Below are 57,671 nucleotides of genomic sequence, written 5' to 3' on the forward strand. Positions count from 1 at the left end.
CAATTTGATATGGAAACAGTCAAAACGTTCGGAGATGTCTCCATTGAGTCTTTCGGAGTGTCTCATGATGCAGCAGAGCCAATGTTTTATGTTTTCCACCAAGGAGAAAAGAAGCTTGTGCTCATTACTGACACAGGTTATGTGAGTGATCGTATGAAAGGGATTATTCGTAATGCGGATTCTTATGTGTTTGAAAGCAATCATGATGTACAGATGCTGAGAATGGGAAGATATCCTTGGAATATTAAAAGACGTATATTAAGTGATGTTGGACATGTTTCTAATGAGGATGCAGCTATTGCAATGAGTGAGGTTATTGGTGATCGCACAAAGCATATTTATTTGGCACATTTAAGCATGGATAACAATATTAAGGACTTAGCTAGAATGTCAGTGTCACAAACGCTAGAACAGCGTGGAGTGGAGTTAACAGACCAGCTAGGACTTTATGATACAGATCCAAAAAAACCGACCAATTTAATGGCGATTTAAAGAAAAGGCAAGCAGAACCAATCTGCTTGCCTTTTTTTGTATGTCATAAGCAGGATTTTTACTTAATACAATGTTAGGACTTGAATTTCTTGATTATGTTGTTTGTTTTTGCGAGGAATAGGAAAAATTAATAAGGTACTTATCAGTGTCTTATTAAAAGGCTCTTATTTATAGATAGCTTGCCTTTACGAATAAGGACATACTAGCTAGGAAAACAATTGTTCAGAAGGAAGGCGGTATGACTAATGACAAATGACGAAGAGTTTCGTTATGAAGAGTATAAAAGGAGCAGACCTCAACGAAAGAGAAGAGGGTATTTCTTTGCCGGTTTTATCGGTGCAATTATTGGTGCCTTAATCATTGTCCTCCTGCTCCCCCGTTTATCCCAATTAGGAGTATTGTCCATGCTGCAAGGCTCAACAAGCGGTGCTAATTTTAGTGGGATTACACAGGGCGTTTCTGTTGATGTTGATACAGATGTTACAAAGGCAGTCGATATTGCCGCAGATGCTGTTGTTGGGATAACAAACTTACAGGAATCTGGCTTTTGGGCTGATGCCAGCGAGTCAGAGGCTGGCACAGGATCAGGTGTTATCTACCGAAAAAGTGGTGATACAGCTTATATTGTGACAAATAACCACGTAGTGGAAGGAGCATCAGAGCTTGAGGTCACCCTTGCTGACGGTAAAAAGGTTAGCGCAGAGCTTATAGGAAGTGATATTTGGACCGATTTAGCCGTACTTAAGGTAAGCTCAAAGGACATTTCAAAGGTTGCCGAGTTCGGCAATTCAGATGCTCTAAAATCTGGTGAACCAGTTATAGCAATTGGGAATCCTCTTGGCCTGACATTTTCCGGATCTGTAACACAGGGGATTGTTTCAGGACTTGACAGAACAATCCCAATCGACATTAATAGTGATGGAGTTGCTGATTGGCAGTCAGAGGTTATTCAAACAGATGCAGCAATTAATCCAGGAAACAGCGGCGGTGCGCTTGTTAATATTAAAGGCCAACTCATTGGAATAAACAGCATGAAAATCTCAGAGTCCTCTGTAGAGGGAATTGGCTTAGCAATACCGATAAACTCTGCTGTTCCAATTATCGAGGATCTTGAAGAGTATGGAGAAGTTAAACGTCCTTACATGGGGGTTGAGCTTGAGTCAGTAAGTGATATTCCAGGTTATTATCAAGAAGAGGCGCTTAAGCTGCCGAAAGACTTAACAACAGGTGTTGCAATTAAATCTGTATCACCTAAATCTCCTGCAGAGAAAGCAGGCTTGAAGGAACTAGACGTTATCGTTGAGCTTGATGGCAAAAAGATTAAAGATTTAATTGAATTACGCAAGCATTTGTATACAGATAAAAAAATCGGTGATAAGCTCAAAATTAAATACTATCGAGAAGGAAAAGAGAAAACAGCAGAATTGACTCTTTCTGAAGATAAAATGTAATAGAAGGGGAGCCCCCTTCTATTTTTTTATTTTTCTAAAAAAGATATAACCTTTATTAAGAGCTTAATTATTTCCTGTAGAAGTTGAAGTTTAAGCAAGGAATGGTAAGATGGAATGTGGATAAGTTTTTAAATAATAAATATAAAATATATCCACAGACTAAAAATGAATAAATACAGCAATCAACACAAAGGAGTATATATAAAATGATATTTAGCTGCGAAGAACATGTAGATATAGCAATAGATACAATCGTAAACGACTATGAAACATTCCCATCATTAGAGAAAATAGAACCTGAAAAAAAGTTATCAACAACCTGTGAATATTGTAAAAATAACGCAATATATGTTGTGGCGAACACTTGATTCCATACTATATGTGGATTAAAAATGTGGATATGTGGATAACTTCTGTGGATAATATGTTTGTAAAGTGAGGAATACCTGTGAATATCTCGATTATCACCGTTGGGAAATTAAAAGAAAAGTATTTAAAACAAGGAATTGAAGAATATACAAAACGGCTTTCAAGCTATTCTAAAATAGAAATAATCGAAGTGCCAGATGAAAAGGCACCAGAGGTTTTGAGCGAGGCTGAAATGATTCAAGTCAAGGATAAAGAGGGAGAAAGAATACTTGCAAAGGTACCAGCTGATGCTCATGTTATCGCATTAGCAATTGATGGTAAGCAAAAGTCTTCTGAAGAGCTTGCAGATACATTGGACAAGCTCGCAACCTACGGGAAAAGTAAAGTAGCCTTCATTATTGGCGGATCGCTAGGCTTAAGTGGCCAAGTCTTACAAAGAGCAGACGACAAGCTATCTTTCAGTAAGATGACTTTTCCACATCAGTTGATGCGCTTGATTTTGGTGGAGCAGGTTTATCGGGCGTTTCGGATTAATCGAGGGGAGCCTTATCATAAGTAAATGAGGTTTTTAACAGTCTAATTTAGGTTAGACTGTTTTTTTTATGAAATATACTAGTAATGGATTAAATATATCTATCGATGGTAGCACTTTTTTAACCGTATTCCGACAAACTCCATACATAAAATATCGAGTGAACAATCAATGGTTACAATAAGATGTAACTATAAAGGAGGGAAATGAAATGTTACAGGAATTCAATAAACTGATGGATTACATCGAAGAAAACCTAACGGAACAAATATCTGGAAAAGAAATCTCAAAAATAGTTGGAATGTCTGATTATCATTTTAAAAGAATGTTTTCGTATATGGCAGGAATGTCGTTGAATGAGTATATCAAAAACAGAAGATTATCGGTTGCGAATGTTGAATTAATAAATGGTGCGAGGGTGACGGATGTTGCCTTTAAATATGGATATCAATCAATTGAGGGATTTTCCAGAGCATTTCGTGAATGGTGTGGTTTTTTACCTTCGGAAGTAACTAAAAATAAAATCCAAAAATCATTTCCCAAATTTTCATTTTTTATCGATATACGGGGAGGAATTTCTATGGAGTTCAAAATTGAAAGGAAAAAGAAGTTTAATTTAGTCGGTGTTGCGAAAAGAGTGCCTATACAGTTTGAAGGTGTCAATAATGCGATTTTAGAACTAGCCCAGTCTATTAACGAGCAGCAAAGAGATGAGATGCATCAGTTAGCTGATTTATATCCCCATCAAGTCTTGAATATATCCTATGATTTTGATGATGGTTACTTAGAAGAAAAGGGTTATTTAACGCATATGATTGGCTTTGCTACAACAAAGGAAAATTCATTTTCTGATTTAGAACAACTATCTATTGAAGAAGGCCTATGGGCAATTTTCCCTAACCAAGGACCTTTCCCTGCTACCCTTCAAGAAACCACCGCGAAAATTTATTCAGAGTGGTTGCCATCTTCAGATTATGAAATAGCTGATTTACCCGGAATCTCTTTTACAAAGCATGATAGTACGAATGAAAATGTCTATAGTGAAGTTTGGATGCCAATAAAGGAAAAAGTTAAGCTGTAGTTATGAGATTTAAGGTATAAGAGTTGTATTAAGTCTCCTCAAATAAAATAAAAGTGAATTCGATATTTCGAATTCACTTTTTGTTAAATACAGAAGTACTTTGGGATTGATGTTCTTATGTACATAAAAATGAAAGGCGTTAAATTAGTTCTGGTCATCCAAATTCGATTGTGCTCCGTCCAGCCACAATTGAAATAAATAGATGATTAACGAAAATCCGACCATCATGGCAACAACAGCAATTGTAGGCAGGGTTGAATTTCCTGAAACAAGTCCAAGTCGCTCCCATATTGGGTAAACAATATACATAAATGCCCCATCCAAAAGTATATTAACAGTAAGATACAACCAAAATTTCCCGAAAGTAAAATGGAATACCCAGATAACTATAACTAAATATGCTCCATACACCCAAGGAACTGGAATAATTTTATCCCATCCAAACAGGCTGGAGCCTGTTTCATTCCACCAGCCGTAATGGTGGGCCGCTTGATATGCTAAGGAATGAATTACGGTCATAAATAGAGCGACCGGTATGTATCTACGAACAGTTATCATCTTTAAAAAAAACAAGGAAAGCCAAGGTAATACCAAGAGTAACCAGAGGATAATCTGTTTCATATCATTAATACCTCACAGTAGTTTTATATGTATTATTGCTTTTAGTACTGATATTTATTCGTTAGTAAAAAGATATAATGGAAACAATGCAGTATATAACCCAACCAAAAACTTGTTTTCGGGAATAACCAAGTACATTAAATAAAAGCATCAAAACGTTAGTTTCCATGAATAAGTATGTTTCTATTTATGAACAAATATGCTGTAATAGTGTTAGAATACCTGTTGTTAGTAGTAAAAAAAGTGAGGAATTAATGGTGAAAAAATTTAAGAAGTTTTATTTAGAGATTACAAGTGTATGTAATCTTGCCTGCAGCTTTTGTCCACCAACAGAACGACAAAAGCAATTTATTTCTGTGGAGGATTTTTCTAAGAGGTTAGACCAGATTAAACCGCATACAGACTATATTTATTTACATGTAAAGGGTGAGCCCTTGCTCCATCCTAAAATAGGCGATCTGTTAGACTTAAGCCATGAAAAGGGCTTTAAGGTTAATATCACAACTAATGGAACCTTAATTAATAAAAAGAGGGAAAAATTATTAAATAAGCCTGCGCTAAGACAAATGAATTTTTCACTTCATAGCTTTGATGGCCATATTGGTTCTAAGGATAAGGAAGGGTATGTGAGAAGTGTTCTTTCCTTCATTAAAGAAGCGACAAGTCAGTCAGATTTAATTGTTTCCCTAAGATTATGGAATCTTACACAAGACAATACGACGAATATTGAAAGAGAACGAAACAGAGAATTATTAGAAATTATCGAGAAAGAATTTGAACTAGACTACAAAATTGAAGAGAAGGTCACACCAGGAAGCGGCATTAAAATCGCGGAACGAATCTTCATCAATCAAGATTATGAATTTCAGTGGCCTGCATTGCACGAGGAAGAAGATGATGGCAAAGGCTTCTGCTATGGTATGCGAAATCAAGCAGGTATTTTAGCAAACGGCACCGTTATTCCTTGTTGCCTTGATGGTGAGGGTGTAATCAATCTTGGCAATATTAATGATAACTCATTTTCGGATATTATCGAGATGGATAGAGCCAAAAACCTTGTAGAAGGTTTTTCACGAAGAGTGGCAGTGGAGGAGCTATGCAGGAAATGTGGTTATCGTAAAAGGTTTGGAAAGTAATTTTCTGTTTTTTAAATAATATGCAATCAGGATTTTCGGTAAAAGAAGAGAAAATCCTGATTGAAATTAGACTTTAATAAATCTCCTTTAATGTCAAAACTCCGCATTATTCCAGTTTAAACTTATTTTTCAACAACTGGAATCCACATTTCACCATAAACTATTCCGTTTTTCTGCTCCATCTCAACGGTCGCATTTGGCCCGCCAACATAAGCAATGGTTTGTACCTCTGGTAAGGCTTGACCAAAGGCAATGCCGGTAAGCTGATTGCTCAACTCCTCAGCTGTGTGTGCTTCTCCTTTAACAATTAAATAGAGGCCTTTAGGGAATTGGATAACTCTAGACGCTTCGTCTGGTAACGTTTTGTCTGTTAATACGCCAGCATAATGCATCATTTTGTTGTTAACTGCCTCGTTTACTGCAAAAATATAATCGTTTGTAGCAAGTGCTTTTAACGTGGCTAGTCTTCCATCTTGTTTGACGGCTTGCCAAAAGTCTGACTTTTCCTTATTTATGCCAGCATAGTCTGTATAATCGCTTATTAGCTCGATTCCTAATCCTAATACTGTAAAACTTTCTTTCTCTTCTAAAGTATACTGTGCCATATTCAAAACCTGCCCTTTTTATAATTTTTCAAATGACTTGTATTTTCACTTGATATGAATATAATATCTTTAAATCATGTCAAAAAATGATACTGTTTAGGAGATCTTAATGAAAAAGATTGAACGGATTAATACTATTATGCGTTATATTAATAATCGTGCCCAATTTACAATTTCTGAAATCATGCAGGAATTTGATATTTCCCGTTCGACAGCTGTTAGGGATATTAAGGAAATTGAAACAATGGGAATGCCGCTTGTCGCTGAGGTTGGCAGGGACGGGGGTTATTATGTTATGAGCAATTCTGTCCTGCCTAATGTTCAGTTTACCGATACTGAGATCAAAGCGCTTTTTATTGCTTTTATGGCCACAAGAAATCAACAGCTTCCATACCTTAAGAGTCGTCAGTCCTTGGCTGAAAAATTACTTGGTCTTCTTTCAGAAAATCAACAAGATGATTTGGTGCTACTGAATCAAATTTTGCTTTTTGAAGGAACCAATCCGAATAATCCAGACCTCCTTGATTTGTCAGATCTGCCTCATCCGATATTAGAAAAAATTATTCGAATTCTTCTTTTAGATAGTTATTTACTGGTTACTCTTAGGGAGGAGAAGGAAATTAAATCATTTCCGATTTTTCTTTTGCATCTGTATCGTGAAAAAAGTCTTTGGTTTATTGAAGGGTTTGATCTGAATGAGGAAAAAAGAAGGATATTTCCTGTTGATAATCTTACAAATGTAGAGCCATATCCAACAAAAAATAGAGTAAGTAAGAAAAAGATTCTAGAAAAACTAAATAATCAGCAGGAAGTATTTAATCTTGTCATAGAGCTTGGTCCAAAGGCGATTACACAGTTTAAAAAATACCATCCTTTGAAAGCTTCCATTTCTTATACAAATCCTTACCAAACGACAGCCATTTTAAAGACCTTTGTTCATGTTAATAATTCAGAAGAATTAACTGAACTAACAAATTGGCTGCTTTTTTTAGGGAAGGATATTAAAGTCAGGGAAGTGCCAGAAGAAGTTTTAGAAGAATTGAGAGAGAGAGTATGCCTATTTGATATATAGGCATACTTCTTCTTGTAACAATTGACAGCAAATATATGTAAAAAATACAACAATATTAATCTATTAGTAAAATATTTGCAGTTCTATAGTCTTATGTACTTTCTTAAAAAGAATGGTATGTATAAAATAAGAGAGTTAGAAGAAGGAGAATTTTTCTAAATAAGTTAGTTTTTGTTGTATATAAAAAAGTTAGGCGATTAATACAAGGAGGAGTTTAAATGAGTCAGTTTCTTCAAATGGGGGCAAATGCAGCTTTAAGTTCTTCAAGGGGAAAGGTTACGGTTAGCTACGAAGCTTCCAATAAAATAGATATTTCTTTAACAGCATTTCTGCTGACTGATTTAGATAAGGTACAAGGAGATAACGGGATTATATTTTATAATCAGCCAAATAGTACTACTGGTGTAGCGAACTTAATACCTGCAGAGCAAATAGGAAACCAAAAAATCCATGAACTTAATTTTGATATGAGTAGAGCACCGGAAGGTATAACTAAAATAGCGATAACTCTTACAGAGGATAATAATACTGGATTCTCAAATGTGAAAAATTTAAAGGCAGAGGTAACTGCAGATGATACTATTATTCAATTAACACCGTCTAGTTTTACAAGTGAAAATGGAATTGTAGTATTAGAGTTATATGTAAGGAACAGTCAGACAAAGGTTAGATCCATTTGGCGTGGGTTTGATTCGGGGCTTGAAGGATTATGTATAAATTATGGTGTTGAAGTTGAACCTGAAGAACAAAATAAGCCGTCTGAACCTATAAGTATTCCTACACAAACGCTTGCTGCAGATACGGCTCTTGAAAAAAGCAACGATGGAAAAAACACATTTGCAACGATAAGCCTTGAAAAGGTAAAAGGGAAGGTAAGCCTCGACAAAGGACAAAAGCCCGTTATCATTGATAAAACACCTGAAATTACTGCTACGGTTTCTTGGAAGACAGGGACAGATTATGATATTTACGCTTTAGTTTATACCAAGAATGGTATGCAGGTTGATGTAGCTATGTTTGGTGCGAGAGGTGTACCACCACTCCGAAGTTATGGAAATGGAGCAGTGGAGCATATGGGTGATGTAGGGAGAAACAGTACATCAACTAAGACAGAGGTTATAAAACTAAGATTAAATGATGATATCCTCGCCGTTGTGCCTGTTGTTTATTCTGCTCAGTCCAATGGAACAGGCTCCTTCTACAGATATAAGGTATCTATGAGTATAGATAATCATAATGGAACATCTGTTACCATTACATCCAAAAACGCTAATAATAATGACAGAATCTATTCGTGTGTGCCTGGAATTCTTCAAAATACGCAAGATGGAGTTATTATAAGTCCACTGGAGCTTTATAGTATGCCTAATTCAGAGTATAGACCGAAACTTAGGATGGGGTATTCAGGTATGGTAGAAGTTCTAATGGATGAGGGACCAGTTAATGATTATAAGTAGATTAGAAATGATGACTCACTTTTACATCTATACGTAAAAGAAAGCAACACAACAAAGGGAATATGCCTTTATTGTGTTGCTTTTTTACTATATATGAAGCTCGACCATTACCATGTAGCAATTTGACTCTCAACATTTACGAATGTCTTTTTCGGAAGTTCGGTAAAATAACCGAGGCAAAGTATGCCTGCAATTCTTTCATCTTGCTGAAGCTCAATTAAAGAATGGATATCTTGAAAGTCTTCAAGATGCCAGGTCATGCCAATCTGATTTGCCCATGCAAGTAGTTGTATATTTTGAATATAGCAACAAACAGCGGCAAAATCTTCATTCGTGATATGTACATCCTGACTCATTTTTGACGTAATGATTAAACAAACTGAGGAGTGAGCAATAGTTGCCTTTTATTGTTGATTGTTTTCTTTATTAAGAGCTTGCGATAATTTTTGTTTTGTCTCGCTTGTATTATGGGCCCAGGTAGCTTCATCCAGTATTTTAAGTATTGATTCTTGGGGGAACTGTTTTTTTTTAAAACCATGCCCGAATTTATAGTTTGTTTATATTTGTGATATATGGAGTTTAGTTATTGTCTCTAAAATAAAAGTAAGCAAATCATAAAGGAGAGATAATTAATGAATAAGAAGTTCTTAATGACAGCACTAACTTTGGCTGGTTCAATCACTTTAATGGCAGCATGCGGTAATACAACAAATAAGGAGGCAGGGGAAAGGACATCGCTTGAGACTCAACAGGCAGTTGAGGAAAGTGCAGAACAAAAACTGACAAATGGCCAAAAACTGGCGAATATATTAGGCAGTACAAACTGGCAGGGTACTCGTGTTTATGATAAAGATAATAATGACCTTACAAAAGAAAATACTGGTTTTATCGGTTTAGCAAAATATGATGCAGAGACTGGGCACTATGAATTTTTTGATGCTCAAACAGGAGAGACACGTGGTGATGAAGGAACGTTCTTTATGACAAATGACGGAATGAAACGCATACTCATTTCCAAGACGATGAATTATCAAGCGGTTGTCGAAATTACAGAATTAGACGAGGATATGTTTACGTATAAACGAATGGGAAAAGACGCGAAAAATAATGATATTGAGGTTTTTGTGGAGCATATACCTTTTGCTGACAATAATTTAAGCTTTACCACAGCTGATCAACCTTTAAATGCTTCTACAGGGGAGATTTTAACTGATGAGGATGGGGATAACATCCTTGGTTCTAGTTTATGGCAAGGAACAAAGGCAATTGATGAAGAAGGAAATGATGTCACAATGTATAATGAGAACTATATTAGTCTTGCTAAGTTCGATAAGGATACGAATCAATATGAGTTCTTTTCTTTAGAAACAGGTGAGAGCCGAGGTGATTATGGTTACTTTAATGTAATTAATAACAATAAAATTCGTGCACATATGTCTATTGGTGAAAATAAATATGGTGCAGCATTGGAGCTTACAGAGCTAAATCAAAATAAATTCACATATAAACGTGTTGGTAAGGATGCGGACGGAAATGATATTACCATCTTTGTGGAGCATGAGCCATATAAGGGAGAATTAACACCAGTTTTTAGCTTATAAGTAAGTAGAAAACTCCTTACTTGAAAATAGTAAGGAATCTCCTTTATAAATGGAAAAAAGGAGACTAAGATGACCATAAAAAATCGATTTTTAACTTCATATATAGGTGGTATTGTTATAGCAAGTGTCTCCATTCTTGCCATTCTCTGCATTGTTTTTTATGTGACAACAGGTACAGTACCAACGCCTAAAACATGGTATCAAACCTTTACAAAGCAACGCTCCTTAAGTCCTGAAGAGGAGCTTGCTTATGTGGAGCTGCGCAATATTGCGAAGACGAATCCAGATAAACTTTTAGAGAAAGGCACGGCCACTGATTTACAAAAAATGGAGAAGAAGTCACTTGGTGTTGTCATTCGTCATGATGATAGTATTTTATATTATTCAAAAGGCTTAGTAGAGAAATCTCTTGTTGTTCATTTTCCAGTTTTTGATACGAATAATATTGAAACAAAAGGAACGATAGATAATGCAGGCAGAATGTATCGTTACATAAAATTTGATTTTTATTATAGTGATCTGTCAAAGGGAAGCATTCTTGTCTTAAAAAAGGAAAATAACCTTTTAGAGTTTTTTACTAAATGGGGAATTACGATTAGTATCGTCATTATTCTTGTTTCAATCACAGCAATGCTTTTTTTAAACCAGCTTTTGCATAGGACAATTATTAAGCCTTTAGAAAATTTAGGACAGTTTATGTCTGAATTGCGTGGGGAAAATCTGCAAAGCAAAACACCAGCTTTACCTGCCAATACAGCAAAGGAAGTCCAGCAGCTGACAGCTAATTTTGAAAGTATGCGCACAACACTGTTAGCCTCTATCCAAGAGCAGCAGAATCTTGAAAATAATCGAAAGGAGTTAGTTGCAAGCATTTCTCATGATTTAAAAACACCAATTACCTCCATTATTGGTTATATTGAAGGCTTGCAGGAGGGGATTGCTGATACGCCTGCAAAGCAGGAAAAGTATTTACAGACAATACATTCAAAATCGATTGCATTAAATCGTTTAATTGAAGAGCTGTTTCTTTATTCTAAACTCGATGCGGAAGCTGTCCCTTTCTATTTTGAGCGGATACAGCTGGAGAAATTTCTTGTACATATGTCAGAGGAATTTAAATTGGACAACAGAGCTGTTCAGTTTCAGATAAATGTACGTGAGGATATGTATGCTTCAATTGATCGTATGCAAATGAACAGGGCTATTAATAATTTATTCGAAAATAGCTTAAAGTTTAAAAAGACTGATGAACCTTTATGTATAACATTAGAAGTTACGGCAAATGCAGATAGGCTAGAGATTCATGTATCGGATAATGGGCAGGGAATTGCGGAGTCTCAACTTCCCTATGTATTTGATCATTTTTACCGTGGAGAGGAAGCGCGCACATTTACAACAGGCGGTAGCGGTTTAGGGCTTGCCATTGTGAAGCAAATCGTTGAAAAACATCAAGGCCATGTGGAAATTCAAAGTAAATTACATTATGGCACTAAAGTGACAATAATACTCGCAAGAGCCTAAGGAAGGTGTCAATTAATGGTGCCATCACGAATATTAATCATAGAAGATGATGTAAGTATTGCCGAATTACAAAGGGATTATTTGGAGATACATCAAATGGTAGCTGAGATTGAAACAGATGGATTAGCAGGGGTAAATAGGGCATTAAATGAGCCATATGATTTAATAGTCATTGACTTAATGCTTCCTTCAATTGATGGTTTTGAAATCTGTCGACGGATTCGTGAGAAGAAAAATATCCCCCTAATGATTGTTTCAGCTAAAAAGGAAGATATTGATAAAATAAGAGGACTTGGGTTAGGTGCAGATGATTATATGACAAAACCATTTAGTCCAAGTGAACTTGTTGCGCGAGTGCAGGCACATATCAAAAGGTTTAAACTACTAACAGGCAGCGGACAATCACAGGAAATAATAGAGAAGAAAAATATCTTAATAGATAAGGGAGCACACAAAGTATTCATTTTAGGACAGGAGTTTATCTTCCCGACAAAGGAATTTGATTTACTCGTGTTTTTTATGGAGCATCCTGATCGTGTCTGGACAAAGGAGCAGCTTTTTCGGCAAGTTTGGTATATGGATGATTTAGATGGTGATGTTTTTACAGTCGTTGTCCACGTTGGAAGGATTAGAGAAAAATTAAAAAAGGGAAAATTGTCAGAGTCACCTATAGAGACAATATGGGGAAGTGGATATCGGTTTAATAGCTAAAGGCAAAAAAAGTTTCACATGAAACATTTTAGCAAGAAGAATTGGTATAAAGCATTGTTTGTCATATAAAGAAGAGTTCGATTTGGAATCGAACTCTTCTTTATTTTTACTTAATATTAACGGGGAAGATAATCCATCATCCCTGTTTTCCAAATTTTTTTATTATGAAAGGGAAATATCTCGGTTTATTAATTCTATCTTAAAGACATCTATCCTAAGCAGGTTCCCCATTGTACTAATTCCGTACTTATAAAACAACTCCAAACATATTCTTATAAAAGAATGAGGAGGAGGTCGAAGCAGTGAAAAAGGTTAATGTTGGGTTGCGCCCGATTGTAAGTAAGATTAATTTACCTACTGTGTTGAAAACAGCTGTACTTCCAGGTGATTCTGTTGAGAGATTATTTATTGCTACACAGGTGGGCGAAATTTTTTATGTGGATGAGGAGGAAATAAGGACTTTTTTAGATATTAGTCTGCAGGTTATTAAATTGGGTTCTCAAGGTGGATATGATGAACGGGGCTTATTGGGACTTGCGTTTCACCCTGACTTTTTTCATAATGGTTTGTTTTATCTTCATTATTCTATGGCTGGTTCACAAGGATCAGGTGTACAGCCTAAAGATTTTAAGCCAGATCCGTGTAATCCTAAAACATTGAATTTGAGATGGACAAATAGAGAATCTCACTATGATCATATTGATACGGTTGAAGAATGGGGATTACAGTCAAATGGGCATCCAAAAAAACTGCGGACACTGCTTAGCTTAAGAAGACCTTTTTCGAATCATAATGGTGTAAACAGTTTGAATTTTTCCCCTGAAACCGGGAAGCTAGTTTTTACAAATGGAGATGGTGGATCAGGCTATGATCCATTTAATTTAAGTCAGGATGATATGGAGATTGCCGGTAAGATAATAGAAATAGATGTTAGAAAGAATACCCACACTAATAACCCACCTATAGTTACTCGTTTTAATGAGCTGCCCCCAGCCAGTCAGGAATTGCTCACAGTGATGGCGAAGGGGGTTAGAAATATAACAGGCATTTCATTTCAAAAGGTTTATAATCAGTACATTAAATATACAGGAAATGTCGGGCAAGAATTAGTCGAGTCAATTTTTGCTTTCAATCATTATAGGCCAATACCAGTTACTCAGATTGTTAAAGCATATGATATGAATGCAAAGCTTAACCAAAAAGGATTGATAAACCTTGGCTGGCGAGGGTGGGAAGGTGATTTTCCTACAGCAATCATAAGAGATTGTAGTAATAATCCAGCGTTAGATCAGAAAATATCTGCTTTTTATAATGAAGCAATAGCACTTTCAGGGCATCGCCTTCAGCCTTTAACAAGCTACTTTCATGATGATGCCAGACCTGATAAGTTTAGTGGAACAGCACTTACGGGCATTCAGCCATATCTTGGCAGTGACATTCCTGGTTTAACAGGAAAAGTGATTTTTACCGATGTTGTGCGGAAGGATTCAGAACCAAAAAGAGGGACTTTAGCATATACGTCTTTAAAACGAGACGGTAAACAAAACGACTTTAGCGTGATTAATGCTGATTATGATTTTGGCACACAATCAGCATATTATGTTAGTTTAGGAGCAAATCTTAATCAAACTAAATTATATTTAGGTGTTTTTGGTTCTATGAAAGTGACAGATTATAACCAAGGGACCATTTTCGAAATAGTGCCATGAATGGAGATTTAGCTAGTAAATTCCTCTTAATCTTTTAAATATCAGTAACGCAATTTCAACCCATAACCAGCTGTATAGGAAAGAAAAGATAAAGATTATTCCAATTGTAAGTAGTGAGAAGGAATTAGAGAAGGCCGGCCCTAAAATGGGAAAGCGTAAAATATACAGTAATATGCTAATTCCTAATGTTAAAGAAAAAGCTCCAGCGGCAATAATACTTAATCTTGACTTGAAGAGGTAAAAGGACAGCCCGATACCAAGTCCTAATAACCCTGTTGTAAAAGGAAACACAATTAGTTCGGTTGGCTGCAGGATAAATAACAATATTATTGCTTGAAAAAAGACCATTGCTCCAAATGGAACGGAAAGCATGACATATAACAAAATAGGTGCTGTGGCAAGGGGGCTTAAAACATACCCTATACCTGGAAAAAAGCCGCCAGCAGACTGAAAGATAGCTGCAAAACAAGCGAAAATCGAACCTAATATAAGCTTTTTCGTTTTTGTATGTTTAGTAGTGAAGGTTTTTTGAGCTAGCTGGATCTCAGTGGAAATAGCATTGAATAAATACATTTTTTTCACCTCATTCTAACTGCTTTCTTACAGTATATAGAAGCGGGGATAGTAATATTAATAAAACCAAGCAGGCCCTAAGCTGGACTGCTTGGTTTTATTTTATCCATACAGGCTCTTGTCGGTATTAACCATCATAGAATGTCTGTTAAGGGAAATCACCGTGAAAAGGGGAATGTTATGAATAATTATTATCGAACCGTTAGTAATCAGCCAGGTGTAATTTCAATTGCACGTGGTGATGTAACTGGTGATAGAGTTCTTGATAATGTCTACTTAACGGGAGTGAAAACTTCAGCTAGTCCTTTTGTTCAGAATATTACTCTCCATATCCAAGATGGGAAAACTGGAAATATACAAAGTGTACCGCTTCGCGAAAATGCCGGTTATAATCCTACAATTTTTTTAGGGGATTTTACTGGAAATGGCGTAGATGATATTTTCATAAGTATTGCGACAGGCGGCAGCGGCGGAATAATGTATCATTATATTTATTCATTTGTGGGAAATACAGTGCGGTTATTATTTGATGCGAATGTATATAATGAGCAATATCAGTATGAGGTTACGTATCAAGACAATTACAAAGTGAAGGTTGTCAGCAAGATTAATAATAAAAAATATATAATAGATATTTCGGCAAGAGATGCAGATTACCTAAATGAAATTTATGAGCAAAACGGCAGACTTAAAAGCCCAATTACCGGTTTTGTAAACCCGTTAAGTGGTTTATATCCAGTTGATTTTGATGCGAATGGTGTATATGAACTATTAGCCTATCAAAAAGTTGCTGGACGATATAATGCAGATTCCTTAGGTTATGTTTTAAATACGTTAGGATGGTCAGAAAACAGATTTGTTTTACAGAATCAGTATGTAGCTGTTTTTGGTTATTAAAAATTTGGTTTTTCGCATTTGTTTAGAGAAGCTCCGAGCAGCTTTTCTTTTTTTATTCCCAGAAAAATAAACAGCCGCTGACTTTAATCGTGACGGCTGTTAGGTTTATCATTGTATTCCAGACCGAATGAACCGTTCCCGGTTACGCAAATAGGCTTCCTTGCATAAACGCTTGACCTCCACATAGTCTTCTGCACAAACCGCTTCATAAATGGCTTTATTTAATAGGTTGGCAGAGTAATGCTTTTGGTGTGGTGTCAGCTTCCAATTAACTATACCGAAATGGATGAGCTTGTCCTTAACAGAATCCATTATTTGCAGCATTGTTTGGTTATTGGCAGATGTTATCATACTGCGAGTGAACATCATGGAAGATTGTACATATGCAGGATAATCATCCTTTTTTTCTGCATCAAGCTGCTGTTCTAAGTGTTTGTTTAGTTCTTCTATGTTATATATGAGGCCCTTTTCTATAACAGAGTCTACGGAATACTCCTCCAAAAATAGGAATACTTCCATTACATCTAAGATTTCTTTATAAGAGATTTCCTTTACGAATAAACCTCTATTTTTTAAAGAGGAAACAAATCCCTCTGATTCTAACCGAGATATAGCACCTCTAATAGGTGTGCGACTCATATTGAGCAATTGAGCGAGTTCATTTTCTGACAAAAGGGATCCAGGCATATAGATTCCAGTCATGATGTTTTCCCTTATTTTGCTGTAGGCGATGTCAACTAAGGAGGACATATTTCCATTTCCTTTCAAATAGGATTGCACACTTATCTTACCTGATACTCTACCCATCCGCAACAAACAAAAGCAAAGCAATTTACTTACATGAACTTTAAAAATCCTTAATATGGAGTTTACGTTTAAGCGTTATTCTTATCTTGCACTCAAGTTGTATACAAGTTGGATTCTAAGGAGGTACTCTTTTCAAAACAAGCTATTATTGTGTAAACCCTTGTAACTAGAAGTGAATCAGCTATAAGAAAAAAATTGATAATTTCAGGAGGAAATAATGAAAAAACTTCTTTCGTTCTTAATAATGATGCTTATTGCAACGGGGATTTTAGCTGGCTGTGGAACAAGCAGTTCATCAGGTTCGGCAAAGCAGAGTAAATTTGTTATTGCATATCTCCCTCAGGAGACAGATGAACAAATGCAAAAAACGTATAGTAATTTTGAAAAGGAACTTTCTGAAAAAATCGGTATGGATGTAGAGGCATACCAAGCCAATAGTTATAATGCTGCAATTGAAGCGATGAAAAATAATAAAGCAGATATGGCTATGTTTGGACCATTTTCCTACATAGTTGCAGAGGAAAGAGCGGGGGCAGAGCTTATTGCTAATTTAAGCAACCCGGCATTGGAGGGACAAGCTCCATCAGTTATTGTTGTCCCAAAAGATTCAACTATCCAATCTCTTGCTGATTTAAAGGGAAAAACAATCGGGTTTGCTGATCCAGTATCTACAACAGGGCATTTGCTGCCTAAATCAACTATTTTAAAAGAACTGAATATGGACGTAGAAGAACTGGAAAGTAAATTTTTCAAAAGCGTGCAATTTGCTGGAGGGCATGACAAAGCACTTATCGGTGTAGTTCGCGGGCAATATGATGCTGCTGGTGTTTCAGCGATGATTCCTGCCATGCTTGAGGAAAAAGGAGTTATTGAAAAGGATTCGTACCGTGTGATTGCAGAGTCTGAACCGATACCGGTTGGAGCACCATTTGCTGTAAGAGGTGGTTTAGATCAGGAAACGAAAGACAAAATAACGGAGTTTTTATTAAGCTATGATGATTCTAATTACTTCAAGGCAATTTTAGGCACAGAGGACGCCAAATTTGTAGAAGCAAATGATAGTGACTATGACGAGTTGCGGGATATTGCTGAAATGCTTAATTTAAGTCCAGAGCAGTTATTGGAGAACTAAGGGAGGAGAATTTAATGTCAGCACGCAATAAACCTTCCATGAATGCCGTTGAAATGCGCAGGATGAAAGCCAGCTTGTCTGTTATTTTCTTTGCCCTCCTGATTTTGTTTTCAATTTGGTTCGTGGAAATGGATATATTTGAGCTTATACAGAGTATGCCTATATTCTTCCACTTTTTGTTTACTGATTTTTTCCCTCCGAATATATCTGATTTGGACACATATATTGGACCAGTAGTTGATACCCTTATCTTTGCGGTAGTAACGACAAGTTTATCATCACTGCTGGGAATAGTCATTGGGTTTTGCATGGCACATAACACAACACCACATCCGGCTGTTCGGATATTTTTCAGAGGGATAATTGCATTTCTGCGGAATATTCCCTTTCTAGTCTGGGCATCTATATTGGTCGTAATATTTGGAGTCGGAACAATGCCAGGACTGTTCGCTTTAGTCTTGTTTGGGACAAGCTTCTTAGCTCGGGTATATGCAGAATCAATTGAAGAGTTGAATAAAGAGGGTGTGGAGGCACTGGATGCTTGTGGTGCTTCTTATCTTCAAAAAATAAAGCATGGGATTATGCCCCAATTCCTGCCGAGCTTTTATTCATGGACACTTTTTATGTTTGAAATAAATATTCGGGCTTCTGCCATTCTTGGACTTGTTGGAGCGGGCGGCATGGGAAGTATTTTGAAGCAGACGATGGACTTGTTTCAATATGGAAAAACATCTACAGTCATCGCTATTATGGTCATACTGATATTAATGGTGGAGTATGTGACAAACCGGGTAAGGGAGAGATTAATTTAAAATGTCAAAAGGTCAAATGCCTGTCCCTGAAACAGTATTAGTAAAAGAAAAAGCTTTTGCGAAGAAAAAAATTCCGATTGCCCATAAACAAACAAGACGGCAACAGCAATACTTCTTCATTACGGCTGGAATACTGTTTGTCATTTGTTTTATGCAGATAGATTTAAGCTTTACCCAATTTCAGGCGGGAGTGGCTAGAATCCCGTCAGTTCTAGAGATGATGATGCAACTATCATTTGCTGAACTTCCTGAGCTGGCAAGTGAAATGGTTGTTTCCTTAGTAACAGCGTTTCTGAGTCTTGTACTTAGCATATTACTTGCTGTCGTCCTTTCCTTTCTCGCGGCGAGAAATACGACCCCAAATAAATATTTCGGGATGCTGCTTCGATTTTTATTTATGATAATACGCGCTATTCCTGCTACTGTATGGGTTTTAATTGCTGTAGCAAGCATTGGATTTGGGACAATGGCGGGTGTGTTAGGTCTTATCTTTCCAACACTTTCTTATTTAGTAAAATCCTTTTCGGCCCAGATTGAGGAAGTAGGCCAAGAAACGATTGAAGCATTGCAATCAGTTGGTGCTACATGGTGGCATATTGTTTTTAGAGGCTTGATTCCGACACTTTTTACTAGTTTTTTGGCAATTACTGCTTTCCGATTTGAAATGAACGTAGCTGAATCTGTTATTTTAGGCATGGTAGGTGCAGGCGGTATAGGGCTGTTAATTCAAGGATATATCTCCTTCTATGACTTTAGCAGTCTTAGTCTAGGTATAATCATGGTGTTTATTACAATGTTTACACTTGAATTTATGACAAACCAAATTCGCAGACGCATGTCACATTAGGAGGAATATGATGGATAGCATTCTTAAAGTTACGAATCTAGTAAAACGATATAATGGCGGCACACTGGCATTAAAGGATATTAACCTGGAAGTGAAAAAGGGTGAATTTATTGCTGTAATTGGACCAAGTGGTGCTGGTAAATCGACGTTACTTCGCAGTATTAACCGTTTAATTGAACCGACAGAAGGTTCTATTGAATTTCTTGATCAGCGAATAGAAAAGGCGAATAAAAGCGAACTGAGAAAAATTAGGTCAAAGATGGGCATGATTTTTCAGCATTATAACTTGATTTATCGATCAAGTGTCCTTGAAAATGTTCTTCACGGACGATTAGGCTATATGGGCTCAGTTGCTGGAGTGTTTAACCGTTATAAGGAAGAGGATAAGCAGGAAGCAATCATGTTGCTAGAGAAGGTTGGGTTAGAAGCAGAAATCTATAAGCGGGCCGATGAGCTTTCCGGAGGGCAAAAACAGCGTGTAGGTGTTTGCCGTGCCTTGGCACAAAATCCAGAGCTTATCTTGGCGGATGAACCAATCGCCTCATTGGATCCAAAATCATCAGCTGTTGTAATGGATGCTATTTATAAAAACTGCAAGGAGCAAGGTATTGCCTGCTTAGTAAATCTCCATCAAGTTGATGTTGCCAAAAGATATGCAACAAGAATCGTGGCAGTAAAAGCAGGCACCATTGTCTTTGATGGTCAGGCAAGTGAATTAACGGAGGAAATGATTGAATATCTTTATGAGGGAAAAGAGCAAGAAATGTATGAGTCAGCCAATTAAGCACAAAATGAAAGGGTGTAAATAAATGGAAAATCAAGGTTTGGTAGCAAGCACAAAAAGCAGAATTATACCGTTTGAAGGAATTCGTAATTTCCGTGATATGGGTGGCTATAAAACAATAGATGGTCGGACAGTGAAGTATAGAGTTTTTTACCGTTCAGCTGAATTGACAGGCATGACTGATAAAGATAAAGAAATGTTTAGTTCACTGGGCATAAAGTATATATTTGACTATCGGGATGATGGTGAAGCTTTAGTGAAACCGGATCCTGTTATTGCAGGTGTTATTAACGAGAGAATACCTGCTATTGCAGGAGAGGTACAGGGGCTTGTCCAATCAATGGAGGACTTGGTGAAAAGTGAGTTATTCAAGGATCTTAAAACAATTGGATTAGCTGATATGTATGGAAAAATGGCACTGAATAGTCGTTCATACAGCAGGTTATTTGAAGTCATTCAAGATCCAGAAAATATGGGGATTCTCCATCATTGCGCAGCAGGCAAGGATAGAACTGGAGTTGGAGCAGCGCTTATTCTTTCAGCATTAGGTGTTCCAAAAGAGGTAGTAATAGAAGACTATTTAATAACAAACGAGACGTTGCGTGAATTTCAGGAAATGATAAAAGCAGAGCTGTCAGGCAAGCTGACAGAAGAGCAGATTAAGTTATTTGATGCCATGATGGCAGCTAAAGAGGAATATTTGCAAGCGGTATTTACAGTTATTGAGGAAACCTATGGAGATTTAGATACTTACTTCGAAAAGGAATTAAACTTAACTACTGAAAAGCGTACTGCTTTACAAAATTTATGGCTGGAATAAAAGTTTTCTAAAAAGAGTCTCGTGAAGGGCTCTTTTTTTGTGTGTAGTTATTCTGTCTTATTAGGACTTAGTGCCCGTTTGTCCTGTGACCTAAAATATGACAATATACGATATTGAAAAGCTATTTGGAAACGTTTACAATTAGGCTGTATATGCATGTGAAAGTAATAATCAAAGGAGGTTGAAACGTAATGAATGCAATTACAATTGTAATTGGAACGATGTGCTTCTTAATGATTGCATATCGTTTGTATGGTACCTTCATGGCTGCTAAAGTGTTAAAGCTGAAGGAAATGGAGGAACGAAAAAAGACCCCGGCTCATGAGCTCAATGATGGAAAGGATTATGTGCCGACGAATAAATGGGTTACGTTTGGCCACCATTTTGCGGCGATTGCTGCAGCTGGTCCGCTTGTCGGTCCAATTCTTGCTGCGCAGTTTGGCTATCTGCCAGGATTGCTTTGGCTGTTAATTGGGGCAGTAATTGGAGGGGCTGTTCATGATGCTGTTGTTCTTTTCGCATCCATGCGCAAGAAGGGAAAATCTCTTTCCGAAGTAGCGAAGGAAGAGTTGGGTCCTGTTGCTGGCTTTTGTACAGGACTTGCAATGCTGTTCATCATTACGATTACGATGGCTGGCCTATCAATGGTTGTACTTCATGCTCTTGAGCGCAACCCATGGGGAACGTTTGCAGTAGGGATTACAATTCCGATTGCGATGGGTGTTGGCCTATTTTATAAAAAGACAGGAAATTTGAAGCTTGCCAGTACAGTTGGTTTTATTCTTCTTATGATTGGTGTTTTTATCGGTCCATCCATTCAAGAAACTGCGTTAGGAGAATTCTTGACCTTTGATTCTAAAACATTAGCAGTTATTCTGCCAATCTATGCCTTCTTTGCAGCTGCACTGCCAGTATGGCTGTTGCTAGCACCAAGGGATTATTTAAGCAGCTTTATGAAAATCGGTGTGTTTATTGCGTTGATTATTGGTGTCTTTATTATAAATCCTGATGTGCAAATGCCTGCTTTCACAGAGTTTATACATGGCGGCGGCCCTGTTATTGCTGGTCCGGTTTGGCCATTCATTTCCATTACGATTGCCTGTGGAGCGATTTCTGGTTTCCATGCCTTTGTTGGTTCTGGAACAACCCCGAAAATGCTCGACCGTTGGCAGGATATAAAAATTGTCGGCTTTGGTGGTATGCTTGTTGAATGTTTAGTTGCTGTTATGGCTTTAATTGCAGCTGTTTCCTTACAGCCAGGCGATTATTTTGCCATTAACTCAACACCAGAAGTATTTAAAACTCTTGGTATGTCCGCAGTCCATTTGCCTGAGCTTAGCCAGGAAATCGGTTTAGACTTAGAAGGCAGAACTGGTGGAGCTGTTTCCTTAGCTGTTGGAATGACCTATATTTTTACGAGCATTCCTTGGTTTGATAATCTTGCACCGCATTTTTTCCAATTTGTGATTATGTTTGAGGCAGTTTTCATTTTAACAGCTATTGATGCAGGGACGCGTGTAGCGCGTTATTTGATTCAGGATTTCTTTGGTGAGGTATATAAACCGTTAAAACGCGTCGATTGGTTGCCTGGCAATATATTTGCAAGCGCGTTAGCATGTCTTGCATGGGGTTACTTGCTGTTCTCTGGAGATATTGGCTCAGTTTGGGCACTCTTTGGTGTTTCTAACCAGCTGATGGCATCTATCGGCTTGATTGTGGGAGCAACAGTCATTTTGAAAATAGCTGATAAGCGCAGCTATATCCTTACTTGTCTCATCCCGCTAGCGTATCTATTTGTAACAGTTAATGTCGCGGGTTATTGGATGATTACAAACGTATATTTAAATCCAGATGCTGCAGGATATAATGTAGTAAACGGAGTATTGTCGATCATTATGCTCATTCTTGGAATAATTATCGTAATTGCGGCAATTAAGAAGTGGGTCGAAATTTGGAAAACTCCCAGCTTAAGAGGAGATAAATATCTTTCTGCATAATTTTTAGGAGAGACTGCAGGCGTTTTGCCGCAGTCTCTCCTATTTAAAAGAGAGTAGTCTAAATTAATTGCCGAAGAAGAAACGTTCTGTTATTATTTAGATGTCTATTATTTAGACATCTAAATAATTGGGTAATCAGTAAACCTTTCTAGTTAAGATAGGAAATAGTGCTTTCAAGAAAAAGCAGAATTATAAGGCCAATTATATATTTAGATATCTAAATAAAAGCAAAAGACAGTTAGGAGTGTATTTAAAGATGGGAAGATTAGAGAATAAAGTGGCTATTATCACAGGTGGAGCATCAGGAATCGGGGAATGCATGGTAGATTTATTTTGCCAGGAAGGTGCTGTTGTGATTGCTGCAGATATTAATGAGGCAGCACTAGAAACGATTAGCCAAAAGGAAAATGTGTATGGGATAAAGTTGAATGTAGCTTCTGATGAGGATTGGCAGGATCTAGTGAAAGAAGTGGTATCAAGGTTCGGAAAGATTGATATACTCGTAAATAATGCCGGGATTTCCTCTGAAAAAATGTATCAGGATATTAATTTTGATGATTGGCAGAAAATGCTTTCTATTAATGGTTTTGGTCCATTTGCAGGGATGAAGCATGTAGCTCCCTTAATGGCAGCCCAAAAGAAAGGTTCTATTATCAATATTTCCTCCTACACGGCTCAAATTGGTCAAGGCTTTAATCATTATTCTGCATCTAAAGGCGCAGTACGTGCTATCTCAAAGGCAGCGGCTACTACTTTTGGTCATGATGGAGTTCGCGTTAATGCCCTTTTCCCTGGCATTATTGAAACGCCGATGACACAGTCCTTGAGCACTTCTAGAGATCTGCTTGGCCGATTGATTCAAGCAACACCACTTCAGCGGCTGGGACAGCCCGCTGACATAGCGAAAGCTGCGTTGTTCTTTGCCTCAGATGATTCTGACTATATTACAGGTGCAGAATTGGTGATTGATGGTGGATTCTCAGCACAATAGTAATGTATGATAAGAGAGCCCCTGATAAAATCAGGGGCTTTTAACACTTTTCGAAAGCAGGGATATTTATGGAAGAAAAGACGATTTTCGAGATCATCCATAATATGGACAAGGTTACTAATAATTTAATCATTAAATGGAATAAAATGTTTAATGAGGATCTTGGCATTTCCCATATTCTTGTTCTTAGCCATTTGGAGAAAAAGGGGAATAGCCGTCCATCTGATATTGCGAAGGCTTTAGGGTTGACTCCTCCCACTTTGACACATTTATCAGAAAAACTAGTGCACAAGGGATTAGCCGTAAGGATTGTAGATGAAAAGGATCGTCGAATCATCTATTTGGGTATTACAGAAAAGGGCAGTGAGATAGTAGTTAAAGCCCACAGAGACGGGGAGATGCTGCGTCGAAACCTGTTTGAAACCCTCACAGAAGAAGAAAGACTGCAGATGTTGAAGATATTTGAGAAGCTGAATGGACAAACTTAGAGACAGGAAAAAGACGAATAAAAAGGTAAAAAGCTCTTATTCGTCTGCTGATTCTGTTCTTCTTCATACGTTAATTTAATAACCCTGCATTGTCTGGTTCAACTCATCCGCTAATTCTGCTACCTTGGAGCCAGCTTCACCAATTTCTTTTAAAATGTTTGTGAAATTGCTCATCTCTTTATTATTCAGTTCATTTTTTTCCGTGCTTACTATGCTTGCTGTCAAAATTTCATCAAAGCTGTTTACTGTCTCTTGGACATTTTGGTTTGCTGAAATGGTTTTAGAGTTTACTTCATTAATTTGTTTGACGACATCTTCAATCTGCTTTGTTGTTGAAAGAACTAAGCTTGTAATATTGCTTGAAGAAAGCTTCGTCTGCTCAGCCAGCTTTCGTACTTCTGCAGCGACAACAGAAAAACCCTTCCCGTGCTCCCCGGCTCTTGCAGCTTCTATTGCGGCATTCAAAGCAAGAAGATTTGTTTGTTCTGCTATGGTAGTGATAACTGCTACGATATCACCAATTTCCCGCGAGTTAGCCTCAAGTGAACCAACACTTGTCTTGATTTCATTTACGCTGTCTTTTAATGCGACCGTCTCTTCAATAACTTGATCAAGCTGTCTGCTTCCTTTTATAGAAGATTCCGATGTGACTATAGAGGACCTCAATCCTTCATCCAATTCCTTCGTCATGCTTTCAGACCGAACAACGACATCAGTTACAGATGCTCCAACCTGCTCTGACATCGCTGCTAATTCTTCCGTAATAGAACCGATTGTTTTTTTGACTTGTTGCTTTGCTTCCATTTCTTTCATTATAGCAGCTTCATTTTGCAGATCCTGCAGATAAGCGAGGCATAGCTGCAGCTCTAGGTTAAAGATTTTAGCTGTGACTTTAGCAGCTAAAGTCATGCTTTCAATATCCTCATGATATTTTTCTTTAAGTAGCTCAAGAATAGTGTTAACAAATACGGCGTTTGTACAAAGATACCAGCGTGCCTCTACACCCACCGCCAAATAGTACTTAGAAATATTCATCCTTCTTTCTGCAAATTGGTCATCGATAATACCATCAAAGAAGCCTATCACATATTCTTGGCAGCCCTTCAAATCTACTCCAATTGAAGTCATGTCCACTACTTTGCGAATTCCAGGATTAGTATGGTGATAAATAGGGTTATAGATTGCTTCAATATTTGCTTGAATAAATGGCTGTAATACTCTAGCTACTGCTAATTCTTCTAAAGTGAGGTCTATTACTGCCAGCTGTTGAACTAAATTAGCATCTTGTGTGACATCTATTTTTACTTTATGCCGTTCCTGCTCGGCTAACTCCTTTAAGCTGGCTGCTTTTTGTTTCTTTGCAAACATATTCAAGTTTATCACTCCTGTTAAAAATAAATAAATCCGATTTATATGCAAATTTTTACATGTAATATATCGGTAAAAACTATCGGATTTTAAGAGTTAGTATAATATTTCCTTTTTGTTGTGATTTCCTTTTTTAAATAAATTTTATAAAACAGTTTGCTTTTCACCGACTTTTCACCAAAGGCTACTAAACTACAACTATCGAAAAGGAAAGGTGGAGAGAAAACAATGAATGCTAGATTCAAAAAAGGTGTTTTTTGGAGCTTGGTAATTGCCTCTTTTATATTGGCAATTAGCTTCATCACAAAACTGATTGGAGGTGCTGCTGCTTTAGCCTTTGGTCATGGACAGGGAATGGGTAACGGATTGCGTCAAGGTAGCTTTGGTCATGGTCAAATGATGGGTGGCTTTCACCACGGGCCAAGTTTTTCATGGTTAGGCTTCTTATTCTTCCTGATTATTGTGATAGTAGTAATTAATTTGGTTGTTAAGCTTCTAAAGAAAAAGTCAAAATCCAATTCAATGGAGCAGTTTATTCCTACTTCAACAATGAATACACCTAAGCCAACAGTTAATTTCAGCAATGCCTCTGTTTTAGATGAATGGGAAAGAAACAACACAAATTAAAAAGGAGAGATTATATTATGGGTATTTTTAAAAGAATAAAAACTATTGCAAGTGCAGATATTAATGGGTTATTGGATAATATGGAAGATCCGATTGCAATGCTTAATGAATATACAAGGGAAATGGAGCATGAGCTCGGAAAAGCTCAATCAGCTTTATCACGACAAATTTTTGTAGAAAACAAACAAGCAGCACTAATTGGACAAACGAAGGAATTAATGGAAAGAAGAACTCGCCAAGCTAAACTAGCTATTGAAAAGGGTGAGGACGGAATTGCAAGGCTTGCAGTTCAAGAAAAAATCAATCATGAGCAGCAGCTCAGCATCTACGGGCAGCAATTAGAAGCTATCAAGGAGCAAACGAATATCCTGAAGGAAAAGTACAATGAACTGCTAGTTACTTATAATGAGCTTCAGCATAAGAAGATCTTGCTTGCATCTCGTGCAAATGTCGCAAACTCCATTAAGCAAATTCAAAGGGTTTCGAGCACCTTTAGTGCAGACAATATTGTAAGAGGAATAACGAAGGCAGAGGAGAAAATCCTATTTATGGAAGCAGAAGTACAAGCAGGCGGATATTCGAAAAACCCGTTAAACAGCTATGCTGGGACAGGCTTCTCATATGTAAGTGATGATGAGGTTTCGAAGGAATTAGAGAAGTTAAAAGGTTAAAAAATAAAAGACAAAACAGGCCCTGTTTAAGAACGGGGTCTAATTTGTTTGTAGAATAACATTACTAGATATGAGGAATACTAAAACAATATCCCCATTGCTCTAAAGGTTGATCTACATTGCATATATTCCCTCTAATCAAGACCCCTTTCATTAAATAATCCCTGAAAGCTAACAAAGGAGTGTTCTCTAAAATGAGTAATATAGATGATGGACTATTACACGATTCATTTAAAAGGATGAATGCTGTTTTAAAACAATCCTTTAAGGTAAACAAGAATCCCTTTCCTTGGGTGAAGGCTTTTTATGCTGGTTTGGCTGCAGCACTTCCTGTATTTATAGGTGTTCTTTTCGGGAGCTTTGAAAATGGACTATTGGCCGGAATAGGTGGATTCACGTATTTATATGTGTTTGATATTCCTTACGTTCAAAGAGCCAAAAAGATATTTCTTGTGCTGTTGTCTATTACCTTCTCTGTATTTATGGGCACCATTTTGGCGCCATATGTTGCATTATCTGTTTTGATGATGGGTGTGATCGGTGCGTTGGCAATCTTTATTTTTGGAGCATTGAAAATAACCGGACCATCTGCCTTATTTTTTGTTCTTTGTTTTGCCATGGCAACTGGCATGCCGGTTGATCCATCTCTTGCGCCAATTCGGGCAGGGTTTGTTTTTTTAGGTGGATCTTTATCTTGGATTCTCGCCATGCTTGGCTGGTTTTTTCATCCTCATAAACCTGAAATAAAGGCAGTGAAAAGGGTATATTGTGAGCTTGCTGAGTTAATGGATTCTATAGGTACAAGCAATGTGAATATGGTAAGGCATAGAGTCATTAATGTCATGAGTGAAGCAGAAGCTGTTCTGTTTGCGGGCTATTCTTCTAGACCGTCCACAAAACTATGGAATCAGCTTTTTCTATTAAATGAGCATGCTAACTTAATTTATTCAAGCATAGCAGCAATTTCTACTAGCACTGATAAGATTCCGCCAGCATTAGGGCAATCTGTCCGTGAAATCAGTGACATGATTGGTGCAAGCAATTTACCGAGTAAAGAAGGTGATTTGCCTGAAGAGATGTCTGCGGAAATAGAGAGTATAGCCAAAAAGGTATTTGAGGCAAAAGGTATTTTAATGGCGTCGTTAGAGGAATTAAAGCATGAACAGTTTGTAAAGCCTTCCTTAAAAACAATACTATTAGGTGCGGTTGATAAAAACTCAATTGTATTTCTTTCTTCTGTTAAGTATGGGGTTGTTTTAATAATAGCGGCATTAATTGCTTATTCTTTTCCGTTTGAGCACGCCTATTGGATTCCACTTTCATGTGCGGCAGTCATGAGTGGACCGACTATTATTGCCACTTTTCACCGGGCAGTGCAAAGGATGATGGGGACAGTTATCGGCTTACTTATTGCAGGAGTAATCCTTATTACTGTGCACAATGGCTTTGTGGTTGCTCTTCTTATCCTTTGTTTAACATTTTTAACAGAGCTGTTTATCGTCCGTAATTATGGGCTTGCGGCGATTTTCTTTACAGCATCCGCACTCATTATGGCCGAGTATTCTTCCCAAGTATTTGACTATCCATATTTTGCAGTTGTAAGAGTGACAGATATTCTGATAGGAAGTCTTATTGGACTGGCAGGTGTAGTGTTGATTGGCAGGAAATCTGCCTCCAATCTGTTAAATCATTTCGTTGCGAAAACAATCCGCAGTCAAGGTCAATTCCTTGTAGCAATGTACTCTAATTACATGCCATATGAATATATACAAAGTAAGGAGCAGAGTAAAATGCAGACAAATCTCACCAACTTGGTGACTGTCTATCAATCGGCATTGGGAGAATTGTTTGGGAATAGAGCAAGGTTGGAGGCATTATGGCCAGTTATCTTTTCCATTAAACAAATTAGCCATGAGTTGAATATAAGCATTAAGTATGGACAGGAGAAGAAATTTCCTGAAAGCGAGCTAGCTCAATGGCTTTACGCTATGGAAATAATGGCTCTATCAATCGAGAATAATTTGTATCCTGAACGAAAGGAGCTTCCCTTTGTCGAAGGCTTTTCCCATTTACGCAGCGAAGTTCTCAATCTGCAAAAGGGAATGGAGCAATTGGAGTAAAGAAAAAGCTGGCCGCAGCCAGCTTTCAATATGTATTAAGGTTGATATAACAAAACATAGTCACCAGGTCCTGTTAGGGCAACGCCGATTGCCACTGCAATCAAAACAAAATTGTATTCGAATCCACCCTCAGTCATCCAGTACCCATTTTTCCCATGGACAGCGAAAATGGCATCAATCATGACAATAACGATCATCGCCGCACCTAGCCACGTAAGTACACCGGAAGCAAAAAGCAAACCACCGATAAATTCAAATAATCCTGCTAGGATCGCCCAAACCTTCGCTCCCTTTGCAAGACCGATTGTTTTCAGCCAATTGCCTGTTCCTTCAATTCCAGTCCCGCCAAACCAGCCGAAAAGCTTTTGGGCACCATGACCAACAAAAGTCAATCCCACTACAAGTCGAATAATCAAAAGCCCGCTATTTATCATTACGATATTATGAGCCATGCTAATACCTTCTTCCAATATTTGTTTTGAGTAAAAACTTTTATTGCCTATTATATGGACAAAAAGTTCAACTTATACAAGCAATTTCCTGCAAAATCATTATTCTTCATATGATTTCTGTTAGTACATTTGAGAACAGTCCATTCGCATTTTTACCCTGTGCAGAAATTCTATAACTAGTACATTTCACTATTTAAGCTATCTATAATAATCAGTTGTTATTATACGCATTTCTTTTTTTGAAAGTAAATAAGAATAGTCGGAAATAGATATATTTTACTAATATATTGTTTTGGAAGACTGTGTTCTATGGTGTCCCTTTTTAAAAAATAGGCATACTTCGTGTTTTACGGGGTAAAGAGACAAAATAGTAATTTTGTTAGAAGGAGGCACTAATAATGAATACAGAAATATTAGCAGGAAAACTAGTAAAAGGCATAGCACCTAACATTGATGCTAAAGACTTGTTAAATGATAAAAGAAAGGTATTCCTTTTCGGCTCACCAAGCTACACAAATATCGGTGACCAGGCAATAGCATATGCAGAGGAAAAATTTATAAAAAATCATTTTCCATATTATGAATATATAGAAGTTATGGATTACGCGACAGAGGAAGGAATAAAGTTAGTAAAAGAGATAATTAAAGAAGATGATATTGTCTGCTTTACAGGAGGTGGAAATCTCGGCAGCCTGTATTTGGAGATTGAAGAGGATAGAAGGAAGGTATTTGAGGTTTTCAAGGATTACAAAACGATTTCTCTTCCTCAGTCTGTTTACTTTGAAGATACGGAAGAAGGCAACTTGGAAAAACAGAAGTCACAGGACGCTTATCATAAAAACCGCCATTTAACAATTGCGGCAAGAGAATCGCAAACCCTCGAGGTTGTGAAGGATACCTTTAATTCTGATGTCATATATACTCCGGATATGGTTCTTTCCCTTGATATTGTACCTAAAGAGCTGAAAAGGGACGGGGTATTGTTTATATTGAGGGCAGACAAAGAAAAAGTGACAGATGAAGATTTCATTACGGAATTAATGAAATGGTCTGAAAAGATTGGGCCTGTTGACAGAACAGATACAGTGCTTTCAGAAGTAGACATTATTGATTATGATGAACGAGAAAAATACTTTTTAGAAATGCTCGAAAAAATTGGTTCAAGCAAAATTGTCATAACAGACCGTTTGCATGCAATGGTTTTTTCCATTATCACAAATACCCCTTGCCTTGTGTTTGGTAATAGTTATGGGAAGGCAAAACACTCCTATACGGATTGGCTGGATGAGCTTAACTTCATTGAATATACAGATACACAGGATATCGGCGAGTTAGAAAGACTAGTGGAAAAGCTAATGAGGGCAGAGCCGAACCGCATCCATTTAGCAGAGGATTTTCAGCCGTTAAAGGACTTCTTCAAAAATTAATCAGGTGGAAATGGACTGTCAGAGGACAGTCTTTTTTCAGTCTAAAAGCTTGAAGTAATGAAAAGCAGTAAACTTAGTTCATGAAGAAAGCCTTCTGATTGAAATAAAAGTATAATAAGGGTACAGAAGCAAACATTAGTAAGGACTAATCACATGTTAGAAGAGGGGATACTATGACAAAAAGCAATGAAGCTGGATGGAATTTAGATAATAGCTATGCTCAGCTCCCAGAAAAGTTTTTTACTAGAACAATGCCGACATCTGCAGCTGCACCAAAGATAGTATTGTTCAATCAAGAGCTTGCCGAAGACTTAGGTTTGAATGCTCAGCTTCTTCAAGGGGAAGCGAGTGCAAGAGTATTTGTAGGAAATGATTGTCCTGAGGGTGCGGACCCACTTGCCCAGGCATATGCGGGCCATCAGTTTGGTTACTTCAACAGACTCGGTGATGGACGTGCAATTCTGTTGGGAGAGCAGATTACCCCAAATGGAGAGCGAGTGGACGTTCAGCTGAAGGGTGCAGGACGGACACCATATTCCCGCGGTGGAGATGGTCGCGCAGCACTAGGACCGATGCTGCGGGAGTATATTATCAGTGAAGCAATGCATGCCCTGCAGATTCCCACTACAAGAAGCTTGGCCATTACTTTGACAGGTGAGGATATCCTCCGAGAAACAAGGCTTCCGGGTGCTGTTTTGACAAGAATAGCTGCGAGTCACCTTCGTGTCGGAACTTTCCAGTTTGCTGCACAATGGGGAAGCAATGAGGAGCTAAAAGCTCTTGCGGACTATGCGATAAAGCGTCATTATCCGCAATTAGAAAACGAAGAGAACCGCTATCTTTCCCTCCTTGAGGAAGTGATAAAAACACAGGCTGAGCTTATCTCCAAATGGCAGCTAGTCGGCTTTATCCATGGTGTCATGAATACAGATAACATGACGATCAGCGGGGAAACAATTGACTATGGTCCTTGTGCTTTTATGGATGTGTATAGTCCTAACACAGTATTTAGCTCAATCGATTCTGAAGGGCGTTATGCGTACGGCAATCAGCCTGTAATTGGTGGCTGGAACTTAGCCCGCCTGGCAGAGAGTCTCCTGCTGTTAATTCATGATGAGGATGAAATAGCACTGGAATTAGCTCAAGAGAAAATCTCAGGATATATGGATTTATATAAAGAAAATTGGCTTAATGGTATGCGAATGAAGCTAGGACTCTTTCATGCAGAGCAAGAGGACGAGGATCTAATCAATAAATTGCTTCTGTTGATGGAGAAGTATCAAGCAGATTATACGAATACGTTCCTGGCCCTTACCTTCACGAAAACTGATAATACTGCGTTGTTTACTAGCAAAGAGTTTGAAGAGTGGCATAAGCTTTGGCAGGATAGACTTGGCAGGCAAACGGAAACAAAAGCTCAAGCAGAAGAGCAGATGCGTAAAGCAAATCCTGCTGTTATCCCAAGGAATCATCGAGTTGAGGAGGCATTAGAGGCTGCGGTCGAGCATGGTGATTACACGGTAATGGAGAGGCTGCTTGACGTCTTATCTCAACCATATGCTCATACAGCAGAGCAGGCAGAATATGCGAAGCTTCCTGTTTCAAGTGGACCATACCGAACATTCTGCGGCACTTAAACACTGTAGTGCCCTTGCATAAACTTCAGGATGCTGCCTATAATGATGGCAGCATTACTTATTTAAGTGAAAACCTGGTTTTTCCCATACATAAGGAGAGTAGTTAAAACTGTGGCTAAAACAATAACGGAGAAATTAAGCTTGCATAAATATGAACATAAAGCAGTACTTTATATGCCGGAAAACAGTCCATATGCGGAAGAGTTTAGGAGCTTTGGAACAAAGCTCGTTTCTGGAGAAATTTATGATTTGATTTTTGCATTTGTCCTCGACATGGAATCAATGAGGCGTATCGTGAGCGAAGTGATAGAGGGTTGCTACATAAATAAAGGGGGGTACCTTTATCTCGCATATCCTAAAAAAGGGAATAAAGTTTATTCCACCTTCATTCACCGTGATGAGCTTATGGATGGCCTTGAGGCAAACAAGGACGGCTTTATCGGTAGCAGCAATGTTAAATTTAGCCGAATGGTTGGCATGGACGAAGTATTTACTATTGTTGGACTTAAGGAGGACTCCAAGGGGAAAATGAAGCCAGCTAACAAGCCGAGTCAGTCTGTCGGAGACTATATTGGACATATCCCGCAAATAGAAAATGACTTGGCGGAACATGTAGACCTTCTTTCTTTTTACCAGTCATTAACGCCGGGATATAAAAGGGATTGGGCCCGTTATGTATATAGTGCTAAGCAAGAGGCCACAAAGGAAAAAAGGCGACAAGAAATGAAAGTAATTCTTGAAGCAGGGTTTAAAAGCCGTGACCTGTATCGCCGGGAGCATAATTGATAAAGTAACACTGCCAGCTAGGATTAAGGAGTGGTGGTAACTAATGCCATCAGCCTCTATCTGTAGAAGAAAACAACCAAATTATCTTGGTGATCAATTGTAGCAAGCAGAATGTCTGTAACTTTTGCTTGGTATTGAGCTTTCAGTTCTGATTTCACCCATTCCTCCTGCTTATGGAGACGCTCCAGTTCTTTTATATCAATCCTTCCATCCTTTATTATTGTGATTGGCAATTCAAAAGGAGCAGTTTCGAGTTGGAGTGAAGATGGGGTGACAGGAGCAAATTTTGTTTCAAGGAAAACAGAAATACTTCCGTCTGGCTCCCATGTGGCTAATGCCACCTTTTTAATACTATCCACTTGCTTCCCCCGCAGCTCTCCTAGAAGGATATCAATAGAGATTCTGGCTCTTTTTAGACCATCATAGAGTATCTTACCGTTTTGAACGACGGTTATTGGGTCCTCGTTAATGGCTTTTTGGAACCAACGCCATTTTAACATCAGTTTTATTCCTGCAATATAGAGGACAACAAGAACTGAGGTTGTCAGCATGGAGCCTTTTAGACCAAGCTTTTCCTCTGAAAGGGGATGAGCAATAACGTTCCCAATTACTAATGCTATTACAAAATCCAGCATCCGTAATTGTGAAATGGAACGATGACCTAATAGCTTTCCGACTATAACTAAGAAAAAAAAGGCAATAATAGCTCGAAGTATCCATTCAATTGCAGTTAGTGTTTCTTGGCCTTGATGAAAATCCATAGAATTACGCCTCCTCTGTGTCATCGGCTTAGTTTATCACCGAAGCAATATTCATAATCATGAATATTAAAAATATGCTGCTGTAATACACGGCAGGAGAATTAGGTGAATGCTATAATAAAGGGCAATCTATACATTGTAAGAAAAAATGATACTAACAGGAGAAAAAAATGTTTATTGGCAATAAAATTTTCAGTAAATTCCCTTCTAACCGAGTTGTAATAACACTAATTGCAATACTTACCACAATTGCGAGTGAAATAAAGGTTGTCCCATTTGATGGAGAAGCATTTCGTTTTGGGCTTGGCGGCATTACTTTTTTTATGCTGATATTGATATGGCCGCCTAAAACGATATGGAGGGCAGGAGTCATTACTGCCAGTACAATTGTTATCGTTAGGACATTAGAAGATATGATTTTGCGGAATGGCGAATTTTTCCCAAGCTTTATCAGCCATTTTCCTGCTTTTCTGTTTTATTTTATCTATGCGCTAGGTTTTCATATTATCAAAGTGGAAAGATATAAATCATCGCCATTTCTTTTAGGAGCATGGGCATTTCTTTTTGAATTTTTAGGAAATGCGGCAGAGCAGCTGCTGCGTTTTGAAATGGAGGAAAATATAAATATTGATTTTTGGAGCTGGGCCCTTATGAGTGCAGTAGCTTTATTCCGCAGCTTCTTTGTTGCTGGTCTTTATGCATCCATTACTGTATCGGAACAGAGAAAGCGAGTGGAGGAAATGCTTGGAGTGGGCTCAGAATTATACGCAGAAGCACTCTATTTACAGAAATCAATGAATCATATCGAAAAAATAACAGCCTCAAGCTATGATTTATATCAAAAATTGAAGAAAAAAGAAGAGCTATCATTAAGCATGCAAGCACTCAAAATTGCCCAGGAAATTCATGAAGTCAAAAAAGACTCTCAGCGGGTCTTAGCGGGGATTTCCAAAATTACGTCTCAAAAGAAGGAAAATAGCTTAACACTTTCTGAGTTATTGAGGCTGGTTATATTGGCAAATGAAAAGTATGGGGAATATTTAAAGAAAACAATCTCCTTTCAATTGAAGCTCAGTTCAGATTATGAAACGGAAATGCATATCCCTATGCTGGCCCTTTTAAATAATTTAACTGCAAATGCTGTAGAATCTATTGAAGGAAAAGGAAGCATAAAAATAAGCTTATTTGAAACAAGCGGAAAAACCTGCTTTGTTGTGGAGGATACAGGCTCAGGCATAAAAGAAGAGGACGTGCCGATCCTGTTTGAACCAGGGTATACGACGAAGTTTAATGATAAAGGTGTTGCCGCAACTGGTATTGGTTTATCTCATGTCAAAGAAATTGTTCAGCAGCTGGATGGAAGCATAGAAGTAGAAACACCGAAAGCAGGAGCAATTTTCCGTATATCTATACCAACGGTACATTTAAGAAAGTGAGTTGATAATTCTGCGTTATTATATTGTAGATGATGACAAGGCGAGCAGAACAATGTTAAAGAATATTATAGAAGAAGAAGACCTTGGCATTGCAATTGGAGAGGCTGACAACGGGAAGGAATGCTTATCAGCTATCATGACAATGCACCCTGATGTTGTTTTAATTGACTTGCTCATGCCAGAAATGGATGGAATAGAAACGATAGATTTGCTAAAACGGGAAGGCTATGAAGGGCAATTTGTCATGATATCGCAAATTGTGAACAAGGAGATGGTTGGCGAGGCATATAAAAAGGGAGTAGAGTTTTTTATCCATAAGCCAATCAATCGGATTGAAGTACAAAGTATTTTAAAAAAAATAGTTGAACAGTGCAGACTTAAGGAATCGCTGCTGACAATTCAGGAGTCTCTTGCAAACATTGGACTTGCAAACAATACATTGCAAAAGCCGCAAAGTGTTAAACAGATTGTTTTATCAACCCTTAACTATATGGGAATTATCGGTGAAGCAGGCAGTGATGATATTATTTCCATCATTGAATATCTAGTAAATGAACGAGGCCATTCTCCGCAACTGCCACCTTTAAAGGAATTATATGAAAAGCTTGCTGGACGAAGTGGAGCGTCTTTAACGGAAGTCAAAAAAGAAACGAAGGCAATTGAGCAGCGCATTCGCAGGACAATTCTGACAGCTATTAATAACCTCGCATCATTAGGTGCGATTGACTATACTAATCCAGAGTTTGAATATTATGCTCCTCGCTACTTTGATTTTCAGGAAATAAGAACTCATATGATTCATATCCAAGAGGGTAGAGGGGACACGGCAAAGGTGAAGGTTAATATTAAAAAATTTCTTCAAGTACTCTATCTAGAAACTTTAGAAAAATATAATAAAACACACTAGAATATTTTATAATTTTAAAAATTTAGACATATTAAAAAACAATTAAATTTAGGATTTTGTCGGATTTTATAAGTAGCCTGTAAACTGTGTTATATCCTGACTGATGACGTTAAGGTTTAACACAAAAGAGGTGAAAATAATGAAGAAAAAGTTTAAGTTTACTTTAGCCTACCAGATTCTTGTTGGTCTGGTGCTGGGGATCATTGTTGGAGCAGTATTTTACGGAAATCCTGGTGTAGAGAAATACCTACAGCCAATCGGAACTGTCTTTCTTAACATGATCAAAATGATTGTTGTACCGATCATTATCTCTACATTAGTGATAGGGGTTGCCGGCACTGGTGACCTGAAGAAGCTAGGAAAGCTTGGCGGAAAATCCTTACTGTACTTTGAGATTGTTACGACAATTGCCATTATCGTAGGTTTGCTTGCGGCGAATATCTTCCAACCAGGTAATGGTGTTGATATGTCTTCACTAGCAAAAGGTAATATTGACCAGTATGTGGAGACAACGAAGGAAGTTGAAAGCCATGGAATGCTGGATATTCTTGTTAGCATCGTTCCAAGCAATGTATTCCAAGCAATGGCGAATGCTGATATGCTTGCGGTCATCTTCTTTTCAGTCATTTTTGGCTTAGGTGTCGCTGCAATCGGTGATAAAGGAAAACCTGTGCTTGCCTTCTTTGAAGGTGTTGCGGACGCAATGTTCTGGGTAACAAATCTTATCATGAGATTTGCTCCATTTGGAGTATTTGCCCTTATTGGTGTCACTGTATCCAAGTTTGGTATTCAGTCATTACTGCCACTCGGAAAACTAATGATTCTTGTTTATGCGACAATGATCTTCTTTATTCTAGTGGTACTTGGCGGTATTGCAAAAATAGTTGGTATTAATATTTTCCACCTTATGAAAGTATTAAAGGATGAAATGCTTCTGGCTTATACTACATCAAGCTCAGAAAGTGTTTTGCCAAAAGTAATAGAAAAGATGGAAAAGTTTGGGTGTCCAAAAGATATTGTATCATTTGTAGTTCCAACAGGCTATTCCTTTAATCTGGATGGGTCTACCTTGTATCAAGCGCTGGCCGCTTTATTCATTGCCCAAATGTACGGCATTGAGTTAAGTATTACAACACAGATAACGTTAGTGCTTGTGTTGATGGTTACTTCAAAAGGTATTGCAGGGGTACCAGGGGTTTCCTTTGTGGTTCTGCTTGCGACATTAGGTACTGTCGGCATTCCTCTTGAAGGATTGGCATTTATTGCTGGAATTGATAGACTGCTTGATATGGCTCGTACTGTCGTTAACGTTGTAGGTAACTCTTTGGCAGCAGTTGTTATGTCCAAGTGGGAAGGACGTTTTGATACAGCTAAAAAAGACAAGTATTATGCTACTTTTAAAAAGACTGCATAAGTAAAATTTAGAAAAACTGGTCTCCTTTATAAAAGGAGGCCAGTTTTTTTATACATTATGCTTTTTCTGCGTTACCTGCAGCAGTCAAGCTTTTTTCCTTGTCTTCCCAAACCTCTTTTGCGATATCAGCAATAAATTTTAGTTTTTCCCATTGTTGCTCTTCTGTCAGTTCATTTCCATGATGGGTTGAAGCGAAGCCGCATTGAGGGCTTAGGCAAAGCTGATCATGGGAAATATATTGGGAGGCTTCCTTAATGCGTGCTTTAATAGCCTCTTTGTCTTCCAATTCTCCTGTTTTAGATGTGACAAGACCAAGAACGACCTTTGCTCCATCGCTTGGAATATGACTTAAAGGCTGGAATGTACCTGAACGCTCGTCATCATATTCTAGGAAGAAGCCATCAACCTTCTCCTTTGCAAGTAATGTTGGTGCAATAATGTCATAGCTGCCAGAAAAAGCATGGTCTGAGCGGTAGTTTCCACGGCATAAATGAGTTGTTACAGATAAATCCTCCGGTTTGCCTTCCAGTATCTCATTGATGACACGAAGAGCAAGCTCAATCAGCACTTCCCTTGAGTATTCACCGTCATTGAATGGAATATCTGGTGAGGACAGACCAGCAATATAGACATCATCAAGCTGAAGATAGCGCACACCAGCATTATAGAAGGCTTGGATTGCATCACGATATGTTTGGATAATATCCTTCGTAAATTCCTCAAGTTCTGGATATGTTTCTTTGTCGCGAATACCGATATTAAATAGCTGATTCGGGCTAGGAATCGTTTGTTTCGCCACGGCACGGCCATCGACTAATTCATTGAAAAGCACAAAGTCTTTAATTTGCGGATGGTCAGGGTTGAAGGAAATTTTTCCTTTGTTACGGACTGTGTAACGCTCTGTTTCCCCTTTGCTGAAAGGATAGCCTTTATCTGGTACGAAGCCCTCTATCCCATTAAGCTGCTCTAGGAAATCAGTATGCCAAAATCTGCGGCGGAATTCTCCATCTGTTACTACATCTAACCCTGCTTCAATCTGCTTATCAATAATTCGTTCAATCTCTTTTGTTTCAATTTCGTACAATGCATCAGCAGTAATTTTTCCTGCTTGAAAATCTGCTCTAGCTTGAAGTAATGATTGCGGACGTAGTAAGCTCCCAACGTGATCTGCGCGGAATGGAATTTTATTTGACATATGAAAAACCCTCTCTCTTTTTATGATTAGTATTTTTAGTTAAATAAACATTGATTTCGGTCTGGCAAAAAACGGAATTTAAACTATGTATCAATAAAAAACCCCCTTCTTAATCATAAGAAGAGGGTTTAATGAACGAGTTCGGGTCTCTTCTTATCTTCAAGCATTGCTTTCTGGAATTAGCACAGTGTTAAAGTAACCTGTTGCTGAGGCTTCGAAGGGCCAGTCCCTCCACCTCTCTAGATAAGATAATTTTGCTATTCACTTTAAGTAGATTAACCAATTGCTAATCTTGTATATTAATTTAAACGCTAAGGGTTTATTTGTCAACTGAATTTTCAGAATTAATTTTAAAATAGTTTGCAAAGTAAAAAAGGATAGGAAATTATTTTCTATTAATCAGTATTTGGAAAGAGCAAATGAGTACAAATATTCCACAGTCTTAATATTGGATAAAAAAGGTTTATAAATCTCTTAAATTTATCTTGTATAAATTAATAGTCCTATTATACTATGAGTGATGAGGAGGTAGAAAAGACCTAGTTAATGATTAAAATAAACGAAGAACAAAAAAAGTGAAAGTGAAAAGGGCAAATCATGGGAAACTATGAGACGCAAAGCTATGGGCCTAAAATATACTGCCTTTAGAGCAGATGTTATGGCAGCCGGTTACCACAAGAAGTCATAGCTTTAACTCTATGGACCTTCTGCGGGGTCTTTTTTATTTGCCTTTTTTTACACGAAAGGTAGGACTATTGGATGAGGGGAAAATTTATATTTATAAAGTCTTTTTTACTATTAACGCTCCTTGTATACCAGCTGGCTTTACCTGTTGGAATGACAAAGGCTGCAGAGATTGGAAGCGCCTTGCCGCCAAGTAACTTGGCTTATCAATCGTTTAGTCCAGATGATGGAAAGCTGACTTGGAGTACCGTTTATGGAGCAACATCATATAAAATTTATCAAATAAAGGATGGCCAGCTTACATTGGTAGGCAGTACATCAGCATTAAGCTACAGTTTAAATGATCTTTCAGAAGGCTCATACAGATATGTCGTTGCGACAGTGACGAGTGATGGGGAATCAGGACCTTCTGCACCTGTGAGTGCTGAAATAACATATCCTGAAATGCAGCCACCGACGGAATTTGTTTCGACAGTTAAAAATGGAAGTGATATCGTTCTTTCATGGAAGTCAGCGACTTATGCCGAAAAGTATAATATTTATATAACAAAATCCGATGAGAAATCGTTGCTGACATCAACGACAGCAAAAACCTTTACGATCGAAAAAGCAGAGGAAGGAGCATATTCTTATTCTGTAACTGCTAATAATAAGCTTTATGGCGAATCTGCTGAAACGAATCCTGTTAACGTCGATTTAGTTCACCCAATATTGAAGAATCCGCAAAATCTAACGTTTACGATTAAAAATGGCACGGATGTCACGATGAATTGGCAGGCATCAGAATATGCGACTAGTTATAAAATCTTTGAAGTTAGCGACGGAGAGTTAGAGCTGAAAAAGACGGTAACAAACACTAGCGTAACCTTCACAAATTTGCCTGCAGGTAACTATAACTATAAGGTTTACGCATCAAGCGACCGCTTTGGAGATTCACTTGAGGGCAGTGAGGCTGATATAGAGGTTGGCTCTATTATTATGACAGCACCTGAAAACGCGGCATATAAAATTCAAAACACGAATGACGCTATATTAAGCTGGAACGCTGTGCCGTATGCAACGAGCTATAAAATCTATGAAATTATAGATGGAGAAAAATTATTAAAGGAAACAGTGAAAGGCACAACAGCGACTTTAACGAAGCTTGCTGGAGGCAATCATGATTATGAAGTAAATTCTTTCAGCGACAGATTTGGAGAATCTGATACAGGTGCTAAGCTGTCAGTGAACATTGAAACAGTATCGGTAAATCCTCCTGATGGATTTACGTATAAAATCCAAAATGGCAATGATATTGTTTTAAACTGGTCTGCTGCAGAGAATGCAACGAATTATAAAGTCTATCAAATCGTTGATGGAGAGAAAATACTAAAAAGCACTGTGACAGGAACAACTGTGACATATACAAATATGACAGCAGGAAGCTATCAATTTGAAGTCCACACAAACAGTACAAGGTTTGGTGAATCAGAAAAAGGAACACCATTATCCTTCCAGCTTGAACAAATAAAATTGTCAGCACCTGAAGAGGTTAGCTACGAATTAAAAAATGGGAATGATGCCGTGTTAACTTGGAAACAGGCAGATTATGCTGCAAGCTATAAAGTTTACCAAGTTATCGATGGGAAGAAGACATTAAAGACAACTGTTTCCAGCACAACAACAACCATAACAAACTTGTCTGAGGGGAACAGTGCATTTGAAGTCTATGCATACAACAGCCGGTTTGGTGAGTCTGAGAAAGGGACTTCCGTTAGTGTTCCTGTTGTCTATCCAAAGCTTGCCTCACCTGCAGAATTAGTATCGACAACATTGAATCCATCGGCTTTCACACTTAGCTGGAACCAAGCAGATTATGCATCCAGCTATCGAGTTTATCAGCTAATAAATGGAGAGAAAGTATTAAAGAGTAATGTAAATGGCACGAGTATCACTTATTCCAACATTCAACCAGGCACATATAAGTATGAGGTATATTCCTATTCTGCTCGTTTCGGTGAATCAGAGAAAGGAACTCCACTTGAGGTGACTCTAAGCGGTCAAGTATTAGCAGCACCTGAAGGTATCACATATACAATTACTAATGGAAATGACCTGACATTAAAATGGAAATCTGTTCAATATGCAAATAGCTATAAGATCTATAAAGTAATAGATGGAGAAGAGACACTAGAACGCACAGTGACAGGAACAAGTGTAACACTAACTAATTTGTCAGAAGGCGATATTAATTATGTAATAAAGGCATATTCCAATTTATTCGGAGAATCACCTGTTGGCGGGGAAGTGAAGGATAAATTAGTATATCCGCAGATGGCACAGCCGCAAAACGTAACAAAAACCGTTACAAGCGGCAATGATATTACATTGAAATGGAATGCTGTCACTTATGCAAAAGGCTATCATATTTATCAATACAAAGATGGGGAAAAACAGCTTGTCCGCACAGTAACAGGAACAAGTACAGTTTTAACTAATATGCCAGAAGGCGATTATGTATATGTTGTCCATTCCTTCAGTGACCGTTTTGGTGAGTCTGCAGATGGAAGTAAGCTTGAGTTTACTCTAACATGGCCAATTATGCAGGCACCGGAGAGCTTCACAAAAACAATCTCGAATGGAAATGATATTACATTAAAATGGAATGCTGTATCTTATGCAAAAGAATACAGAGTTTATCAACTATCAGGGGAAGAAAAAATCCTAGTTAAAACGGCAACAGGGACATCTGCTTCCTTCACAAATATGCCAGAAGGCGATTATACGTATGTTGTGTATTCCTACAGTGATCGGTTCGGTGAGTCTGCAGATGGAAGTAAGTTAGAGTTTAACCTAACATGGCCAATTATGCAGGCACAAGAAAACTTGACGAAGTCTATTGTTAATGGAAATGATATTGTTTTGAAGTGGAATGCATCTGCGTATGCAAAAAGCTATAAGGTATACCAAATAATCGATGGTGAAAAAGTGTTCCAAAGCACAGTCACAGGCACGTCTGTAACATATAAAAATATGGCGGAAGGCGATTACATTTATGTTGTGCAATCGTACAGCGATCGTTTTGGTGAGTCAATAAAGGAAGAAAGAATTACATTCAACTTAACATGGCCAATTGTCCAAGTTCCAGTGGTCAGCGGCAGTATTTTCAATGCTAATAATATTACACTGTCTTGGAAAGCAACTGAATGGGCAAATGGTTACAGAGTCTATGAAGTGACGGATGGAAAAAGAGAGCTATTATACAGCGGGACAGCGCTGAGCTATAAAGTTTATAATCTGTCAGAAGAAACGCACACATTTGAAGTTACAGCATACAGCAACCGTTTTGTGGAGTCCTTGCCTTCTGAATCGTTTGTTCAGAAGATTGTATATCCCGAAATGGAATCACCAAAGCTTTCTTTAATATTGCTCAGTGATACAAGTGCAAGAATTTCATGGGATTTTGTCACATACGCAAATGGCTATAATGTATATGAAATCATTGATGGTAAGCCAGTATTGCTTGTTGAAAACTTAAATAGTCTTTCTTATGAGCTAAAAGATTTAACGTATCGAAATCACCAATACTATGTGACTTCATACAGCAATTCCTTTGGTGAGTCCAAACCATCAGAGACAGCGGAAGCGAAGTTAATCATTGATACTCAGGCACCTATTACAACAAGTGATGCACCGTCCAAGTGGGTGAATGTAAACCAAACAGTACAGCTTGAAGCAACGGATGATATAACTGGTATAGCAAATTCTTATTATTCTTTAAATGATGGACCAATTCAAGAAGGAAACTCCATATTTGTTGATCAAGAAGGAATTAATAAGATTGTTTTTAATTCTGTTGATAAGGCAGGAAATATGGAAGAAGTGAAAACTGCCTATGTCAAACTGGATAAAACGGCACCTGAGACTGAAATGAGTGAAGTGCCAGAATATGCACAAACGGTTGATATCCAACTCGAAGGCTCCGACTTATGGAGTGGGATAGATAAAACCTATTACTCTATTAATGGCTCAGACTTCAAAGAAGGAGTATCCTTCACGATAGATGAAGAAGGAACAAATGAGATCTCTTATTACTCTGTGGATGTAGCTGGTAACAAAGAAGAAGTGAAAAAAGCAGAAGTGAGTATTGATAAAACAGCACCAACAACAATAGCAGATGCTAACGAGAATTGGGCAAATGATGATGTTACTGTTAAGCTTTCTGCCGCAGATAAGTTGAGCGGGGTAGATAAAACCTATTACTCTATCAATGGCTCAGAGTATAAAGAAGGAACATCCTTTACAGTAGAACATGAAGGAATAATTAAAATTACTTATTACTCTGTAGACGCAGTTGGCAACAAAGAGGAAGTGAAAACAGCAAAGGTAAGAATAGATAAAACAGCGCCAATAACAACTTCAGATATTAACGAGGATTGGGCGAATAAGGACGTAACAATCACATTGTCTGCCGTAGATGAGTTGAGCGGAGCAGTAAAAACCTACTACTCTATTAATGGTTCAGACTATGCAGAGGGAAGATCCTTTACAGTAGAACAAGAAGGAACGAACGAAATCACTTATTACTCTGTGGATGCAGCTGGTAACAAAGAAGATGTGAAAACAGCAGAAGTGAAAATAGATAAAACAGCCCCAACAACAGCTTCTGATAGACAAGAGGGCTGGTCAACTAAAGAGGTTTCTGTTACATTAACTGCTGCTGACAATTTGAGTGGAACGGTAAAAACCTACTACTCTATTAACGGAGCAGAATATGTGGAGGGAACATCCTTTACGATAGAAAAAGAAGGAATAAATGAAATCACGTATTATTCTGTAGACAAAGCGGGCAACAAAGAAGCAGTTAAAACAGCAGAAGTGAAAATAGACAAAACGGCTCCAGTCATTTCCTTCAATAATGAGTCTCTTTATGAACTAGGCACAAAGCTTATATTGAATTTTCATTCTGCAGATGATGAATCAAGTATTGTATCAGAAGTGGCTACTATTAATGGTAAAACATACAAAAATGGTGAAGCCGTTCAGCTTAATGAGCCTGGTGAATACAAGATAAGCATTAAAGCGACAAACGGTGCCGGCTTGACTACAATTAAAGAAGAAACAATCAATGCTTATATACCTGTAACACTTGAGGTGTTACCAAAGGTCATTAAAGGTAATAAAGGTACCTTTACAGTTAAAGCAATATTGCCTAAGAAATATCAATCTTTAAAGTTTAACGTTTCCTCTGTCAGACTGAATGGAGTTGCGCCTTCAGCGGACAGCTTTGGCATGTTGCTGCAAGCAGAAAAAGGGCAGTTCAAATTCGACAGAGAAGATTTTGATTGGAAATCAGGAGATGTTGATTTAGTACTTACAGGGTCTTTGAACAACAAGTACTATGTAGTCGGTAAGACAACTGCTGAAGCAAAGGATTGTAACTATAAAGGCAATTGTTTATTAGGCTCTCTATTCAATTTACTTTGGTGCTTTAGATAGTATCAATCTATGCGTCTTTGGTTAATAGAAAATGTTAAAAATGCACATTTAAAGCGCACTCTGTCACAGAATTTCCAATATATTCTCCGGAAATCGAGGTTGACAGATTAGGCTCCTTCCTGTAGCCTAAAAGGTATAAACTTAATATATTAGACCTCACTTTTGTCAGTGAGGTAGAGGCGCGATATTTAACAGTCTTTAAGCGGAGCTTGAGAAGGCAATGATGCTAAAGAGAAGGAAATATCGCCGAAGTGAGCAATTTATCTCAAAATTGCTTGCTGGGTCTGCAGTCAATAGCTGCAGGACTGTCTCAATAAACTCCCAGTTTATTGAGTTGTGCTATCTCAGGAAAAAAGAGAGGACTTTAGGGCAACTATATATTGCGACCTGAGTGTATCTCAGGTCGCTTTTTGTTTAGAGGCTCAACATATCATGTGGAGGGAAAACAAAATGAAGAAAAAAGCATCACTACTATTTTTATTGTTGCTTTCAGCTATTATTCTCTTGGCTGGGTGCGGGACAAGCAATGGCTCCGGATCCGGGGATGATCAAGATACATTTAAAGTAGGACTTGAAGCGGGTTATGCTCCATTTAACTGGACACAAAATGATGATTCTAACGGAGCAGTTAAAATCAATGGCACTTCTGAATATGCGGGTGGCTATGATGTAGAAGTTGCTAAAAAAATCGCTGATGGCTTAGGTAAAAAGCTAGTCATTGTTAAAACAGAATGGGATGGACTAGTTCCAGCATTGACTTCAGGTAAAATTGACGCAATCATTGCAGGTATGTCTCCAACGGAAGAGCGTAAACAAACAATCGACTTTACAGATAACTACTACAAGTCCAACTTGGTGATGGTTGTTAAAAAAGGCGGTAAATATGAAGGGGCAACATCTATTCAAGACTTTAAAGGAGCAAAAATCACAGCACAGCTAAATACATTCCATTACTCTGTTATTGACCAAATCAAAGGAGTTTCTAAACAGACAGCAATGGACAACTTCCCGGCAATGCGTGTTGCTCTTGAGTCTGGTGTAATTGACGGCTATGTTACAGAACGTCCAGAAGCAGTTAGTGCTTCAAATGCAAATGAAAACTTTGCAATGGTTGAGTTCAAGGATGGCTTTGAAACATCTGAGGATGATACAGCAATTGCTGTAGGATTGAAAAAAGACAGTGATCTTAAAGATAAAATAAATGAAGTACTAAAAGGTATCTCAGAAGAAGACCGTACGAAAATCATGGATGATGCAATTGTAAACCAACCTGCAGCAAAATAATGATTACAATAAAACCGGCTGTCTTTTTGTGCAGTCGGTTTTATGATGAGTAAAGGAGGAGAACGATGAGTTTTGAATGGATCGTAAAAATTATTACCGAAAACTGGCCGATGTTCCTGCGCGGTGCAGGCATGACGCTCACTATCGCATTGATCGGTACAATAATCGGAGCAGCAATCGGCTTGATCGCCGGAATTATCCGCACAATACCGGCGCCGGAGCGTGGCTTTAAAAAAATTATTCTAAAAGTGATTAATATTATACTTTCAATATATATTGAGTTTTTCCGTGGAACACCAATGATTGTACAGGCAATGGTCATTTATTATGGCTCAGCGATGGCATTTAATATAGATATGAATGTAATGCTTGCGGCAGTGATTGTTGTGTCAATCAACACTGGGGCATACATGGCGGAAATTGTTCGCGGTGGAATTGTATCAGTAGAAAAAGGGCAGTTTGAGGCTGCACAGGCAATTGGTATGAATCACTTCCAAACAATGATGAATGTTGTTTTGCCTCAAGTTATCCGCAATATTATGCCGGCTACAGGCAACCAGTTTGTTATTAATATTAAAGATACCTCTGTATTAAACGTTATTTCTGTTTCTGAGCTTTATTTCATGACGAAATCAGTAGCGGGCAATAACTTCAGATATTTTGAGTCATTCTTTGTAGCTTGTGTCATCTATTTTGTTATGACATTTATCGTCACAAGAATATTGCTGTATATTGAAAGAAGATTAGAAGGACCAGACAATTACAAAATGCTTGGCGAAGAACTTGATGCACAGCCAGGGATGAAGCAATAAAAGAAGGAGGAGAGACTATGGAAAAAGTCATTGAGATTCAGCATTTAAGCAAAGCCTTTGGTAGCCATGAAGTGCTTAAAGACATTGACTTCTCAGTTAAAAAAGGAGAAGTTGTCAGCATTATCGGCTCTTCAGGTTCCGGAAAATCGACCCTTCTTCGTTGTGTCAATCTTTTGGAAAAGCCAAGCGGTGGTCAAATAATCTACAAGGGGGAAAACATTCTTGATGATAAGCATGATATTTCCGCTTATCGCAGAAGATTAGGAATGGTTTTCCAGCAATTCAATCTCTTTAATAATCATAATGTTTTAAGCAACTGCGTAGTAGGGCAAGTCAAGGTATTGAAGCGTTCAAAGGCGGAAGCAGAAAAAATAGCGCTAAAATACTTAAAAGTAGTAGGGATGGATCGTTACGTAAATGCCAAGCCAAAACAGCTGTCAGGCGGTCAAAAACAGCGTGTTGCTATCGCAAGAGCGCTGTCAATGGAGCCAGATGTAATGTTGTTTGATGAGCCGACTTCAGCACTTGATCCAGAAATGGTTGGTGAGGTATTGAAAGTAATGAAGGAGCTTGCTGAGTCAGGACTTACAATGCTGATTGTTACCCATGAGATGGAATTTGCTAGAGAGGTTTCAGACCGAATAGTGTTTATGGACAAGGGTGTCATTGCAGAGGAAGGCACTCCTGAGCAAATCTTCCTGAACCCAACTCAAGAGCGTACAAAGGAATTTTTGAAGCGCACATTAAAATAGGCAATATACTTTCAAAACACCTCCAAATTAACATTTGGAGGTGTTTTTTTAATCATCTAATGTAGATAAATCGCCAGTAGGCAGTCCAAGTTCCCATGCCTTTAAGACACGGCGCATAATTTTGCCACTTCTTGTTTTAGGTATTTTCTGACAGTATTCAATTTCTCTTGGAGCAGAGTGTGCGGCTAAGCCTGTTTTAACAAACTGCCGAATTTCTTCCTTGAGCTGATCAGATTCTGTATAACCATCATTAAGAGCTATAAAAGCCTTGATAATCTCTCCTCTAATAGGGTCTGGTTTGCCGATAACACCTGCTTCTGCAACAGCTGGATGTTCGATCAGCTTACTTTCAACTTCAAAAGGTCCGACTCTTTCTCCAGCGGTCATGATAACATCGTCAACACGGCCTTGAAACCAGAAATACCCTTCTTCATCAATATAAGCACTGTCACCCGAAACATACCAATCAGAGAAAGGAAAATAGCTGTCATACTTTTCTTGGTTATTCCAGATTGTATGCATTAGGGATGGCCAGCCTTTTTTTATGGCCAAGTTGCCCATCTGGTTAGGTGGAAGGATATTTCCCTCATCATCAAGGATGGCCGCCTCAACACCAGGAAGTGGTTTGCCCATTGATCCAAGCCTTAACTCCATGCATGGATAATTGCATATAAGCTGTGCGCCAGTCTCTGTCATCCACCATGTATCATGGATTCTTTTCTTGAAGGATTCCTGCCCCCAGCGGATAACCTCTGGATTTAACGGTTCGCCTACACTTAATACATGTCGCAAAGAGTTGAGATTATGGCTTTTTAAGGCAGGTTCCCCTGCAGCCATGAGCATTCTGAAGGAGGTAGGTGCACTGTACCATACAGTAACGCCGAAAGACTCAATCGTCTTGTACCAGCCTTCAGGACTAAACCTGCCCCCAGCTACAATATTTGTTGTACCAGTCAGCCAAGGTCCGAAGATGCCATATGAAGTGCCTGTTACCCAGCCTGGGTCAGCTGTGCACCAGTAAATATCGTCTTCCTGTAAATCAAGAACCCATTTCGCTGACTGATAATGCTGAATCATGGCATTATGAACATGCAGTACCCCTTTAGGCTTTCCTGTTGAACCAGAAGTGTAATGAAGAATCAAACCATCTGTTCTTTCCACCCATTCGATATCAAGTTGAGCAGAGGCATCCTGAAAATGCTTTTGAAAGTCAACATACTGGCCTTTTTCCTCAATGTTCTCCCCAATGAGGAAGATCGTCTCTAGAGCAGGAAGGTCCTGAACAGGCACTCTTTCCAATAATTCTGGTGTTGTAATGAGAACTTTAGCAGAGCTGTCGTAGAGACGATCTCTGACCGCATCCTCCATAAAGGCTTCGAATAAAGGCCCGACAATGGCTCCGATTTTAATTACACCTAATAAAGCAAAATAAAGCTCAGGTGAGCGGGGCATAAATATGAATACTCGGTCTCCTTTTTTGACATCCGCCTTCATTCTTAATACATTGCCAGCCTTATTTGTCATTTGTTTTAAATCGTTAAATGTATAGGTTTCATTTCTTGTGCTGCTGAGATAACACAGGGCTGCTTTATCCTTCTTTGAACCTTCTGCGTGTCGGTCGACCGCTTCATAAGCCAAGTTGACTTTTCCTGTTGTATGCCATGAAAAATGCTCTTCTGCTTGGTCCCATTGAAACTTTTCATACATCTCTTCATAGTTTTGGAGGTTATAATTGCCCTCAACAGGTGGAAACGCTTCCATTTTCATCGGATAAATCATCCTTCCTCACATAGTTTACGGAATCTCTAACTGTCAAAAAACCATATACACAATTCTAATGATGAAAACGCTTTATTATGACTATTTTACATAAAATAGCGAAAACGAAACAAAAGTCAAATTAACTAGTTTGTGTATTTTTTTAGCATAAAAGTAAACAATGATAGTAATCACAATAACATTTAAGGAGTATAGCAGCGGCTGAAATTTAAAAATGGAGGAATACATATGAAATCGACTCCCTCAATTACTTCATCTGAAATAGGCATACTTTGGATGAGTTATCAACAAAAAACAATGGTAATGAGGTTTTTAGAATACTTTATTGAACAAGCAGAGGATCCAAAAGCAAAAGACATAATGACTGACTTACTTAAGGAAATAACGCCTTATGTTAAAAAAATACAAAAAATTTACGAAAAAGAGAATGTGCCAGTTCCAGTTGGGTTTACAAGTAAAGATGTGAATTTAAAAGCACCAAAGCTGTTTGATAATGGGTTTGACATTATGTTTATCAGGCTTATTAAAGAGATTAGCATGGGCATGCATACACTTAACTTAACGATGGCATATCGAAGTGACATTATGGTGCTTTTTAGGGAATTGACAATCATAACTCAAAAGTACTATGACCGTTGTAACACATATCTGCTTGAAAAAGGATTGCTTCCACGCGCACCGTATGTTGCGGTTGAGGAGGGAGTAGAATTTGCAGAGGAGAAAGGTTATTTAAACGGGAATGATTTTTTCAGCGAGAGAAGGTCGTTAAATACAGTCGAAATCACGCATCTTTTTCATGGGGTTGAGACGAATTTAATTGGATTACAGGTGATAAATGGATTTTCACAATGCGCAGAAGAAAAGGAAGTAAGTAATTATTTTGCCAAGGGAGGGGAGCTAGCAAAGGAAATTGCCACAGGCTTAGGAGATATTATTTTAAAGAATGATACACAGCTTCCTGGCTTTTCAGGAGGAAATGTGACAGCATCTACCATTCCTCCGTTCTCTGATAAGATGATGATGTATTGTATCAGTTTATTTTGCAGTTTTTCCTTGGGAGGAAATTCGCTCGGAACAGCCTTTAGCTTAAGAAATGATTTACCGGCAAAGTTCTCGATTATCATGAAGGATGTCTTTGAGTATGCACATGAAGGTGCAAGGCTGATGATTAAGCATGGATGGATGGAAGAGCCACCGCAGACTATTAAAATGAAAGCGAAATAAGTATAACGACTAAGCGGGTAGCTAGGTATTTCCTAGTTGCCCGCTTTTGTTGAATATTTAAATTCAAATAATCTGTTTGTTGCCGTCATAGTTAACTTTTAAGAGGTTTTTTTATTTTCGAATTTTACTAAAAGTGAAGCTATATGTCGAAAAGGACCAGAGGATTGTTTCACATGAAACAAAAAAAGAGCAAGCGTCAAAGGACAGCTTGCTCTTGCCTTATTAATATACTTTATCACCATTAAAAATGGAGTTTTTCACAATTACGTAATCAACATTACGGATGGCATCAAGCTTTTTACCGCCAGCATATGAAATAGAAGATTGTAAGTCCTGCTCCATTTCAATTAATGTATCTTGTAGGGAGCCTTTATGCTCTACAAACATTTTTTTGCCTTCTACGTTTTTTCTTTCTCCCTTTTGGAATTCAGACGCAGAACCAAAATATTCCTTGAATAGTTTTCCGTCTTTTTCAAATGTTTCCCCAGGAGATTCCTCATGTCCAGCGAATAGGGAACCAACCATTACCATAGAAGCACCGAAGCGAACAGATTTAGCGATATCTCCATGTGTGCGAATACCACCATCTGCAATAATAGGCTTGCTTGCAGCCTTTGCACACCAACGAAGTGCAGCAAGCTGCCAACCGCCTGTTCCAAAGCCAGTTTTAATTTTTGTGATACACACTTTACCTGGTCCAATACCGACCTTAGTTGCATCAGCCCCAGCATTCTCAAGCTCTCTGACAGCTTCAGGTGTACCTACATTACCAGCAATAACAAAGCTTGCAGGCAAATGTTGTTTAATATGCTTGATCATTCTGATTACGGCGTTAGAGTGGCCGTGTGCAATATCAATTGTAATGAATTCTGGGATCAGGTTCAATGAAGCAAGCTCCTCAACAAAACCATATTCCTCTTCTTTAACGCCTACACTAATAGAGGCAATAAACCCTTTACCTTGCATCTCTTGAATAAATGCTTTTCTTGTTTCTGGTTGGAAGCGATGCATAATATAAAAATATCCATTTTCTGCTAAGTACGCAGCAACCTTTTCATCTATGATTGTCTGCATATTTGCAGGAACAACTGGCAATCTAAAAGAATGTCCGCCCAATGTTACAGTTGTATCACATTCTGAACGGCTTTCTACGATGCATTTTGCGGGAATTAGCTGTATATCTTCGTAATCAAATACGTTATCCATGTTTTACACTCCTAAATACGAATATTTTATAATGTTTATTTAAAATTGTTCGTCCATAAGGTACTTTAACTCATTTTTATCAGTATGTCAAAGTTTTTTGATAATTATGTAGACATATATTTTGTTCTAGCTTGTATCCCAATGAATACAATATATTGGAGAATGCCTTTTAGAAGGGAGTCCTTGTCATAAATTGACGAAACTGGGATATTTCCCGGGAAAATCATATACAATTATGTAATAAATTGTTACAATTTATCTTTTAAGGAGGAGTTAACTAAATGAAAATATTAAGCTTGAAAAGAGAAGCGTTAAATGCGTTAAGAGGCAATTGGGTAGCTTCTGTACTGCTTACTTTAATTGTGTTTGCTATAAGTGGTTTAGTTCCACTTTTTTTTGAAGTTCCGCTAAGCGGAGGGGTTGAGGCATGGCTTTTACAGGATACAACCCCAATAGGAGCTACTTTAGTAAGTACACTTATTTCGCTGCTGCTTATTCCACTTTCTATTGCATCGATTTGGTTTTTTATAGATTTACTGCGTGGAAATGGACCAAAGATCGCGGATGTTTTTAATCCTTATAAGGATTTAGGGCTTGGCTTAAAGATTATTGGAATATCCATTATGCAAAGCATTTTCTTGTTTTTATGGTTTTTGCTATTATTCGTCCCTGGTGTTATTAAATCGATTGCATATTCACAAACATTTTATTTACTGAAGGATCATCCTGAATACTCAACATTTGAAGCTATAACAGAAAGTCGTAAACGTATGGTTGGGCTTAAATGGAAGTATTTCCTGCTTTGTCTTAGCTTCATTGGCTGGGGCTTGCTGGCCATGATTACTTTCGGAATCGGACTTCTTTGGCTTATGCCGTATATGAGCACAACTTTTAGTGCTTTTTATGATAATCATATTGCTGATAAGAAAAATGAATTAGAATAAGAAGCAAAAAAGGAAAAGGCATGGAACGCCTTTTCCTTTTTTATTTGTTCAATCTTTAATAAGCAGATAAATGAAATATGGTGCGCCAAGACAGGAGACAACAAGTCCTACAGGTATTTCTGTTGTTGCCATTAAGTTTTTTCCTATCGTGTCGGCAGTTAGCAGCAAAAATGCTCCTATTAAAGCTGCGACTGGAAGGAGGGCTTGGTGTCTTGGACCGATAATTCTTCTTGCAAGATGTGGAGCTATTAAACCTAGAAAGGAAATTCCCCCACCAACTGATACACAAGCTCCAGCGAGAGCAACTGATATAAACAGAAGGATGCCTCTTTCTTTTTCAATGGGAACTCCAAGTCCAGCTGCTGTATTTTCGCCTAGCTGCAATAAATTTAGCTTATGTGATTTATAAAGGGCTATTGGAACAAAAATGCAAATCCAAGGGAGCACTGCAAAAACATAATCCCAGCTGGCACTCCAAATGCTTCCTGTAATCCAAATGGTTGCTTGTGTGAAATCTCTTGGATCCATCATTAGCTGGAATATAACTATTAAAGCAGCAAATGCAGAGTTGATACCGATTCCGACTAGTACAAGGCGCACTGGCGAGACGCCGTCCTTCCATGCGATTACATATATAAGACCAGCAGCAATTAATGCGCCAAGCAGTGCAGAAAAGGGCATAAAAAAAACAGATGCAACCCCTGTGCTAAAGGAGCTTCCTTGGAAGAAGAATATATATAAAATTACAGCGAAGCCAGCTCCGGCATTTATGCCAATAATGCCTGGATCTGCCAGGGCGTTACGAGAGACGCTTTGCAGGATTGCCCCGGCAATAGCCATACCTATCCCAATTAAAAGGGCAATAACCATCCGAGGCAACCTGAAATTGTACAATATGTTTGTACTTTGTGGTGTTCCGTTTCCAAGGATGGTCTGCACCACCTCAGCCGGTGAAATTTTAATAATACCCAAATTCAGGCTGAGGAAGAAAACAAGAATGATGGCTACAACTAGACTTGAGATGGTTATAATAAAGCGTTTTGGTTGTGACATCATAATCCTCTCCCTTCACGACGGGCTAAATATAGAAAAAATGGTACGCCAATCAATGCAGTAATGGCGCCTAATGGTGTTTCAAAGGGCGGATTGACGACACGTGCGCCAACATCCGATATAACTAATAGCAGTGCACCAATGACAGCCGAACAAGGAATGATTAGTCTATAATCGGGTCCGACAATAAATCGTACTATATGAGGAATGACTAAACCGACAAAGCCGATTGTACCTCCAACAGCAACCGCTGCACCTGTTAACAGTAAAACAGCAATAGTACCAAGGAATTTGACAACTCCTGTGCGTTGTCCAAGACCTGCTGCCACATCTTCACCTAAGCTTAAAACAGTAATTGATCTGCTGATAAAAAGAGCAATAAGAATTCCCACGATTGCTGCCGGAAGCAGTAATTTGATACTTATCCATTGAACCCCGGCAACTCCGCCAGCATACCAAAAGCTTATGTCCTTTGCTATATCAAAGAAAAGAGCAATTCCAGTTGCAATCGAACTAAGCAGTGCAGTGACAGCAGAGCCTGCGAGCGCAAGCTTAATCGGTGTAAGTCCTCTTTTTGATAAGGCCCCAATAGAGAAAACTAGCATAATGCCCAGTCCTGCACCTAAAAATGCAAGGAAAAGAAGTAGTACATTAGAAGCAGACGGGAAGAAGGCAAACCCGATTGCAATCATAAACCCTGCCCCAGCTGTCACCCCCATAATGGATGGGGAAGCAAGGGCATTTCTTGTCATCCCTTGCATGATTGCTCCTGACACTGCCAAGCATGCTCCGATTAGTGCTGCGGCAACGGCTCTTGGCCAGCGAAGGCGATGGATAATTTGATGCTGTGTAGATTGCGGGTCATAATGAAGGATACTTTGCCAAACTGTTGAAACACTGATATCAGCCGCTCCATATATAATGGATAAGCACATTGTCACAACCAAGAGGGCGAGGCCCAGAAAGATGACAGCTGCAGCTGTTTTCGGCCTATAAATATCTTTTGTCACACCCGGTTTATTTTTTTTCATATTGGACCAACTTTCTGACCAGAATTCAAAAATCAATTTATAATAATACAAAATTAGAACAAACTAAATGTCTTTCAGTAGCTATAAAAAACTTGTCGGATTTATAAATAAATTTTACTAGAAAATGATAAAAAAATACATAGTCTATTGAAAATGATAATTGTTATCACTTATAATGTGATTATAAACACTCAGGAGGTACATAGATGTCTAAAAAAATGACTAAATCGCTTTTATTTGCTAGTTTATTACTTGTATTTGCTATATTAGCTGCTTGCGGCAATAATAATGATTCCGATAAAAATACAGGAACAGATACAACAGAAGAAGCAAAAGACCGTACATTAAAAGATGCTATGGGACATGAAGTTAAAGTTCCAGCAGAACCAAAAGCAGTAATTGGTTCTTATTTAGAGGATGAGCTTGTTGCACTTGGTGTTACACCTGTAGCACAATGGTCTATTCGAGATGGCGAAGGCGTACAGGCTTACTTACAAGAATCGTTAAAGGATGTTCCTACAGTTGATTCTGAACTTCCATACGAGGCTGTTGCAAGCTTCAAGCCAGACTTGTTGCTGATGACTTCTGCTGCTACTGTTGAAGGTGCAAAGTATGAGCAATATTCTAATATCGCACCAACATATGTTGTTTCAGAAGAAAACAACAATGATTGGAGAAAAAGACTGGAAACAGTTGGAGAAGTACTAGGTAAAGAAGACAAAGCAAAAAAAGTCTTGGCTGATTACGATAAAAAAGCTGAAGAGGCAAAAGCTAGCATTCAGGATGCTGCAAAGGATGAATCAGCAGCAGCTATTTGGCTTGTGGGCGGACAATTGTTTATTGTTAGTGAAAATGTATCAAGTGGTGCAGTACTTTATGGTGATTTAGGTTTAACAGTGCCAGAAGTAGTAAAAGAAATTTCTAAAACTGCAACTGGTAACTGGTCTTCTATTTCCCTTGAAAAGCTTGCAGAGCTTGATGCAGACCACTTATTCCTGATTAACAGTGACGGCGACAGTGCTGAAACACTTAAAGACCCATTATGGAAAAACATTCCGGCAGTGAAAAATGGTAATGTTTACGAATATGGCCCAAATACTAGCTGGTTATACTCTGGATCTATTGCTAATACACAAATCATGGATGATGTTGTAGAAAGCTTAACGAAATAATAAGGAAAGCACATTTCTGATTTTAGGAATGTGCTTTATTTTTTTATAAATAGCAAAGACCTCCAGCAAACAAAGGGATATCCAGCGTGCATATCGAAATACTAAAGATAGATAATGTCAGGAGGAGAGCCTTATGAACAGAATTAATTTAATCGCATTAGGAGTGAGGAATATAGCAGACTCGTTAGCCTTTTACAAAGCTATAGGCTTTCAAGCATCTGTAGTTGGTACAGATGAGGAGCCTGTAATTGTTTTCTTTAAGAATCAAGGCTCTAAATTGGAGCTGTTTCCTCTTGAGCTTTTGGCAAAGGATATTAATGAGGAGAATCCTCCAACTGTTACTGACGGAAAAAGCTTTCCAGGGTTTACTCTTGCATATAATGCGAAATCGGTAGAAGAGGTCGATGACATTTTTAAAAGGCTTATTGAGACAGGTGCGGAAATAGCCAAAAACCCAAGGGAGACATCATGGGGAGGGTATGGAGGCTACTTCAAGGATATAGATGGTTATTATTGGGAAGTGGCATATGGGCCAGACTGGGAGTTTGATGAAACAGATATGCTTGTCATCAACTAAGAAATTAGTGAAAGGACCATTAATATGGTCTTTTTTGAATTGATTTTTCCTAATTGAAAGAGACTAAGGAAAAGAAATAAGTGAAGAGGTTAAATAGATGAGCGGACTACTAGAGGGATATTACGACAAAGCAGTAGAAAAGACAAAAACATTGATAATAGAAGATATTGAAAGATATTTGCAGGAAAAAGACAAGCTTCCATCCTATGAGCAATATTTGCGTGAAAGAGGAGAGTTTATTCAACATATATGGTTAAATACATGGATTAACATGGCTGGAAGTGAGTCATCAGGGAGAGAGAAAAAGGATTATCTTGAAGAAAAGGGCATAGATACAGAAGGTTTAACAAAGAAAATGATTAAGCAGC

The 57,671-nt window shown here is 38.1% G+C and carries 52 protein-coding genes and 3 riboswitches (2 of these 55 cut by a window edge); of the genes, 39 read left to right on the forward strand and 13 right to left on the reverse strand.

Annotation, left to right across the window (positions count from 1 at the left end; translation table 11 throughout):
- The 5 genes from NQZ71_RS02475 to NQZ71_RS02495 form a co-directional block, all read left to right on the forward strand.
- A protein-coding gene (locus NQZ71_RS02475) for an MBL fold metallo-hydrolase (protein WP_144454978.1) crosses the window boundary here: on the forward strand, positions 1 to 492 show its 3' portion. 297 nt of this gene lie to the left of the window's left edge; only the last 492 of its 789 coding nucleotides appear in the window; its start codon lies beyond the left edge, outside the window; the stop codon is at positions 490 to 492.
- A 245-nt stretch (positions 493 to 737) separates the two neighbouring features.
- Positions 738 to 1,943 (forward strand): S1C family serine protease, encoded by a 1,206-nt coding sequence (locus tag NQZ71_RS02480; RefSeq protein ID WP_260055179.1) that lies wholly within the window; start codon positions 738 to 740, stop codon positions 1,941 to 1,943.
- 206 nt (positions 1,944 to 2,149) lie between these two features.
- On the forward strand, positions 2,150 to 2,311 hold the full coding sequence (locus NQZ71_RS02485) for a CxxH/CxxC protein (RefSeq protein ID WP_127738826.1): 162 nt from the start codon (positions 2,150 to 2,152) through the stop codon (positions 2,309 to 2,311).
- 80 nt (positions 2,312 to 2,391) lie between these two features.
- Positions 2,392 to 2,871: a 23S rRNA (pseudouridine(1915)-N(3))-methyltransferase RlmH gene (gene rlmH, locus NQZ71_RS02490; RefSeq protein ID WP_260055180.1), complete on the forward strand. Its 480-nt coding sequence runs from the start codon at positions 2,392 to 2,394 to the stop codon at positions 2,869 to 2,871.
- A gap of 184 nt (positions 2,872 to 3,055) precedes the next feature.
- Positions 3,056 to 3,925: an AraC family transcriptional regulator gene (locus tag NQZ71_RS02495; protein ID WP_317011241.1), complete on the forward strand. Its 870-nt coding sequence runs from the start codon at positions 3,056 to 3,058 to the stop codon at positions 3,923 to 3,925.
- 144 nt (positions 3,926 to 4,069) lie between these two features.
- Here the strand turns inward: NQZ71_RS02495 and NQZ71_RS02500 are convergent, their stop codons facing one another.
- Entirely contained in the window at positions 4,070 to 4,444 is a 375-nt protein-coding gene (locus tag NQZ71_RS02500) for a hypothetical protein (protein ID WP_275008149.1), read from the reverse strand.
- A gap of 359 nt (positions 4,445 to 4,803) precedes the next feature.
- On the opposite strand from NQZ71_RS02500, the gene NQZ71_RS02505 reads away from it, so the two are divergent.
- On the forward strand, positions 4,804 to 5,682 hold the full coding sequence (locus NQZ71_RS02505) for a radical SAM/SPASM domain-containing protein (protein WP_144455159.1): 879 nt from the start codon (positions 4,804 to 4,806) through the stop codon (positions 5,680 to 5,682).
- A 122-nt stretch (positions 5,683 to 5,804) separates the two neighbouring features.
- Here the strand turns inward: NQZ71_RS02505 and NQZ71_RS02510 are convergent, their stop codons facing one another.
- Positions 5,805 to 6,287, reverse strand: coding sequence for a GyrI-like domain-containing protein (locus tag NQZ71_RS02510; protein WP_317011243.1), 483 nt, complete (start codon positions 6,285 to 6,287; stop codon positions 5,805 to 5,807).
- A gap of 109 nt (positions 6,288 to 6,396) precedes the next feature.
- Here NQZ71_RS02510 and NQZ71_RS02515 point away from each other — a divergent pair, with 109 nt between their 5' ends.
- Both NQZ71_RS02515 and NQZ71_RS02520 read left to right on the forward strand, forming a co-directional pair.
- Positions 6,397 to 7,359 (forward strand): helix-turn-helix transcriptional regulator, encoded by a 963-nt coding sequence (locus NQZ71_RS02515; protein ID WP_275008152.1) that lies wholly within the window; start codon positions 6,397 to 6,399, stop codon positions 7,357 to 7,359.
- Positions 7,360 to 7,577: 218 nt separating this feature from the next.
- Entirely contained in the window at positions 7,578 to 8,816 is a 1,239-nt protein-coding gene (locus NQZ71_RS02520) for a TerD family protein (RefSeq protein WP_144454985.1), read from the forward strand.
- Between the two features lie 107 nt (positions 8,817 to 8,923).
- Here the strand turns inward: NQZ71_RS02520 and NQZ71_RS02525 are convergent, their stop codons facing one another.
- Positions 8,924 to 9,211 carry a nitroreductase family protein gene (locus NQZ71_RS02525; protein WP_342487218.1) on the reverse strand — a complete coding sequence of 96 codons (288 nt, stop codon included), beginning with the start codon at positions 9,209 to 9,211 and terminating at the stop codon, positions 8,924 to 8,926.
- 237 nt (positions 9,212 to 9,448) lie between these two features.
- On the opposite strand from NQZ71_RS02525, the gene NQZ71_RS02530 reads away from it, so the two are divergent.
- The 4 genes from NQZ71_RS02530 to NQZ71_RS02545 all read left to right on the forward strand — a co-directional run bounded on the left by NQZ71_RS02530 (position 9,449) and on the right by NQZ71_RS02545 (position 14,358).
- Positions 9,449 to 10,417 (forward strand): DUF4822 domain-containing protein, encoded by a 969-nt coding sequence (locus NQZ71_RS02530; RefSeq protein WP_275008156.1) that lies wholly within the window; start codon positions 9,449 to 9,451, stop codon positions 10,415 to 10,417.
- 69 nt (positions 10,418 to 10,486) lie between these two features.
- A complete protein-coding gene (locus NQZ71_RS02535; RefSeq protein ID WP_275008158.1) occupies positions 10,487 to 11,938 on the forward strand; it encodes a sensor histidine kinase in 1,452 nt (483 codons plus the stop codon).
- 15 nt (positions 11,939 to 11,953) lie between these two features.
- Positions 11,954 to 12,649 carry a response regulator transcription factor gene (locus tag NQZ71_RS02540; RefSeq protein WP_144454988.1) on the forward strand — a complete coding sequence of 232 codons (696 nt, stop codon included), beginning with the start codon at positions 11,954 to 11,956 and terminating at the stop codon, positions 12,647 to 12,649.
- A gap of 302 nt (positions 12,650 to 12,951) precedes the next feature.
- The gene (locus NQZ71_RS02545) at positions 12,952 to 14,358 is read left to right on the forward strand and encodes a PQQ-dependent sugar dehydrogenase (RefSeq protein ID WP_317011245.1); all 1,407 of its coding nucleotides are present in this window, start codon (positions 12,952 to 12,954) and stop codon (positions 14,356 to 14,358) included.
- Between the two features lie 12 nt (positions 14,359 to 14,370).
- On the opposite strand, the gene NQZ71_RS02550 is transcribed toward NQZ71_RS02545, so the two are convergent.
- On the reverse strand, positions 14,371 to 14,931 hold the full coding sequence (locus NQZ71_RS02550; RefSeq protein WP_275008163.1) for a hypothetical protein: 561 nt from the start codon (positions 14,929 to 14,931) through the stop codon (positions 14,371 to 14,373).
- A gap of 180 nt (positions 14,932 to 15,111) precedes the next feature.
- Here NQZ71_RS02550 and NQZ71_RS02555 point away from each other — a divergent pair, with 180 nt between their 5' ends.
- Positions 15,112 to 15,828: a VCBS repeat-containing protein gene (locus NQZ71_RS02555; RefSeq protein ID WP_275008164.1), complete on the forward strand. Its 717-nt coding sequence runs from the start codon at positions 15,112 to 15,114 to the stop codon at positions 15,826 to 15,828.
- A 108-nt stretch (positions 15,829 to 15,936) separates the two neighbouring features.
- Here the strand turns inward: NQZ71_RS02555 and NQZ71_RS02560 are convergent, their stop codons facing one another.
- A complete protein-coding gene (locus NQZ71_RS02560; protein WP_164849665.1) occupies positions 15,937 to 16,578 on the reverse strand; it encodes a GntR family transcriptional regulator in 642 nt (213 codons plus the stop codon).
- A gap of 274 nt (positions 16,579 to 16,852) precedes the next feature.
- Between NQZ71_RS02560 and NQZ71_RS02565 the strand changes: the two genes are divergently transcribed.
- From NQZ71_RS02565 to NQZ71_RS02600, 8 genes are all read left to right on the forward strand, one after another.
- Positions 16,853 to 17,767, forward strand: coding sequence for a phosphate/phosphite/phosphonate ABC transporter substrate-binding protein (locus NQZ71_RS02565; RefSeq protein WP_144454994.1), 915 nt, complete (start codon positions 16,853 to 16,855; stop codon positions 17,765 to 17,767).
- A 14-nt stretch (positions 17,768 to 17,781) separates the two neighbouring features.
- On the forward strand, positions 17,782 to 18,579 hold the full coding sequence (gene phnE, locus NQZ71_RS02570) for a phosphonate ABC transporter, permease protein PhnE (protein ID WP_144454995.1): 798 nt from the start codon (positions 17,782 to 17,784) through the stop codon (positions 18,577 to 18,579).
- A gap of 1 nt (position 18,580) precedes the next feature.
- On the forward strand, positions 18,581 to 19,426 hold the full coding sequence (locus NQZ71_RS02575) for a PhnE/PtxC family ABC transporter permease (protein ID WP_317011246.1): 846 nt from the start codon (positions 18,581 to 18,583) through the stop codon (positions 19,424 to 19,426).
- A gap of 10 nt (positions 19,427 to 19,436) precedes the next feature.
- Complete coding sequence (gene phnC, locus NQZ71_RS02580) at positions 19,437 to 20,210, forward strand: phosphonate ABC transporter ATP-binding protein (protein WP_220459891.1); 774 nt, start codon at positions 19,437 to 19,439, stop codon at positions 20,208 to 20,210.
- A gap of 25 nt (positions 20,211 to 20,235) precedes the next feature.
- Positions 20,236 to 21,030: a tyrosine-protein phosphatase gene (locus tag NQZ71_RS02585; RefSeq protein ID WP_144454997.1), complete on the forward strand. Its 795-nt coding sequence runs from the start codon at positions 20,236 to 20,238 to the stop codon at positions 21,028 to 21,030.
- A gap of 191 nt (positions 21,031 to 21,221) precedes the next feature.
- Positions 21,222 to 23,027, forward strand: coding sequence for a carbon starvation protein CstA (cstA, locus tag NQZ71_RS02590; protein WP_144454998.1), 1,806 nt, complete (start codon positions 21,222 to 21,224; stop codon positions 23,025 to 23,027).
- Between the two features lie 256 nt (positions 23,028 to 23,283).
- Positions 23,284 to 24,018, forward strand: a complete 735-nt coding sequence (locus NQZ71_RS02595) for an SDR family NAD(P)-dependent oxidoreductase (protein ID WP_144454999.1) — start codon at positions 23,284 to 23,286, stop codon at positions 24,016 to 24,018.
- A gap of 68 nt (positions 24,019 to 24,086) precedes the next feature.
- Positions 24,087 to 24,506: a MarR family winged helix-turn-helix transcriptional regulator gene (locus tag NQZ71_RS02600; RefSeq protein ID WP_144455000.1), complete on the forward strand. Its 420-nt coding sequence runs from the start codon at positions 24,087 to 24,089 to the stop codon at positions 24,504 to 24,506.
- Between the two features lie 75 nt (positions 24,507 to 24,581).
- Here NQZ71_RS02600 and NQZ71_RS02605 read toward each other — a convergent pair whose 3' ends face one another.
- The gene (locus NQZ71_RS02605; protein WP_275008518.1) at positions 24,582 to 25,874 is read right to left on the reverse strand and encodes a globin-coupled sensor protein; all 1,293 of its coding nucleotides are present in this window, start codon (positions 25,872 to 25,874) and stop codon (positions 24,582 to 24,584) included.
- A gap of 228 nt (positions 25,875 to 26,102) precedes the next feature.
- Here NQZ71_RS02605 and NQZ71_RS02610 point away from each other — a divergent pair, with 228 nt between their 5' ends.
- From NQZ71_RS02610 to NQZ71_RS02620, 3 genes are all read left to right on the forward strand, one after another.
- Entirely contained in the window at positions 26,103 to 26,501 is a 399-nt protein-coding gene (locus NQZ71_RS02610; RefSeq protein WP_144455001.1) for a hypothetical protein, read from the forward strand.
- Between the two features lie 17 nt (positions 26,502 to 26,518).
- On the forward strand, positions 26,519 to 27,172 hold the full coding sequence (locus NQZ71_RS02615) for a PspA/IM30 family protein (RefSeq protein ID WP_186304050.1): 654 nt from the start codon (positions 26,519 to 26,521) through the stop codon (positions 27,170 to 27,172).
- A 194-nt stretch (positions 27,173 to 27,366) separates the two neighbouring features.
- A complete protein-coding gene (locus NQZ71_RS02620; protein WP_260055196.1) occupies positions 27,367 to 29,292 on the forward strand; it encodes an FUSC family protein in 1,926 nt (641 codons plus the stop codon).
- Positions 29,293 to 29,327: 35 nt separating this feature from the next.
- Here NQZ71_RS02620 and NQZ71_RS02625 read toward each other — a convergent pair whose 3' ends face one another.
- Complete coding sequence (locus NQZ71_RS02625) at positions 29,328 to 29,726, reverse strand: DoxX family protein (protein WP_127739121.1); 399 nt, start codon at positions 29,724 to 29,726, stop codon at positions 29,328 to 29,330.
- A gap of 416 nt (positions 29,727 to 30,142) precedes the next feature.
- Here NQZ71_RS02625 and NQZ71_RS02630 point away from each other — a divergent pair, with 416 nt between their 5' ends.
- The 3 genes from NQZ71_RS02630 (at position 30,143) to NQZ71_RS02640 (ending at position 33,594) form a co-directional block, all read left to right on the forward strand.
- On the forward strand, positions 30,143 to 31,171 hold the full coding sequence (locus NQZ71_RS02630) for a polysaccharide pyruvyl transferase family protein (RefSeq protein WP_317011247.1): 1,029 nt from the start codon (positions 30,143 to 30,145) through the stop codon (positions 31,169 to 31,171).
- Between the two features lie 173 nt (positions 31,172 to 31,344).
- Positions 31,345 to 32,808 (forward strand): protein adenylyltransferase SelO, encoded by a 1,464-nt coding sequence (locus NQZ71_RS02635; RefSeq protein ID WP_317011248.1) that lies wholly within the window; start codon positions 31,345 to 31,347, stop codon positions 32,806 to 32,808.
- 111 nt (positions 32,809 to 32,919) lie between these two features.
- Positions 32,920 to 33,594, forward strand: a complete 675-nt coding sequence (locus tag NQZ71_RS02640) for a YdeI/OmpD-associated family protein (RefSeq protein ID WP_317011249.1) — start codon at positions 32,920 to 32,922, stop codon at positions 33,592 to 33,594.
- 56 nt (positions 33,595 to 33,650) lie between these two features.
- Here NQZ71_RS02640 and NQZ71_RS02645 read toward each other — a convergent pair whose 3' ends face one another.
- A complete protein-coding gene (locus tag NQZ71_RS02645) occupies positions 33,651 to 34,355 on the reverse strand; it encodes a DUF421 domain-containing protein (protein ID WP_317011250.1) in 705 nt (234 codons plus the stop codon).
- A gap of 170 nt (positions 34,356 to 34,525) precedes the next feature.
- On the opposite strand from NQZ71_RS02645, the gene NQZ71_RS02650 reads away from it, so the two are divergent.
- From NQZ71_RS02650 to NQZ71_RS02660, 3 genes are all read left to right on the forward strand, one after another.
- A complete protein-coding gene (locus NQZ71_RS02650) occupies positions 34,526 to 35,791 on the forward strand; it encodes an ATP-binding protein (protein WP_144455008.1) in 1,266 nt (421 codons plus the stop codon).
- Between the two features lie 10 nt (positions 35,792 to 35,801).
- Positions 35,802 to 36,698, forward strand: a complete 897-nt coding sequence (locus NQZ71_RS02655; RefSeq protein WP_127739122.1) for a response regulator — start codon at positions 35,802 to 35,804, stop codon at positions 36,696 to 36,698.
- 139 nt (positions 36,699 to 36,837) lie between these two features.
- Positions 36,838 to 38,112, forward strand: coding sequence for a cation:dicarboxylate symporter family transporter (locus NQZ71_RS02660; RefSeq protein WP_317011251.1), 1,275 nt, complete (start codon positions 36,838 to 36,840; stop codon positions 38,110 to 38,112).
- Positions 38,113 to 38,167: 55 nt separating this feature from the next.
- Here the strand turns inward: NQZ71_RS02660 and NQZ71_RS02665 are convergent, their stop codons facing one another.
- A complete protein-coding gene (locus NQZ71_RS02665; protein WP_144455010.1) occupies positions 38,168 to 39,307 on the reverse strand; it encodes a 5-methyltetrahydropteroyltriglutamate--homocysteine S-methyltransferase in 1,140 nt (379 codons plus the stop codon).
- A 150-nt stretch (positions 39,308 to 39,457) separates the two neighbouring features.
- Positions 39,458 to 39,557: riboswitch (SAM riboswitch) on the reverse strand.
- A gap of 329 nt (positions 39,558 to 39,886) precedes the next feature.
- A riboswitch (cyclic di-GMP riboswitch) is annotated at positions 39,887 to 39,984 on the forward strand.
- Positions 39,985 to 40,066: 82 nt separating this feature from the next.
- Between NQZ71_RS02665 and NQZ71_RS02670 the strand changes: the two genes are divergently transcribed.
- The 4 genes from NQZ71_RS02670 (at position 40,067) to NQZ71_RS02685 (ending at position 48,317) form a co-directional block, all read left to right on the forward strand.
- A complete protein-coding gene (locus NQZ71_RS02670) occupies positions 40,067 to 45,469 on the forward strand; it encodes an OmpL47-type beta-barrel domain-containing protein (RefSeq protein ID WP_317011252.1) in 5,403 nt (1,800 codons plus the stop codon).
- A 166-nt stretch (positions 45,470 to 45,635) separates the two neighbouring features.
- Positions 45,636 to 45,819: riboswitch (Lysine riboswitch) on the forward strand.
- A 100-nt stretch (positions 45,820 to 45,919) separates the two neighbouring features.
- Positions 45,920 to 46,753 (forward strand): transporter substrate-binding domain-containing protein, encoded by an 834-nt coding sequence (locus tag NQZ71_RS02675; protein WP_144455011.1) that lies wholly within the window; start codon positions 45,920 to 45,922, stop codon positions 46,751 to 46,753.
- 65 nt (positions 46,754 to 46,818) lie between these two features.
- Positions 46,819 to 47,565: an amino acid ABC transporter permease gene (locus tag NQZ71_RS02680; protein ID WP_144455012.1), complete on the forward strand. Its 747-nt coding sequence runs from the start codon at positions 46,819 to 46,821 to the stop codon at positions 47,563 to 47,565.
- A gap of 17 nt (positions 47,566 to 47,582) precedes the next feature.
- The gene (locus tag NQZ71_RS02685) at positions 47,583 to 48,317 is read left to right on the forward strand and encodes an amino acid ABC transporter ATP-binding protein (protein WP_144455013.1); all 735 of its coding nucleotides are present in this window, start codon (positions 47,583 to 47,585) and stop codon (positions 48,315 to 48,317) included.
- A 48-nt stretch (positions 48,318 to 48,365) separates the two neighbouring features.
- On the opposite strand, the gene acsA is transcribed toward NQZ71_RS02685, so the two are convergent.
- Positions 48,366 to 50,084 (reverse strand): acetate--CoA ligase, encoded by a 1,719-nt coding sequence (acsA, locus tag NQZ71_RS02690; RefSeq protein WP_317011253.1) that lies wholly within the window; start codon positions 50,082 to 50,084, stop codon positions 48,366 to 48,368.
- Positions 50,085 to 50,324: 240 nt separating this feature from the next.
- Here acsA and NQZ71_RS02695 point away from each other — a divergent pair, with 240 nt between their 5' ends.
- The gene (locus NQZ71_RS02695) at positions 50,325 to 51,320 is read left to right on the forward strand and encodes a DUF3231 family protein (RefSeq protein WP_317011254.1); all 996 of its coding nucleotides are present in this window, start codon (positions 50,325 to 50,327) and stop codon (positions 51,318 to 51,320) included.
- A gap of 222 nt (positions 51,321 to 51,542) precedes the next feature.
- Here the strand turns inward: NQZ71_RS02695 and guaC are convergent, their stop codons facing one another.
- The gene (gene guaC / locus NQZ71_RS02700) at positions 51,543 to 52,526 is read right to left on the reverse strand and encodes a GMP reductase (protein WP_144455016.1); all 984 of its coding nucleotides are present in this window, start codon (positions 52,524 to 52,526) and stop codon (positions 51,543 to 51,545) included.
- 281 nt (positions 52,527 to 52,807) lie between these two features.
- Between guaC and NQZ71_RS02705 the strand changes: the two genes are divergently transcribed.
- Entirely contained in the window at positions 52,808 to 53,470 is a 663-nt protein-coding gene (locus NQZ71_RS02705; RefSeq protein WP_275008192.1) for a DUF975 family protein, read from the forward strand.
- Positions 53,471 to 53,518: 48 nt separating this feature from the next.
- Here the strand turns inward: NQZ71_RS02705 and NQZ71_RS02710 are convergent, their stop codons facing one another.
- Positions 53,519 to 54,526 carry a FecCD family ABC transporter permease gene (locus tag NQZ71_RS02710; RefSeq protein WP_375545257.1) on the reverse strand — a complete coding sequence of 336 codons (1,008 nt, stop codon included), beginning with the start codon at positions 54,524 to 54,526 and terminating at the stop codon, positions 53,519 to 53,521.
- Positions 54,523 to 55,554 (reverse strand): FecCD family ABC transporter permease, encoded by a 1,032-nt coding sequence (locus NQZ71_RS02715; protein ID WP_275008196.1) that lies wholly within the window; start codon positions 55,552 to 55,554, stop codon positions 54,523 to 54,525. The genes NQZ71_RS02710 and NQZ71_RS02715 overlap by 4 nt, the downstream gene beginning before the upstream one ends.
- Positions 55,555 to 55,760: 206 nt before the next feature.
- On the opposite strand from NQZ71_RS02715, the gene NQZ71_RS02720 reads away from it, so the two are divergent.
- From NQZ71_RS02720 to NQZ71_RS02730, 3 genes are all read left to right on the forward strand, one after another.
- Positions 55,761 to 56,726: an iron-hydroxamate ABC transporter substrate-binding protein gene (locus tag NQZ71_RS02720; protein ID WP_317011255.1), complete on the forward strand. Its 966-nt coding sequence runs from the start codon at positions 55,761 to 55,763 to the stop codon at positions 56,724 to 56,726.
- A 133-nt stretch (positions 56,727 to 56,859) separates the two neighbouring features.
- A complete protein-coding gene (locus NQZ71_RS02725) occupies positions 56,860 to 57,303 on the forward strand; it encodes a VOC family protein (RefSeq protein ID WP_260055207.1) in 444 nt (147 codons plus the stop codon).
- A 97-nt stretch (positions 57,304 to 57,400) separates the two neighbouring features.
- Positions 57,401 to 57,671, forward strand: partial view of a DEAD/DEAH box helicase gene (locus NQZ71_RS02730; protein ID WP_317011256.1) — the 5' portion only. It continues 2,207 nt past the right edge of the window; 271 of the gene's 2,478 nt are visible here — the first part of the coding sequence; its start codon is at positions 57,401 to 57,403; its stop codon lies beyond the right edge, outside the window.

Source organism: Niallia taxi, from assembly GCF_032818155.1.
In the GTDB taxonomy this organism is placed as follows: Bacteria; Bacillota; Bacilli; order Bacillales; family Cytobacillaceae; genus Niallia; species Niallia taxi_A.

Coding starts and splice junctions, on each gene's coding strand:
- NQZ71_RS02480 (WP_260055179.1), top strand. CDS start 738: ATGACAAATGACGAAGAGTTTCGTTATGAAGAGTATAAAAGGAGCAGA.
- NQZ71_RS02485 (WP_127738826.1), top strand. CDS start 2,150: ATGATATTTAGCTGCGAAGAACATGTAGATATAGCAATAGATACAATC.
- NQZ71_RS02495 (WP_317011241.1), top strand. CDS start 3,056: ATGTTACAGGAATTCAATAAACTGATGGATTACATCGAAGAAAACCTA.
- NQZ71_RS02500 (WP_275008149.1), bottom strand. CDS start 4,444: ATGACCGTAATTCATTCCTTAGCATATCAAGCGGCCCACCATTACGGC.
- NQZ71_RS02510 (WP_317011243.1), bottom strand. CDS start 6,287: ATGGCACAGTATACTTTAGAAGAGAAAGAAAGTTTTACAGTATTAGGA.
- NQZ71_RS02515 (WP_275008152.1), top strand. CDS start 6,397: ATGAAAAAGATTGAACGGATTAATACTATTATGCGTTATATTAATAAT.
- NQZ71_RS02520 (WP_144454985.1), top strand. CDS start 7,578: ATGAGTCAGTTTCTTCAAATGGGGGCAAATGCAGCTTTAAGTTCTTCA.
- NQZ71_RS02530 (WP_275008156.1), top strand. CDS start 9,449: ATGAATAAGAAGTTCTTAATGACAGCACTAACTTTGGCTGGTTCAATC.
- NQZ71_RS02535 (WP_275008158.1), top strand. CDS start 10,487: ATGACCATAAAAAATCGATTTTTAACTTCATATATAGGTGGTATTGTT.
- NQZ71_RS02540 (WP_144454988.1), top strand. CDS start 11,954: ATGGTGCCATCACGAATATTAATCATAGAAGATGATGTAAGTATTGCC.
- NQZ71_RS02550 (WP_275008163.1), bottom strand. CDS start 14,931: ATGTATTTATTCAATGCTATTTCCACTGAGATCCAGCTAGCTCAAAAA.
- NQZ71_RS02555 (WP_275008164.1), top strand. CDS start 15,112: ATGAATAATTATTATCGAACCGTTAGTAATCAGCCAGGTGTAATTTCA.
- NQZ71_RS02560 (WP_164849665.1), bottom strand. CDS start 16,578: ATGTCCTCCTTAGTTGACATCGCCTACAGCAAAATAAGGGAAAACATC.
- NQZ71_RS02565 (WP_144454994.1), top strand. CDS start 16,853: ATGAAAAAACTTCTTTCGTTCTTAATAATGATGCTTATTGCAACGGGG.
- phnE (WP_144454995.1), top strand. CDS start 17,782: ATGTCAGCACGCAATAAACCTTCCATGAATGCCGTTGAAATGCGCAGG.
- NQZ71_RS02575 (WP_317011246.1), top strand. CDS start 18,581: ATGTCAAAAGGTCAAATGCCTGTCCCTGAAACAGTATTAGTAAAAGAA.
- phnC (WP_220459891.1), top strand. CDS start 19,437: ATGGATAGCATTCTTAAAGTTACGAATCTAGTAAAACGATATAATGGC.
- NQZ71_RS02585 (WP_144454997.1), top strand. CDS start 20,236: ATGGAAAATCAAGGTTTGGTAGCAAGCACAAAAAGCAGAATTATACCG.
- cstA (WP_144454998.1), top strand. CDS start 21,222: ATGAATGCAATTACAATTGTAATTGGAACGATGTGCTTCTTAATGATT.
- NQZ71_RS02595 (WP_144454999.1), top strand. CDS start 23,284: ATGGGAAGATTAGAGAATAAAGTGGCTATTATCACAGGTGGAGCATCA.
- NQZ71_RS02600 (WP_144455000.1), top strand. CDS start 24,087: ATGGAAGAAAAGACGATTTTCGAGATCATCCATAATATGGACAAGGTT.
- NQZ71_RS02605 (WP_275008518.1), bottom strand. CDS start 25,874: ATGTTTGCAAAGAAACAAAAAGCAGCCAGCTTAAAGGAGTTAGCCGAG.
- NQZ71_RS02610 (WP_144455001.1), top strand. CDS start 26,103: ATGAATGCTAGATTCAAAAAAGGTGTTTTTTGGAGCTTGGTAATTGCC.
- NQZ71_RS02615 (WP_186304050.1), top strand. CDS start 26,519: ATGGGTATTTTTAAAAGAATAAAAACTATTGCAAGTGCAGATATTAAT.
- NQZ71_RS02620 (WP_260055196.1), top strand. CDS start 27,367: ATGAGTAATATAGATGATGGACTATTACACGATTCATTTAAAAGGATG.
- NQZ71_RS02625 (WP_127739121.1), bottom strand. CDS start 29,726: ATGATAAATAGCGGGCTTTTGATTATTCGACTTGTAGTGGGATTGACT.
- NQZ71_RS02630 (WP_317011247.1), top strand. CDS start 30,143: ATGAATACAGAAATATTAGCAGGAAAACTAGTAAAAGGCATAGCACCT.
- NQZ71_RS02635 (WP_317011248.1), top strand. CDS start 31,345: ATGACAAAAAGCAATGAAGCTGGATGGAATTTAGATAATAGCTATGCT.
- NQZ71_RS02645 (WP_317011250.1), bottom strand. CDS start 34,355: ATGGATTTTCATCAAGGCCAAGAAACACTAACTGCAATTGAATGGATA.
- NQZ71_RS02650 (WP_144455008.1), top strand. CDS start 34,526: ATGTTTATTGGCAATAAAATTTTCAGTAAATTCCCTTCTAACCGAGTT.
- NQZ71_RS02660 (WP_317011251.1), top strand. CDS start 36,838: ATGAAGAAAAAGTTTAAGTTTACTTTAGCCTACCAGATTCTTGTTGGT.
- NQZ71_RS02665 (WP_144455010.1), bottom strand. CDS start 39,307: ATGTCAAATAAAATTCCATTCCGCGCAGATCACGTTGGGAGCTTACTA.
- NQZ71_RS02670 (WP_317011252.1), top strand. CDS start 40,067: ATGAGGGGAAAATTTATATTTATAAAGTCTTTTTTACTATTAACGCTC.
- NQZ71_RS02675 (WP_144455011.1), top strand. CDS start 45,920: ATGAAGAAAAAAGCATCACTACTATTTTTATTGTTGCTTTCAGCTATT.
- NQZ71_RS02680 (WP_144455012.1), top strand. CDS start 46,819: ATGAGTTTTGAATGGATCGTAAAAATTATTACCGAAAACTGGCCGATG.
- NQZ71_RS02685 (WP_144455013.1), top strand. CDS start 47,583: ATGGAAAAAGTCATTGAGATTCAGCATTTAAGCAAAGCCTTTGGTAGC.
- acsA (WP_317011253.1), bottom strand. CDS start 50,084: ATGAAAATGGAAGCGTTTCCACCTGTTGAGGGCAATTATAACCTCCAA.
- NQZ71_RS02695 (WP_317011254.1), top strand. CDS start 50,325: ATGAAATCGACTCCCTCAATTACTTCATCTGAAATAGGCATACTTTGG.
- guaC (WP_144455016.1), bottom strand. CDS start 52,526: ATGGATAACGTATTTGATTACGAAGATATACAGCTAATTCCCGCAAAA.
- NQZ71_RS02705 (WP_275008192.1), top strand. CDS start 52,808: ATGAAAATATTAAGCTTGAAAAGAGAAGCGTTAAATGCGTTAAGAGGC.
- NQZ71_RS02710 (WP_375545257.1), bottom strand. CDS start 54,526: ATGATGTCACAACCAAAACGCTTTATTATAACCATCTCAAGTCTAGTT.
- NQZ71_RS02715 (WP_275008196.1), bottom strand. CDS start 55,554: ATGAAAAAAAATAAACCGGGTGTGACAAAAGATATTTATAGGCCGAAA.
- NQZ71_RS02720 (WP_317011255.1), top strand. CDS start 55,761: ATGTCTAAAAAAATGACTAAATCGCTTTTATTTGCTAGTTTATTACTT.
- NQZ71_RS02725 (WP_260055207.1), top strand. CDS start 56,860: ATGAACAGAATTAATTTAATCGCATTAGGAGTGAGGAATATAGCAGAC.